Origin of the sequence: Pseudoalteromonas sp. MER144-MNA-CIBAN-0113 (assembly GCF_040308965.1) — a bacterium.
Lineage (GTDB): Bacteria > Pseudomonadota > Gammaproteobacteria > Enterobacterales > Alteromonadaceae > Pseudoalteromonas > Pseudoalteromonas tetraodonis.
This window is the reverse complement of record NZ_JBEOOG010000017.1, coordinates 1-57,671: the sequence shown is the minus strand read 5'-3', so window position 1 is coordinate 57,671 and position 57,671 is coordinate 1. Positions and strand designations below refer to the sequence as shown.

49 protein-coding genes (1 of these 49 running past the window's edge) are annotated in these 57,671 nt (G+C 41.3%); 16 read left to right on the top strand and 33 right to left on the bottom strand.

Going from position 1 to position 57,671, the window contains the following annotated elements; translation table 11 throughout:
- From tilS to lpxB, 5 genes are all read right to left on the bottom strand, one after another.
- A protein-coding gene (gene tilS / locus AAEY57_RS06725) for a tRNA lysidine(34) synthetase TilS (protein ID WP_008467491.1) crosses the window boundary here: on the bottom strand, positions 1-340 show its start. The gene continues 971 nt to the left of window position 1, outside the view; 340 of the gene's 1,311 nt are visible here — the first part of the coding sequence; the start codon lies at positions 338-340; its stop codon lies off the left edge, out of view.
- Between the two features lie 322 nt (positions 341-662).
- Positions 663-1,619, bottom strand: a complete 957-nt coding sequence (gene accA / locus AAEY57_RS06720) for an acetyl-CoA carboxylase carboxyl transferase subunit alpha (RefSeq protein WP_008467493.1) — start codon at positions 1,617-1,619, stop codon at positions 663-665.
- A gap of 16 nt (positions 1,620-1,635) precedes the next feature.
- Positions 1,636-5,127, bottom strand: a complete 3,492-nt coding sequence (gene dnaE, locus AAEY57_RS06715; protein WP_350607049.1) for a DNA polymerase III subunit alpha — start codon at positions 5,125-5,127, stop codon at positions 1,636-1,638.
- Between the two features lie 2 nt (positions 5,128-5,129).
- Positions 5,130-5,729, bottom strand: coding sequence for a ribonuclease HII (gene rnhB, locus AAEY57_RS06710; RefSeq protein ID WP_008110956.1), 600 nt, complete (start codon positions 5,727-5,729; stop codon positions 5,130-5,132).
- The gene (gene lpxB, locus AAEY57_RS06705) at positions 5,719-6,876 is read right to left on the bottom strand and encodes a lipid-A-disaccharide synthase (protein ID WP_036953799.1); all 1,158 of its coding nucleotides are present in this window, start codon (positions 6,874-6,876) and stop codon (positions 5,719-5,721) included. The genes rnhB and lpxB overlap by 11 nt, the downstream gene beginning before the upstream one ends.
- Before the next feature lie 292 nt (positions 6,877-7,168).
- Between lpxB and AAEY57_RS06700 the strand changes: the two genes are divergently transcribed.
- From AAEY57_RS06700 to cydC, 5 genes are read left to right on the top strand one after another with little or no spacing between them, the layout of a single operon-like run.
- Positions 7,169-8,752: a cytochrome ubiquinol oxidase subunit I gene (locus tag AAEY57_RS06700; RefSeq protein WP_036953796.1), complete on the top strand. Its 1,584-nt coding sequence runs from the start codon at positions 7,169-7,171 to the stop codon at positions 8,750-8,752.
- Positions 8,749-9,888, top strand: coding sequence for a cytochrome d ubiquinol oxidase subunit II (gene cydB / locus AAEY57_RS06695; RefSeq protein ID WP_036953794.1), 1,140 nt, complete (start codon positions 8,749-8,751; stop codon positions 9,886-9,888). Before AAEY57_RS06700 ends, cydB begins: the two co-directional genes overlap by 4 nt.
- A gap of 12 nt (positions 9,889-9,900) precedes the next feature.
- On the top strand, positions 9,901-10,065 hold the full coding sequence (gene cydX, locus AAEY57_RS06690) for a cytochrome bd-I oxidase subunit CydX (protein WP_008110965.1): 165 nt from the start codon (positions 9,901-9,903) through the stop codon (positions 10,063-10,065).
- Positions 10,055-11,830 carry a thiol reductant ABC exporter subunit CydD gene (gene cydD, locus AAEY57_RS06685; RefSeq protein WP_350607044.1) on the top strand — a complete coding sequence of 592 codons (1,776 nt, stop codon included), beginning with the start codon at positions 10,055-10,057 and terminating at the stop codon, positions 11,828-11,830. Before cydX ends, cydD begins: the two co-directional genes overlap by 11 nt.
- A complete protein-coding gene (gene cydC / locus AAEY57_RS06680) occupies positions 11,823-13,559 on the top strand; it encodes a thiol reductant ABC exporter subunit CydC (protein WP_036953787.1) in 1,737 nt (578 codons plus the stop codon). The genes cydD and cydC overlap by 8 nt, the downstream gene beginning before the upstream one ends.
- Here cydC and AAEY57_RS06675 read toward each other — a convergent pair.
- The 14 genes from AAEY57_RS06675 to rpsB form a co-directional block, all read right to left on the bottom strand.
- Positions 13,556-13,963: a septal ring lytic transglycosylase RlpA family protein gene (locus tag AAEY57_RS06675; RefSeq protein ID WP_008467506.1), complete on the bottom strand. Its 408-nt coding sequence runs from the start codon at positions 13,961-13,963 to the stop codon at positions 13,556-13,558. The genes cydC and AAEY57_RS06675 overlap by 4 nt on opposite strands.
- A gap of 179 nt (positions 13,964-14,142) precedes the next feature.
- Positions 14,143-14,913, bottom strand: coding sequence for an acyl-ACP--UDP-N-acetylglucosamine O-acyltransferase (lpxA, locus tag AAEY57_RS06670; RefSeq protein ID WP_350607040.1), 771 nt, complete (start codon positions 14,911-14,913; stop codon positions 14,143-14,145).
- A gap of 2 nt (positions 14,914-14,915) precedes the next feature.
- A complete protein-coding gene (fabZ, locus tag AAEY57_RS06665; protein ID WP_008110974.1) occupies positions 14,916-15,368 on the bottom strand; it encodes a 3-hydroxyacyl-ACP dehydratase FabZ in 453 nt (150 codons plus the stop codon).
- 27 nt (positions 15,369-15,395) lie between these two features.
- Positions 15,396-16,418, bottom strand: a complete 1,023-nt coding sequence (gene lpxD / locus AAEY57_RS06660) for a UDP-3-O-(3-hydroxymyristoyl)glucosamine N-acyltransferase (protein WP_013465423.1) — start codon at positions 16,416-16,418, stop codon at positions 15,396-15,398.
- 7 nt (positions 16,419-16,425) lie between these two features.
- A complete protein-coding gene (locus AAEY57_RS06655; RefSeq protein WP_008467513.1) occupies positions 16,426-16,944 on the bottom strand; it encodes an OmpH/Skp family outer membrane protein in 519 nt (172 codons plus the stop codon).
- 11 nt (positions 16,945-16,955) lie between these two features.
- Positions 16,956-19,427, bottom strand: a complete 2,472-nt coding sequence (bamA, locus tag AAEY57_RS06650; RefSeq protein ID WP_036953944.1) for an outer membrane protein assembly factor BamA — start codon at positions 19,425-19,427, stop codon at positions 16,956-16,958.
- A gap of 106 nt (positions 19,428-19,533) precedes the next feature.
- Positions 19,534-20,886 carry a sigma E protease regulator RseP gene (gene rseP / locus AAEY57_RS06645; RefSeq protein WP_024601807.1) on the bottom strand — a complete coding sequence of 451 codons (1,353 nt, stop codon included), beginning with the start codon at positions 20,884-20,886 and terminating at the stop codon, positions 19,534-19,536.
- A 1-nt stretch (position 20,887) separates the two neighbouring features.
- Positions 20,888-22,090 (bottom strand): 1-deoxy-D-xylulose-5-phosphate reductoisomerase, encoded by a 1,203-nt coding sequence (gene ispC / locus AAEY57_RS06640; RefSeq protein WP_350607034.1) that lies wholly within the window; start codon positions 22,088-22,090, stop codon positions 20,888-20,890.
- Positions 22,087-22,953, bottom strand: coding sequence for a phosphatidate cytidylyltransferase (locus AAEY57_RS06635; protein ID WP_036953780.1), 867 nt, complete (start codon positions 22,951-22,953; stop codon positions 22,087-22,089). The genes ispC and AAEY57_RS06635 overlap by 4 nt, the downstream gene beginning before the upstream one ends.
- Positions 22,954-22,974: 21 nt before the next feature.
- A complete protein-coding gene (uppS, locus tag AAEY57_RS06630) occupies positions 22,975-23,754 on the bottom strand; it encodes an undecaprenyl pyrophosphate synthase (protein WP_008110986.1) in 780 nt (259 codons plus the stop codon).
- Positions 23,755-24,010: 256 nt separating this feature from the next.
- Positions 24,011-24,532: a ribosome recycling factor gene (gene frr / locus AAEY57_RS06625; protein ID WP_215908014.1), complete on the bottom strand. Its 522-nt coding sequence runs from the start codon at positions 24,530-24,532 to the stop codon at positions 24,011-24,013.
- 50 nt (positions 24,533-24,582) lie between these two features.
- Positions 24,583-25,332, bottom strand: coding sequence for a UMP kinase (gene pyrH / locus AAEY57_RS06620; protein ID WP_016899281.1), 750 nt, complete (start codon positions 25,330-25,332; stop codon positions 24,583-24,585).
- Positions 25,333-25,490: 158 nt separating this feature from the next.
- Entirely contained in the window at positions 25,491-26,342 is an 852-nt protein-coding gene (gene tsf, locus AAEY57_RS06615) for a translation elongation factor Ts (protein ID WP_024601805.1), read from the bottom strand.
- Positions 26,343-26,446: 104 nt separating this feature from the next.
- Complete coding sequence (gene rpsB / locus AAEY57_RS06610; protein ID WP_024601804.1) at positions 26,447-27,175, bottom strand: 30S ribosomal protein S2; 729 nt, start codon at positions 27,173-27,175, stop codon at positions 26,447-26,449.
- 272 nt (positions 27,176-27,447) lie between these two features.
- On the opposite strand from rpsB, the gene map reads away from it, so the two are divergent.
- The 5 genes from map (at position 27,448) to AAEY57_RS06585 (ending at position 35,409) form a co-directional block, all read left to right on the top strand.
- Positions 27,448-28,233, top strand: coding sequence for a type I methionyl aminopeptidase (map, locus tag AAEY57_RS06605; RefSeq protein WP_008467527.1), 786 nt, complete (start codon positions 27,448-27,450; stop codon positions 28,231-28,233).
- 167 nt (positions 28,234-28,400) lie between these two features.
- Positions 28,401-31,019, top strand: coding sequence for a [protein-PII] uridylyltransferase (gene glnD / locus AAEY57_RS06600; protein WP_008467529.1), 2,619 nt, complete (start codon positions 28,401-28,403; stop codon positions 31,017-31,019).
- A 9-nt stretch (positions 31,020-31,028) separates the two neighbouring features.
- Positions 31,029-31,856 carry a 2,3,4,5-tetrahydropyridine-2,6-dicarboxylate N-succinyltransferase gene (gene dapD, locus AAEY57_RS06595; RefSeq protein WP_008467531.1) on the top strand — a complete coding sequence of 276 codons (828 nt, stop codon included), beginning with the start codon at positions 31,029-31,031 and terminating at the stop codon, positions 31,854-31,856.
- A gap of 275 nt (positions 31,857-32,131) precedes the next feature.
- The gene (locus AAEY57_RS06590) at positions 32,132-33,148 is read left to right on the top strand and encodes a tetratricopeptide repeat protein (RefSeq protein WP_350607027.1); all 1,017 of its coding nucleotides are present in this window, start codon (positions 32,132-32,134) and stop codon (positions 33,146-33,148) included.
- A gap of 230 nt (positions 33,149-33,378) precedes the next feature.
- The gene (locus tag AAEY57_RS06585; protein ID WP_008467536.1) at positions 33,379-35,409 is read left to right on the top strand and encodes a BCCT family transporter; all 2,031 of its coding nucleotides are present in this window, start codon (positions 33,379-33,381) and stop codon (positions 35,407-35,409) included.
- Positions 35,410-35,490: 81 nt separating this feature from the next.
- Here the strand turns inward: AAEY57_RS06585 and AAEY57_RS06580 are convergent, their stop codons facing one another.
- The 8 genes from AAEY57_RS06580 to pspA form a co-directional block, all read right to left on the bottom strand.
- Complete coding sequence (locus AAEY57_RS06580) at positions 35,491-35,835, bottom strand: 4a-hydroxytetrahydrobiopterin dehydratase (protein ID WP_008467538.1); 345 nt, start codon at positions 35,833-35,835, stop codon at positions 35,491-35,493.
- Positions 35,836-35,873: 38 nt separating this feature from the next.
- Complete coding sequence (gene phhA, locus AAEY57_RS06575; protein WP_008467539.1) at positions 35,874-36,671, bottom strand: phenylalanine 4-monooxygenase; 798 nt, start codon at positions 36,669-36,671, stop codon at positions 35,874-35,876.
- 238 nt (positions 36,672-36,909) lie between these two features.
- Complete coding sequence (gene megL, locus AAEY57_RS06570; RefSeq protein WP_350607023.1) at positions 36,910-38,091, bottom strand: methionine gamma-lyase; 1,182 nt, start codon at positions 38,089-38,091, stop codon at positions 36,910-36,912.
- A 135-nt stretch (positions 38,092-38,226) separates the two neighbouring features.
- A complete protein-coding gene (locus AAEY57_RS06565; RefSeq protein WP_350607022.1) occupies positions 38,227-39,255 on the bottom strand; it encodes a TIGR01620 family protein in 1,029 nt (342 codons plus the stop codon).
- Entirely contained in the window at positions 39,252-40,670 is a 1,419-nt protein-coding gene (locus tag AAEY57_RS06560) for a YcjX family GTP-binding protein (RefSeq protein WP_028834043.1), read from the bottom strand. Before AAEY57_RS06560 ends, AAEY57_RS06565 begins: the two co-directional genes overlap by 4 nt.
- Positions 40,671-40,733: 63 nt before the next feature.
- Complete coding sequence (pspC, locus tag AAEY57_RS06555) at positions 40,734-41,132, bottom strand: envelope stress response membrane protein PspC (protein ID WP_008111012.1); 399 nt, start codon at positions 41,130-41,132, stop codon at positions 40,734-40,736.
- Positions 41,129-41,362, bottom strand: coding sequence for an envelope stress response membrane protein PspB (gene pspB / locus AAEY57_RS06550; protein ID WP_008111014.1), 234 nt, complete (start codon positions 41,360-41,362; stop codon positions 41,129-41,131). Before pspB ends, pspC begins: the two co-directional genes overlap by 4 nt.
- Positions 41,363-41,428: 66 nt before the next feature.
- On the bottom strand, positions 41,429-42,088 hold the full coding sequence (gene pspA / locus AAEY57_RS06545; protein WP_016899278.1) for a phage shock protein PspA: 660 nt from the start codon (positions 42,086-42,088) through the stop codon (positions 41,429-41,431).
- A 186-nt stretch (positions 42,089-42,274) separates the two neighbouring features.
- Between pspA and pspF the strand changes: the two genes are divergently transcribed.
- Genes pspF through AAEY57_RS06515 form a run of 6 tightly spaced genes read left to right on the top strand, consistent with a single transcriptional unit; the run spans position 42,275 to position 48,626 of the window.
- Complete coding sequence (gene pspF / locus AAEY57_RS06540; protein WP_008111017.1) at positions 42,275-43,336, top strand: phage shock protein operon transcriptional activator; 1,062 nt, start codon at positions 42,275-42,277, stop codon at positions 43,334-43,336.
- Between the two features lie 14 nt (positions 43,337-43,350).
- Complete coding sequence (locus tag AAEY57_RS06535; protein WP_008111019.1) at positions 43,351-44,958, top strand: ABC transporter substrate-binding protein; 1,608 nt, start codon at positions 43,351-43,353, stop codon at positions 44,956-44,958.
- Positions 44,958-45,992, top strand: coding sequence for an ABC transporter permease subunit (locus AAEY57_RS06530; RefSeq protein ID WP_008111022.1), 1,035 nt, complete (start codon positions 44,958-44,960; stop codon positions 45,990-45,992). Before AAEY57_RS06535 ends, AAEY57_RS06530 begins: the two co-directional genes overlap by 1 nt.
- Complete coding sequence (locus AAEY57_RS06525; protein ID WP_013465445.1) at positions 45,979-46,872, top strand: ABC transporter permease subunit; 894 nt, start codon at positions 45,979-45,981, stop codon at positions 46,870-46,872. The genes AAEY57_RS06530 and AAEY57_RS06525 overlap by 14 nt, the downstream gene beginning before the upstream one ends.
- Positions 46,873-47,865: a peptide ABC transporter ATP-binding protein gene (locus AAEY57_RS06520; RefSeq protein WP_008111028.1), complete on the top strand. Its 993-nt coding sequence runs from the start codon at positions 46,873-46,875 to the stop codon at positions 47,863-47,865.
- Positions 47,865-48,626: an ATP-binding cassette domain-containing protein gene (locus tag AAEY57_RS06515; protein WP_013465446.1), complete on the top strand. Its 762-nt coding sequence runs from the start codon at positions 47,865-47,867 to the stop codon at positions 48,624-48,626. Before AAEY57_RS06520 ends, AAEY57_RS06515 begins: the two co-directional genes overlap by 1 nt.
- A 51-nt stretch (positions 48,627-48,677) precedes the next feature.
- Here the strand turns inward: AAEY57_RS06515 and AAEY57_RS06510 are convergent, their stop codons facing one another.
- The 6 genes from AAEY57_RS06510 to tig form a co-directional block, all read right to left on the bottom strand.
- Positions 48,678-50,579, bottom strand: coding sequence for a SurA N-terminal domain-containing protein (locus AAEY57_RS06510; protein ID WP_350607016.1), 1,902 nt, complete (start codon positions 50,577-50,579; stop codon positions 48,678-48,680).
- A 174-nt stretch (positions 50,580-50,753) separates the two neighbouring features.
- Positions 50,754-51,110, bottom strand: coding sequence for an HU family DNA-binding protein (locus tag AAEY57_RS06505; protein ID WP_255314649.1), 357 nt, complete (start codon positions 51,108-51,110; stop codon positions 50,754-50,756).
- Between the two features lie 126 nt (positions 51,111-51,236).
- Positions 51,237-53,597 carry an endopeptidase La gene (gene lon / locus AAEY57_RS06500; protein ID WP_013465448.1) on the bottom strand — a complete coding sequence of 787 codons (2,361 nt, stop codon included), beginning with the start codon at positions 53,595-53,597 and terminating at the stop codon, positions 51,237-51,239.
- Positions 53,598-53,746: 149 nt separating this feature from the next.
- Entirely contained in the window at positions 53,747-55,030 is a 1,284-nt protein-coding gene (clpX, locus tag AAEY57_RS06495; RefSeq protein WP_350607014.1) for an ATP-dependent protease ATP-binding subunit ClpX, read from the bottom strand.
- Positions 55,031-55,161: 131 nt separating this feature from the next.
- Positions 55,162-55,779, bottom strand: coding sequence for an ATP-dependent Clp endopeptidase proteolytic subunit ClpP (gene clpP, locus AAEY57_RS06490; RefSeq protein ID WP_013465450.1), 618 nt, complete (start codon positions 55,777-55,779; stop codon positions 55,162-55,164).
- A 159-nt stretch (positions 55,780-55,938) separates the two neighbouring features.
- Positions 55,939-57,243 carry a trigger factor gene (gene tig / locus AAEY57_RS06485; protein ID WP_350607011.1) on the bottom strand — a complete coding sequence of 435 codons (1,305 nt, stop codon included), beginning with the start codon at positions 57,241-57,243 and terminating at the stop codon, positions 55,939-55,941.
- Positions 57,244-57,671 lie beyond the last annotated feature (428 nt).

The following is a 57,671-nucleotide window of genomic DNA, read 5'->3' as shown; positions in this document are numbered from 1 at the left end:
CATCAAGCGCTTGATAACGCGCTTCGCGAGCCTGCGCTTCAATACTGGTGCGCGATTTCGGCTCAATAATGACGTTTACCGCCTTAAAACCAATTGAAAGCTGCTCACAGCGTGCTTGACAAAATTGCTGCCAGTGATGGGCGTTATCACTTAAGCCATGATTGACATAAATTGCACTTAAATCTAATTGCGGGTACTGCTGTTTTAACCCATGCATAATATGCAATAGCACGACCGAATCTACCCCACCAGATAAGGCTACTGTAAATATGAATTGCCCATTTTCTAAGTAGTAATTAAGGGCTTTTTTTACCTGCAGATAAATAGGTGTTTTGTGCATTAATATACCCAATGAGTAAATTGCTAATAACCCGAACAATAAAGGCTCTACGTTACGGTATTTAAAAAAAAAAAAAAGCCGCATAGGCGGCTTTTTTCTCTATTTAACCTGAACTTTGGTTAAGAGATTTACTAACATATTGAATCATAGTAATAATTAGATTTATTCTCTCTAGCCAGAGATTTAAAGTGAAAACAAGGCGAATTTTCGCGTCAATAGCTGGCCTATTGCAAGTAAATTCAACGCAGTTAGCGCTGAAAATAGCTGCTTGAGATAGATTTATTATCCAGAGTTCAGGTTATTTAGCTACATTTAGCTATTTTTAACAATAACCAAACGACATTAAACGCTTGTAACGTTGATCAAGCATCTCTTCAAGCGACAACGCTTGTAGGTCTGCTAAATCGCGCTTAAGGCGTACTTTTAAGTTACGCGCCATCGCATCATAATTACGGTGCGCGCCGCCTAGAGGCTCTTCAACTAAATTATTAATTAAATCTAGCTCTTTAACACGCTCTGCTGTTACACCCATTGCCTCTGCAGCCAATGGTGCTTTGTCAGCACTTTTCCATAAAATAGAGGCACAACCCTCTGGTGAAATAACCGAGTAAGTGCTGTATTGCAACATGTTTACTCTGTCGCCCACACCAATGGCTAATGCACCACCTGAACCACCTTCACCAATAACAGTACAAATTGTTGGTACTTTAAGTGCGGCCATTACTTTTAGGTTACGTGCAATTGCTTCAGACTGACCACGCTCTTCAGCGCCAACACCAGGGTATGCACCTGGGGTGTCGATAAAGGTCATAATTGGCATTTTAAAACGCTCTGCCATTTCCATTAAGCGCAATGCTTTACGGTAACCTTCAGGTTTTGGCATGCCAAAATTGCGTTTAATCTTTTCAGCAGTACCACGGCCTTTTTGCTGACCAATCACCATTACTGGCTCACCATCTAAACGGGCTACGCCGCCTAAAATGGCAGGGTCGTTAGCAAACGTGCGATCACCCGCAAATTCGTCAAATTCCGTGAAAATACGCTCGATATAATCTCGAGTATAAGGACGCAACGGATGACGTGCTAACTGTGATACTTGCCAAGCGCCTAGTTCAGAGAAAATTTTCTCCTTCATTTGTGCGCTCTTTTCTTTAAGTTTGCTGACTTCCTCTTCTAATCCAAGGTCTAATTCGCCAGCGCGGCTTACATTTTGTAATTCTTCAATTTTTGCTTCTAATTCTGCAATTGGAAGCTCAAAATCAAGATAATTGAGGCTCATGCTCTAAACTACCTAATTAGTTAAATTCTAGTTCTACATTTTGCGCTGCCATCAGCGATAACTTATGAATTAAGTCGTCACTTGGCGTAACACACCATTCGATCCCTAGGGTCAATTGCACCAACGCATCGGGGCGTTGATAATATACCTTGATCGGACACGTTCCCATTTTGTATGGTTCGAGTACTTTTTGTAATTTGTCGAAGAAACCAGCCTCGATCTGCACCATATTCAGCGTCATCTTAATCGCTTTTATACGCTTTTCACGCGCCTGAGCAATGGTGTTTATTTCTCTGGCGGTCATTGTAATACCACCAGAGAAGTTATCAAAGCTGACCTGTCCGGATATCACCAAAATATTGTTGATTTGCAACATATCTTGGTACATTTCAAACTGTTCTGGAAACAAGCGTACATCAATTCGGGCGCTTTTGTCATCTAAAGTTATCAGCCCCCAACGATTTCCTTTTTTATTAATTAAGGTTCTCGCTGCAATCACTAAACCTGCTCCAGTTGAGAGCACATCACGATTAGTTGGTTGTAAGTCGATGAGTCGACCACTGGTGTAATGCCCAAGCTCTCGTCGATACTGGTTTATAGGGTGACCGGTTAAGTAAAGGCCTAGGGTGTCTTTTTCGCCATCAAGCCACTGATTATCCGTAAGCGGTGTCGCTTTTATAAACGCTTGCTCTACTTCATCAGGCTCTGTAGCAAGTAAACCAAATAAATCACTTTGCCCTAATAATTCAGCTTTGTTGTGCTGATCGGCTGCGCGCATCGCATCTTTTAAGCTGGCTAATAGTGTTGCTCGCCCAGGTTGAGTTTTTTCAGGCCCTAGTTGGTCTAATGCGCCTGCATAAATTAATTTCTCGGTAACGCGTTTATTTAAGCGTTTTAAATCAACACGCGCACAAAAATCAAATAGGTCTTTAAATGGGCCGCCTTTTGCTCGCGCCTCTAATATGGCATCAACCGGCGCTTCACCCACACCTTTAATTGCCCCTATGCCGTAAACAATCTCACCTTGAAGGTTAACAGTAAACTTGTATTCACCGGCGTTTACATCGGGCGGTAACAAAGTGAGTTTCATGTTTTCACATTCATCCACCAGCGTGACTATTTTGTCGGTGTTATCCATATCAGCCGACATTACCGCCGCCATAAACTCGGCCGGATAATGCGTTTTCATCCACAGCGTTTGATACGATACTAATGCATAAGCTGCTGAGTGAGATTTGTTAAAACCGTAACCCGCAAACTTTTCAACCAAGTCAAATATTTTTATTGCCAGTTCGCCGTCAATACCGTTGTTACGTGCGCCTTCTTCAAAGGTTGAACGCTGTTTTGCCATTTCTTCAGGCTTTTTCTTACCCATAGCACGACGTAACATGTCGGCGCCGCCCAGTGTATAACCGGCCAGTACCTGCGCTATTTGCATAACTTGTTCTTGATACAAAATAATGCCGTATGTCGGCTCAAGAATCGGCTTTAAACTTTCGTGTTGGTATTGCGCATCGGGATATGAGATTTCTTCTCTGCCGAGCTTTCGGTCGATGAAGTTATCTACCATGCCTGATTGCAGTGGACCTGGGCGGAACAAGGCCACTAAGGCTATCATATCTTCAAAGCAATCGGGCTTTAATCGGCGAACTAGGTCTTTCATGCCGCGTGATTCTAGCTGGAATACCGCGGTGGTTTCAGCGCGCAGCAGTAGTTCAATACTTTTTTTATCATCCAATGGAATGGTGTTGATATCGACCGGCTGCTTGCCTTCACGCTTTAAGCGCTCATTGGTCATATCCAGCGCCCACTGTAAGATGGTCAGCGTACGTAAGCCTAAAAAGTCAAACTTAACCAAACCGGCGGTTTCTACATCGTTTTTATCAAACTGAGTAACCGGAAACTTGCCTTCATCATCACAATAGAGCGCAGCAAAATCGGTAATCGTGGTCGGCGATATTACAACCCCTCCTGCGTGTTTACCGGCATTACGGGTACAACCCTCAAGAATACGACACATGTCGATTAAGTCTTTAACTTCTTCATCGCCGTCGTAGGCTTCTTGCAAACGAGGTTCAACGTCAAACGCTTTAGCCAGTGTCATCCCAGGGTCGCCCGGAATAAGCTTAGAAATACGATCAACAAATCCATAAGGATGACCAAGTACCCGGCCTACATCGCGTATAACCGCTTTGGCCGCCATAGTACCAAAAGTAATAATTTGCGATACCGCATCACGGCCATACAAGGCCGATACGTGATCAATTACTTCATCACGCCTATCCATACAAAAATCGACATCAAAGTCGGGCATAGAAACACGTTCTGGATTCAAGAAGCGCTCGAAGAGTAAATCGAACTCTAGTGGATCAAGGTCGGTAATTTTAAGGGCATAAGCTACTAAGGAGCCCGCACCTGAACCACGCCCTGGACCTACAGGAATATTGTTATCTTTACTCCATTGAATAAATTCCATTACGATCAAGAAGTAACCAGGAAATCCCATTTGGTTAATTACATCGAGCTCTATCTTTAAACGCTCATCGTATTCGCCGCGTTTTTCTTGGCGTTCTTGTTCATCAGGAAATAAAAATTGCAGTCGTTCTTCAAGTCCATCTTGTGAGACTTTAACCAAAAACTCATCAATTTTTAATGAGCCTGTAGGGTAATCTGGTAGGAAATACTCACCTAATTGAACGGTTACATTACAGCGCTTTGCGATTTCTACGGTATTTTGTAACGCCTCTGGAATATCACTAAATAGCTCTGCCATTTGTTCTGGCGTTTTTAGGTATTGCTCTTGTGAAAAACGCTTTGGTCGGCGTTTATCATCTAGGGTATAACCATCAAAAATAGCCACCCGAATTTCATGGGCTTCAAAGTTTTCTGGCTTTAAAAATACCACTTCATTGGTAGCCACTACTGGCAGTTGCTCTGTGGTTGCAAGCTCCACTGCCATGTGCAAATAATTTTCTTCTTGAGCACGGTTGGTGCGAATAAGCTCAATATAATAATGATCGCTGAAGTGCTGTTTATAAAAGCTTACCACCGACTCAACAATAGCGGGGTTGCCTTTTATTAATGCTTTTCCTAAATCGCCATCTTTTGCACCCGAGAGTATGATGAGCCCCTCTTTTAAATCAACTAACCATTCACGGTCAATCACTGGGCGATGAAACACATGACCACGTTGGTAGGCTTTAGAAATTAATAAGGTGATATTTTTATAGCCAGTGTTATCTTTAGCTAATAACGTTATTCGGCTTGGCTCATCAGGAAACTCAGGACTACGTACCCAAAAGTCAGCGCCAACAAGTGGCTTGATACCTGCGTTATGCGCTGCGCCATAAAAACGCACTAAACCACAAAAGTTCATTTGATCGGTAATTGCCAGCGCTGGCATTTCAAGCTCTTGTGCTTTAGCAACAATTGGTTTGGTTTTTGCCAAACCATCAACCATCGAAAAGTCTGAGTGCACTCGTAAGTGAACAAAATCAGGAGCTGCCATAATTACTCCTTACCCGAAAGCGCAAGTACACGCTGCACCGGTTTAAAGCTCTTACGATGCTCATCTATAGCACCGTATTGTTCAAGCGCTGCAAAGTGTGCTTTAGTCGGATACCCTTTATGCCCTGCAAACCCATACTGTGGATAGCGCGCATCAAGTTCAATCATTTCATCATCACGGGCCACTTTTGCTAAAATAGACGCGGCTGATATTTCAGCGACTAAGCTATCGCCTTTCACCACTGCTTGAGCAGGCATAGCCAATTTAGGAAGGCGGTTTCCATCTACAAACACAAATTCAGGCACTGTGCTAAGTGCTTCCACCGCGCGGCTCATGGCAAGCATGGTGGCTTGTAATATATTTAGCTCATCTATTTCGCTTGGGCTACAACGACCAATGGCGTAACACAGTGCTTTTTCTTTTATTTCGATGGCTAATAATTGGCGTTTTTTATCCGTTAATTTTTTAGAATCGGCAAGGCCTGCGATTGGCTTAGCGGGATTTAAAATAACAGCGGCAGTAACCACATCACCCACCAGCGGTCCACGACCCACTTCATCTACGCCGGCAATTAGGGTTACATTAGGTCGTTCAATTTGCATTTATTAACTCCGCCACTGCATTTGCAGCTTGTTTACTTGCATCTAATCTAATTTTTTCATGTATGGCTAAAAAGCGGGCTTTTAATTCTTTATTATCGCTATTTAGCATAGGAGTGAGTGCCGCGGTTAAATTAGCCACATTACACTCACTTTGTAAAAACTCTGGTACTAATTCTTCGTCTGCCAATAAATTTGGAAGCGAAAAATATTTAATATTAAAGGTAAATAAGGTTTTAAAAATCCAATAACTTAGTGGTTTAATTTTATAACCAACCACCATTGGCTTTTTGTATAACATGCCCTCAAGCGTTGCCGTACCTGATGCCAGTAATATAGCATCGGCGGCTTGCATAGCTAAATTTGATTGGCCATCTAGTAAGTTAACATTAAGTGAGGGCGCTGTGGCATTTAAAATAGCAATAAACTGCGCTTTGCGCTTTTCGTTCACCAGTGGCACAACGACTTTAAGCGCTGGGTTCTGTGCTTGCAACTGAGACGCTGTTTTTATGTAGGTTTCACTTAACAAGCCCACTTCTGAGCCCCGGCTCCCGGGTAATAACGCTAACACCTTGTCATCAGCACTTAAGCCTAGTTGGCTGCGAGCTTGGCTATCGTCGTGCTCAAGTGCAATGTCGTCGGCTAATGTATGGCCTACAAAAGTACAAGGTACTTGGTGTTTGTCGTAAAATTCTTTTTCAAAAGGCAATAAAGCCAATACTAAGTTAGTGGCAGCGCTTATGGTGTGTATACGTTTTTCACGCCACGCCCATACCGAAGGACTTACGTATTGCACAGTTTTAATGCCTGCGTCTTTTAATGGTTTTTCTACGCGCAAATTAAAATCGGGCGCGTCAATGCCTATAAACACATCAGGAGGGTTATCAATAAAATGCTGTACTAACTGTTTGCGGATTTTTAGTAAACGCGGTAAACGGCCTAGGACTTCAACCAAGCCCATAACCGACAACTCATCCATATCAAACAGCGTTTTACAGCCTTGAGCTTGCATTTTAGGGCCTGCAATACCTTCAAAGATTGCATCAGGAAAATGCGCTTTAAGCGCTTTAATGAGCCCTTCACCTAAAATATCGCCCGACAGTTCACCTGCCACAATACCAATTCGTAGTTGTTTTTTATCTTTTTTCATTTGCTATTTTTTCACAAGTAAACCCGGCGTTCATACCGATTAGTTTACCGTGTTTTAAGGCTAGGTTAAACGCTTAAAACACACCACTTTTTTATCGCTTACTCTTAATTGATGATTGCGTATTTTATAAGCTGATGTAATGTCATAGTATATTAAAGTTTTCTAATATACATATTGACAAAAATTGTACAAACACTAATAATGACGCAAACTTTCAGAAATTACTGAAAGTTTATTAAATTATTGACAATTGCTTTGTGCTGTCACTGCATCACAACCAAAGGAGCCAAAAATGATAGATGAAACCTTTGTGGATCTATCGCGATTACAGTTTGCTGTCACCGCTCTATTTCATTTTTTATTTGTGCCGTTAACAATCGGTATGACCTGGATTTTAGTTATTATGGAATCGGTTTATGTTATGACCGGTCGCGAGATTTATCGTGATATGACTAAGTTTTGGGGCAAGTTATTTGGTATTAACTTTGCTATTGGTGTGGCTACCGGCCTCACTATGGAATTTGAGTTTGGTACTAACTGGTCGTATTACTCTCATTATGTGGGTGATGTATTTGGTGCACCACTGGCTATTGAAGGCTTAATGGCCTTCTTTTTAGAATCAACCTTTGTGGGGATGTTCTTTTTAGGCTGGGATAGGCTCTCTAAACGCCAGCATTTAGGGGTAACATTTTTAATGGCGCTGGGCACTAATATGTCTGCGCTGTGGATTTTAGTTGCTAATGCGTGGATGCAAAACCCAGTCGGCGCAGAGTTTAACTATCAAACCATGCGTATGGAAATGACCAGTTTTGCAGAGCTGGTATTTAACCCTGTAGCACAAGTTAAGTTTATTCATACTGTGTCTGCAGGTTATGTTGCCGCCTCTATGTTTGTACTTGGAATTAGTAGCTGGTACATATTAAAAGGACGTGATTTAGCATTTGCTAAACGTTCGTTCTCGGTGGCATCGGGCTTTGGTTTAGCCTCTATTTTATGTGTTATTTTACTCGGTGATGAATCTGGCTACGAAGTCGGTGAAGTACAAAAAGTAAAACTCGCCACCATTGAAGCGGAATGGCATACCGAAGAAGCGCCTGCCGCCTTTACCATGCTAGGTATTCCTGACTCTGAAGAGCAAGTAACTCATGCTGCGGTAAAAATTCCTTACGCATTAGGTATTATTGCAACACGCTCACTCGATGAGCAAGTGATTGGTATTTCAGATCTTGAGAAAAAACACGAAAAGCGTATTCGCAATGGCATGATTGCTTATGAATACCTGGAAAAACTTCGCGCAGGTGACGATACCCCTGCAAATATCGAAAAGTTTGATAACGTGAAAGATGATTTAGGCTATGGCTTATTACTTAAACGTTACACTCCTAACGTGGTAGATGCCAGCGAGGCACAAATACAACAAGCCGTTAAAGACTCCTTCCCTAAAGTGGGCCCTATGTTTTGGTCATTTAGGATTATGGTTGGCTGTGGCGTAATTATGCTTGGCGTGTTTATTCTCTCTTTTTATTACAACGCCCATCGTATTATTGAACAAAAACGTTGGTTGTTATGGGCGACGGTATTGAGCATTCCTTTGCCTTGGATTGCTATTGAATTTGGTTGGATTGTGGCTGAATATGGCCGCCAGCCATGGGCTATTTCTGAAGTATTACCGACCTTTTTAGCAACGTCATCGCTGACGGTTAATGATATTTTAATTAGCTTAACTGGTTTTATTATTTTCTATACTGGACTGGCGATTGTTGAAGCATGGTTAATGATTAAATTTATTAAGCAAGGACCAAGCTCCCTTCATACCGGTAAGTACCATTTTGAATTACCTGATCACAGCACGGCTGCTAAAGGAGAACTATCATGATTTTTGATTATGAAACATTAAAAATGCTCTGGTGGTTAATTATTGGTGTGCTGTTAATTGGTTTTGCCATTACCGATGGTATGGATATGGGCGTTGCTATGTTGCTACGCTTAGTCGGCAAAACAGATTCTGAACGCCGTACCGTTATTAACACTATTGGCGCCCATTGGGATGGTAACCAAGTATGGTTTATAACCGCAGGTGGCGCTTTATTTGCAGCATGGCCTATGGTGTATGCGGCAGCGTTTTCTGGTTTTTACTTTGCCATGATGCTGGTGTTATTTGCGTTATTTTTTAGACCTTTAGGCTTTGACTATCGCTCTAAAGTTGACTCTAAACGCTGGCGTAATAACTGGGACTGGGGCTTATTTGCCGGCAGTGCCATACCTGCCCTAGTATTTGGTGTAGCGTTTGGTAACTTATTTTTGGGTGTACCGTTTCATATCGATAATTTATTGAGAGTTAGTTATCAAGGGTCGTTTTTTGCCTTGCTTAATCCGTTTGCGCTTATTGCCGGCTTGGTTAGTATTACCATGTTAGTGGCACATGCGGGCATGTGGTTACAACTGCGCACAGCTGATCAAGTTGCTGAGCGCTCAGGACAATACGGTCGCTACTCATTACTTGCCTTTATAGTGTTATTTGCGGCAGCTGGTGTGTGGGTTGCCAATCTAACGGGTTATCAAATTGCCTCTATGGGTGACACCCAAGGTCATGCAGATCCACTGGCTAAAGTAGTTACCACTGCTCAAGGCGCATGGCTTAATAACTACAGTGAACGCCCATGGACAATGACCTTCCCTATTTTGGCATTTTCGATGGCACTGTGTGCACTGCTGTTTTCTAAATTGAATAAGCCCGCTTTGGGATTATTAGCAACCAGTGTGATGTTAATTGGGGTGATTATGACTGCGGGCGTTTCGTTATTTCCGTTTATTATGCCTTCAAGCAATAACCCTGATATTAGCTTAACAATTTGGGATGCGGTATCGAGCCACAGAACACTCAATGTTATGTTTATTGCTGTGGTTATATTTGTGCCACTCATTTTAGCCTACACCATCTGGTGTTATGTGAAAATGTGGCGCAGAGTGACCGTTGATGAAATTGAAAATAACCCTCACGGCAGTTATTAAGGAGACTAAATTATGTGGTATTTCGCGTGGATTTTAGGTGTACTGCTTGCTTGTACCTTAGGCGTTATAAACGTGATGTGGTATGAATTTCATCAAAATAAAAACAGCATTGCTGATGATGAACAAGCCACCCATGATTTATTAAACGAGCATAATACAAATCACAATGACGACTAATCCCCGACCAAATCGCGCGCAGCAACAACCCCTGCGCGCTTTTTTAAAACAGCAGAGTAAACCGGCGGCAATGTGGTTAAAGCTAAGCATTGCACTTGGAACCGTTAATGCGATTTTAATGATTGCAGGTGCTTATTTACTCGCGCAAACCATTCATGAGGTAATGTTTGAAGGGCGTAATTTAGCCCAAGTTACCCAGTATTTATGGCCTTTAGCGGGTATTATTTTACTGCGTGCCATTTTCTTAGCACTCAGCGAGCGATTAAGCGCATTTGCTACGCTTAAAATTAAATCGGCTATTCGCCAAACCTTACTCGATAAACTCACACAACTCGGCCCAAGTTATATAGAGAAAAATGGCCAAGGCGCTACGCTCAACACGCTGCACAATGGTGTAGAGGCACTCCATGACTACTATGCTAAATACCTACCCGGTGTTGCCTATAGTGCGCTTATTCCATTGGCTATATTAGTGGTTATATTTCCTACCGATTACAAAGCAGGATTAATATTTTTATTAACCGCGCCACTTATTCCTTTTTTTATGATTCTAGTTGGTCACAAAGCCGAGGCGCTTAATCAAAAACGTTGGCAACAACTGGCAGTATTAGGAAACTATTTTTTTGACCGTGTACAAGGGCTTACTCAACTAAAATTATTTAATGCCACGCGCAAAGAACTCAAACAAATTGCGCGTATTTCAGATGATTTTAGGCACGCAACGCTAAGCGTGTTAAAAATTGCTTTTTTATCCTCTTTTGCGCTGGAGTTTTTAGCCACAATTAGTGTGGCACTGGTAGCGGTAATTATTGGTTTTAGATTGTTTTTTGGCACTCTGGATTTTGCTACTGGCTTTGTAGTGCTGTTACTAGCACCTGAATTTTATTTACCCCTTCGCCAATTAGGCAGCCATTACCATGCGCGCCTACAGGGAATTAGTGCCGCTGCAGATATGTTGATTATTTTAAATGCACCACTGCCAGCAAATGATAATAGCCACACAGCGAATATCAATATTGATGCTAACAATACTATCAGCATCCATGATCTCAACTTTAGCTACCCTAATAGCAATGAGGGAATTAATAATATTAATTTAACCCTGCCAAGCAAAGGACTAGTAGCCATTGTGGGAGCTAGCGGCTCTGGTAAGAGCACCCTACTTGATTGCATGCTTGGTTTTCACCCAGAAGTAATACAACACATATCCATTGACCAACAACCATTGACGACAGCCGATATAAGCCAATTACAACAAAACATTGCCTGGATCCCACAAAAGCCAACCTTATTTTACGATACCCTAGCCGCCAATATAAAACTAGGTAACCCAGACGCTTCACATGAAGCACTTGAACATGCTGCAAAGCAAGCAGGCGCACTGGAATTTATTAACGAGCTGCCCGATGGCTTTAATACCTTAATAGGTGAGCAAGGCGAAGGACTCTCTGGCGGGCAAAAACAGCGTATCGCTCTAGCTCGTGCATTTTTAAAACACGCCCCTATTTTAATGCTCGATGAGCCAACCGCTCATTTAGATAGCCAAACCGAGCAACTCATTCAAAACGCTATTGCTGAATATGCAAAAAAACACTTGGTGATCACCATTGCACATCGCTTAAATACAGTAAAAAATGCCAAGCAACTTATCGTTATGGAAAACGGCTGCATCGCTCAACACGGCGATTTTAAAGCGCTCAGCCAGCAATCTGGCGAATTTGCAAAGCTGCTGCAAACAGCGCAACATGGAGCGACTAATGACTAACTTTATTCGTTTACTTAAATTGTGCCGCCCTCATTATAAAGCGATGCTTTTAGGGACGTTTCTAGCGTCACTCACGGTGCTAGCTAATGTAGGCTTACTCGCTATTTCCGGCTGGTTTTTAGCTTCTATGGCTGCCGCAGGAATTGCAGGCGTCCATATGAACTACTTTACCCCAGCTGGCACCATTCGTTTTTTGGCGATTGTGCGCACCGCCTCACGTTACGCTGAACGCTTAGTTACTCACAACGCCACATTTTTATTGTTAAGTGAAATACGAGTAAATATGTTCGCCACACTCAGTAGACTTAATAACCTTGATTTAGCTATGAGCCGCAGTGCCGATTTAGTTAATCGCTTGCAAAACGATGTAGACGCACTAGATAAGTTTTATTTAAATGTGTTGCTGCCGATGTTAGTAGCTTTACTGACTGTGCCTATTATTATGCTGTTTATGTCAGCCTACAATGTGAATGTCGCTCTTATTTGTTTTGTTGGGATTGTTATTATTGGGGTGGTTATACCGGCAATATTAAGTAAGCAATTAGATAAAAATAGCCACCAAGAAACCTTACTTAGTGCGCAACTAAGAGCAGAGCTTTCAGATACCTTAACGGGTCTCAGAGAACTAAATATTTATCAAGCTCGACACCAGCAACTCACTAAATGTGATCAGTTAAGTGAGCAGTATAATCAGCAATTATTTATTCGTCATAAGGCTCTTGGCAATGCTGATGGGTTGAGCTTACTCATAGTGCAATTGGCTATGCTTTCCAGCATTGTTACTATTGTGCCGCTAGTGTTTAGCGGTGCTATGGTAAATGTAGAGCTGGCGATGTTGAGCCTGTTTGTGCTTGCCAGTTTTGAAAGCGTATTGTTACTACCCAATGCCTTTATTGAACTCCCTAATGTGCTCAAAGCAGCTGAGCGACTCTTTACCTTTGAAGACAAAACACTTAATACAAATGATGTATCCACCACAGATATTGAGCTATTAAATAAGCACTGGGCTTTGTCATTAAATAATGTCAGCTACCACTATGGCCAAAAGCAGGCATTAAATAATGTGAGTTTTGAGCTACCTGCAAAGCATAAAGTGGCGATTGTTGGTAGAAGCGGCAGTGGTAAAACAACCTTAGTGAATTTACTAAGCGGTTTATGGCCTCTGCAACAAGGTGCAATTAGCTTACAAAACGAAAAAGAAACAATAAACCTGCATAATTTAAATAATGAAAGCCGTGCAAAAACATTAAATATTTTAGCCCAGCAGCATCATATTTTTGATGGTACATTAAGCGATAATCTTGCCTATGCGGCACCTGATGCAACACCGCAACAAATGACAGCGGCGTTAAAACAAGCCGAGCTGGGTAACTGGTTTAGCACGCTAAAAGAAGGCTTAAATACTCGTTTAGGCACAGGGGGACGCAGTGTCTCTCAAGGCCAGTCAAGACGCATTGCCTTGGCACAAGCGCTGCTGCAACAACCCGCCATTGTAGTGCTCGATGAACCCACTGAAGGGCTCGATAATATTTCTAAACAAGCCGTTATGAACAGTATTTTACAGCTAAAAAAGCATGCTAGTGTATTAACAATTACTCATGATCCAGCGTTGTTATCGCAAATGGATAGTGTCATCTGGTTAGACAGTGGACAAATCATCGCTCAAGGTTCACATCAACAATTGCTCAATGAACACCCTGACTATGTGGCGTTAACGACCCGCTTCTAGTCCTTAGCAGTATTACTTTTATCAATAACGGTGACCGTTACATCAATAACGCCAACTTTAGGGTCGGCTATTTTTTTAAACATCGCCTTAGATAAATCAATAATTCGCCCCCGAATATAAGGCCCCCTGTCATTAATTCTGACCACTACAGACTTATTATTAGCAATATTGGTAACTTTCACTTTTGTACCAAATGGGAGTCTTAGATGCGCAGCCGTTGCCGCCTGTTGGCTAAAACGTTCGCCATTAGCCGTGGTTCTGCCATGATATTTGTCTGCATAGAATGATGCTTTACCTCGCTCTGACATATCACTTTGTTGATTATTTATTTGCCTTGGCGCAGTACTACAAGCAGTTAACATAACCAATAGCATTGAAAGCAATACTAACTTTATCCGTTTCATTATTTATACTTTATAGGAAAATGTGTAGGGAGTGTAATAAGGTAAGCCTGAGTAGAGACTGAATTTAATAAACATAGCAACATGCACTTCATGGCTGAGTTATTAATCAAATATCAGCTAATAAAAAACCACCTTGGTTACTCAAAGGTGGTTTTTTTTATAAATTAAAATGCTCTTTATTAACGCACAATACCGCGCTCTGAGCTTTTAACAAAATCAATCATCAGCTGCACAGCAGGGTATTTTTCAGCGTCTTCTGAAAGCGATTCTATCGCTTCATCAACGCCTAGGCTCTTGCGATAAAACGCTTTGTACGCGCGGCGTACTGCCATTATCTCATCGCTTTCAAAACCACGGCGTTTCATACCTTCGGTATTGATTGCAGCAGGGCCTGCTGGCATCCCAATGGTGGTAATAAAAGGAGGTACGTCTTTATTTACACCAGAATACATACCAACAAATGCATGAGCACCAATTTTACAAAATTGATGCACACCTGAGTTACCCGCTAAAATAACCCAATCACCAACATGAACGTGACCTGCTACACTGGCATTATTTGCAAAAATAACGTTATCGCCAATCACCGCATCGTGTGCAACGTGAGTGTAAGCCATAAATAAGTTATTGCTACCTATTTTGGTAACACCTTCATCTTGGATTGTACCGCGATGAATAGTCGCACATTCACGAATAATATTATTGTCGCCAATAATTAAGCTTGTTGGTTCGTTGTTATATTTTTTGTCTTGGCAGGCTTCGCCCACAGAAGCAAACTGAAAAATATGGTTACCAGAGCCAATAGTAGCAGGCCCTTTAACAACAACGTGAGACTCAATAATACAGTCATCACCAATAACAACATCATTACCGATGTAACTGTATGGTCCAACTGACACATTGTTACCAAGTTTTGCACCCGGTTCGATTATTGCCGTAGCATGGATCACAATTAAAACTCTCTTCTAGCACACATGATTTCGGCGCTACACACTGTTTTGCCGTCAACTTTAGCTTCAGCCGCAAATTTCCATATGTTACGACGCTCTTTTAAAAACTTAACATGAAGATGCATGGTATCACCTGGCACAACCGGCTGCTTAAAACGAGCATTGTCTACGGCTGCAAATAGGTAAAGTTCGTTTTCACTACGATTTTCAACCGTTTTAAACCCTAATAGACCCGTTGCTTGTGCCATTGACTCTAATATTAGCACACCAGGAAAAATCGGCTGGTTTGGGAAATGGCCGGTGAAAATGGGTTCATTAATCGATACGTTTTTAATTGCATGTAACGATTCACCAGGGGTGAAATCTATAACGCGATCAATCAGTAGCATCGGGTAACGGTGCGGTAATAAACTTAAAATTTCTTGAATATCAAGGCTATTTAATTCGTTTGCCAAAATAGCATCCTTATTAGTGTTCAACGTTCATGACTTATTCAATGCTTCAAGCGCTTTTAGACGTGACTTCATGTCTGAAAGGTTACGCAAATGAGCAATTGATTTTCGCCATTCTTTGTTAGTCGTATGAGGCATACCGGATGAGTAAATACCCGGTTCGGTGATTGATTTAGTCACCATACTCATACCAGTAATTATAACACCATCACATACAGACATGTGACCGTTAATTGCGGTCATGCCGCCAATCTGGCAATTTTTACCTATGCTGACACTGCCTGCAAGTACAGTACAACCGGCAATAGCCGTGCCTGACTGAACTTCAACGTTGTGTGCTATTTGACACTGATTATCAATAATAACGTTACTGTGAATAATAGTATCATCAAGCGCACCACGATCTATCGTGGTACTTGCACCAATTTCGACTTTATCGCCAATGATCACTGAGCCTAGTTGTGGAATTTTAAGCCACTGACCACGTTCATTCGCATAACCAAAACCGTCGCTGCCAATAACAGTATTCGCTTGAAATAAACAGTCTGCGCCAATCTCAACATCATGATAAACGCTCACACTTGACCATAGTTTGGTGCCTGAGCCTATTTTAACACGTTCACCAATAAAACTGTTCGGACCAATTTGTACGTTATCGCCAATCACAGCGTCAGCTTCAATTACAACATTCGCGCCTATGGCTGCGCTTTTACTGACTTGCGCACTGGCATGTATAACCGCACTTGGGTGTATACCACTAATGGCACTACGTGGCGTGGTATCCATTAACTGAGCGAGTTTAGCGTAATTCACATACGGATTGGCGACGATGATTTTGTTGCCTGAAAAATAAGGCGCATCCTCAGGACTCAGTATCACAGCACTGGCTTGTGTTGTTTCAAGCTGAGAGCGATATTTCTTGTTCGCTAAAAATGCAATATGCCCAGTCTGGGCATTTGCAAGTGTTGCTATTTTTTTAATTTCTAAAGCGCCATCACCTTGTAGCTCGGCGCTTAGAAGTTCCGCAATTTGCGAAAGCGTATAATTTTGCATAAATTAATTATTTCTTACTTACAGCGTCTACAACTTTTTCAGAAAGATCAGTTACTTCTTTAGGGTTAAAGTAAATTGTTGTGTCTTTTACTTTAACTTCGTCGAAGTCGCCTTTTTTAGCAATCTCTTGGATTGTTTCAATGATTAGAGTCTGAACTTTAGCCAACTCTTGATTTTGGCGTGATTTAATTTCTTGCTCTAGAGGACGACCTTTTTCAGCAAGATTTTTTTGCATACCTTGAATTTTATCACGTAATGCGTCTTTTTGGTCTTGACTCATTGTAGTGCTTTCACGCTTAAACTTTTCAGCTTCAAAGCGAATGTCACCTTGTAACTTTTCAAGCTCTTGACGACGCTCTGCAAACTCAGTTTGCAGAGACTGTTCAATTTTAGCCATTTGTGGAAGCTGCTTGTAGATTTCTTGCATATCTACAATACCCACTTTATGAGCAAAAGCGTTAACTGATGTACCCATCATAAGTGTAGCTAAAACGGCAACTGCTGTTGATTTGAATAATTTTTTCACAATAAACTCCTTTAGAAAGTGTTACTAATATTAAAACTGATGGTCTTGGTATCGTCATCTTCTTCTTTTTGCAACGGATACGCAAAGCTGATCAGCATCGGACCCATAGGTGAGATCCACTGTAATGATAAACCGGTTGCAACCCTAAATCGCATTGGGTCTGAGTAGTCATCTAATTTTGCACGCTCATCAATCCCTAAGTTTTGATAGCGATCAACACTGAATTCGGTATCCCATACGTTGGCAGCGTCAACAAAGAAACTCGTTCGCACTGAACTAGTATTTTCTTCATCTAAGAATGGAGTAGGTACAATAAGCTCCATACCTGCCACTGCTTTCGCATTACCACCAATACGACCTTGTGGTATTAGCACGTCAAACTCTGACGCCCCACCAATGTTGCCTGTGGTTGTGCCATCACCTGATGGCGTACCTGGTATTGATTGCGGTATACGCGAAACAGCACGCGGTAAAATGGTATTTCTATCAAAGCCACGTAATTCCATTTCAGTGATACGGAAGTATTCTTGGAACGGTAAAGTTTGATCATAGCCATTGGTAGAGCCATAACCATTACCATAACCTAATGCAGCACGCGTTGAGAAAACCCAACGATGATCGTTAGAAATCGGCCAGTAAAAACGCGAGTCATAATTTAATTTAAAGTACTGTAAATCAGAGTTTGGCGTTGTGGCTGTTAAGTTTAATGTTTGTCGTGAACCTGCCGTTGGGAATAAACCACGGTTAACTGTAACTCGTGACCAACCAACACTTAGCTCGTAGTTTGTAAATTCAAAGCCCGCATCTGGATTTTCTGGATCTAAGAAGGTTTCACGTAGTACACGTGTTTGCTCATATTCAGCAATATCTGACAATTGTTCTTCTATCCAACGTGCGCCAAAATTAATACGGTTAATGGCATCAATTGGGAAACCAATGTTTGTCCCTAACCCATAACTTTTTGACTTATAGTCAATCAAACTAAACTGACTGGCATCGTAGTTACTGTAAAAGATACTGCTACCCTGCGATACGCCATCCGGCGTAAAGTAAGGGTCGGTATACGATACACTGACACGCTCAGAGCCGCGTGAAGTATTAATATTAAAGCCAATTTGGTTACCTGTGCCTAAAAAGTTAGACTCGGTTACACCAATATTAAACTGCAGACCTAAGTATGAGCCATAGGCAAGACCGGCATTGAAGCTGCCCGCAGATTGCTCTTTAACAGTAAAGTCAACGTCTACTTGGTCATCAACACCTGGAACTGGCACCACATTAAAATCAACGGTTTCCATATAAGGTAAACGTTGAATTTGTAGTTTAGAACGCTCTAGGTTTTGATTAGATAACCATGCACCTTCAAGCTGTGTCATTTCACGGCGCAGTACTTCATCAGCCGTGTTTTGGTTACCACCTACAATAATTCGACGAACATACACACGCTTGCCTGGGTCAACCGACAGAGTCAATTGTACTTCTTGGTTCTCGTCATCAATTTCTGGAATCGTACGTACTTCAGCATTGGCGTAACCAAAACGCGCCAAGTAGCTTTTGATAAATTCTTCTGATGAGGTAACCACTGATCCGTTATAAAGCTCGCCTGTACGCAGTGGAATAACACTTTTTATTAATTCTTCACGACCGAGTAAATCACCGATGAAATCAAAGCCTTTCACTTTGTATTTAACGCCTTCGGTAATATTTGCCGTTACATAAACAGACTCACGTTCAGGGCTAACTGATACTTGAGTTGAGTCAATATTAAAGCGTAAATAGCCACGGTCTAAATAAAAGCTGCGAATTTTTTCTAAATCGCCTTCAATGGTTTGTTTTTGATAGCGGTCGCTACCCATAAACTGCCACCATGGTAAGTCTTGCTGCGACTCAACTAGTTGCAATAACTCTTCGTTTGAGAAAAGCTCATTACCCACTAAGTTAATTTGACGAATGGAGGCTGCATCGCCCTCGTCAAACTCAAGTCTTAATTTAACGCGATTACGTGGTAATTTAGTGACACTGATATCCACTTTTGCATTGTATTTACCAATACTGTGAAAAAATTCAATCAGGCCTTTTTCGATATTATCGATTACCGTTTTATCAAGCGGCTCGCCTTGGCGAATATCTTGTTGATCGAGTGACTGATTTAATTGCTCATCTTTTATGTCTTTATTGCCTTCAAATTCAATAAAGCTAATGGTTGGACGTTCAGTTACTTTAAAAATAACGTTATTACCATCACGTAACGCTTTTATATTGTCAAAGTGACCAGAGCGATAAAGTGACTTAATTGTTTTTGAAATTGTATATTCATCAACATTGTCGCCCACGTTAATAGGAATATGCGTTAATGCAGCACCAAGTGCGACACGTTGCAATCCCTCAACTTTTAAATCTTCAACAATAAAGGAGTTTTGGCCTAGGGCTGCAAAGCTTGCACCCAATAAACTTGAAACTACCAAATGTTTTTTTATAGCCATTTTATTATCTTTATCCTTTACAACTGTATTACCGCTTAGCATCGAAAATTAAATATTTACGAGCTTTACAATCGTGTTCTAATTTGTCGTTACCACGCTTACATAACTACAAGCGCGATACATCATTGAACAAAGCGAAACATGTTAGAAAAATGAGTAGCAAGGCTCCCACTTTAAAACCAAACTCTTGTGTCTTTTCAGAGACTGGCTTTTTACGAAAAAGTTCAATTATGTAATACATTAAGTGCCCACCATCAAGCACTGGCAGAGGAAGTAAATTAAATACTCCCAAGTTAACGCTTATCAAAGCTAAAAAGCTTAAAAATGCGACTAATCCATAACTAACACTGGTGCCGGCGCCTACGGCTATGCCGACGGGCCCACTTAGGTTTTTAACCGACATCTGGCCTGTTATTAAGTTACCTATCATGTCAAAACTCAGCGTAATTAAACGCCATGTTTCTTTTGTGCCCAGCACAATACTATCTAGTGGCCCATAATGTCTAGTCTCTACAAAATCATCAGGCCACTGTTCTACAACGGGAGCAACACCCAAAAAGCCTTGCTCTATGCCATTACTGACGACCCGGCTCTTTGGAGTAACTGTTATTGTTTTTATACTATCTTGTCTTTTTACACTAAATTGTAAGGATTTGTTAGCCGATTGAGTAATAAGATTAACTAATTGCTGCCAACTGGTCATTGTTTCACCATTCACAGCTAAAATAACGTCGTTAACCTGTAAATTAGCCTGTTCAGCAGCTGAGTTTTTAGTAATAGCGGCAATAACCAAGGTTGCCTGAGGACGAAACGGTACAATACCTAACGAACTGAGCGGCGGTACATCTTGCTGATCAAGCTTCCAACCATCTAGGTTAAGTGTTTGCACTGTTTGCTGATAATTTTCGTTACGTAAGGTTACGGCAACGCTTTTATCACCTAAATGAGACATCAAAGAAAAGGTCGCATCTTGCCAATTACTTATGTCGTCATCACCAATTTTAATAATTTGCTGGGTTGGCATAATACCGGCTTGTTCAGCTCGGCTGCCTTCAACAACACTACCCACAACTGGTTTTATGGTTTGCACACCTACCATGTACATCACCGCTAAAGCAAAAATAGCGAACAAAAAGTTCGCCATCGGCCCTGCTGCCACAATGGCTATGCGGGCTTGAACTGATTTAGCATTAAACGATAAATGACGTTGATTGGCAGGCACTTCATCAACACGCTCGTCGAGCATTTTCACGTATCCGCCCAGCGGGATTGCCGCAATAACGTACTCAGTATTATATTTATCGTGCCATTTTAGTAAGGATTTACCAAAACCAATTGAAAAGCGCAGTACCTTTACACCCGCTTTACGCGCAACCCAAAAATGACCATATTCATGAACGGTCACTAAAATGCCTAGTGCGAGTATAAACGAACCTAAATTCCAAAAAAAATCGAACATATCAATGCACCACTTTTGTTATAAACTGCGCAGCGCTGATACGTGCTAAACGGTCACACTCTAAAATTTCATCGAGTGTTTTCGCATTAGTAAATTGTGCGGCGTCTAGTGTTTGCGCATTCACTTTATAAATATCCGTAAACCCAATCAGCCCCTGTAGAAACGCATTAACTGCAATCTCATTAGCCGCATTAACGGTGGTGGTGGCTCCTTGGCCTGCATCACAGGCTGCAATTGCAAGCTTTAAATTGGGGTAACGCGAGAAATCAGGTTTAGTGAACGAAAAATTACAAATATCAGAAAAATTTAACGGCTTGACACCCGCATCAATGCGCTCTGGATACGCAAGTGCATGCGCTATCGGGGTGCGCATATCAGGGTTACCCATTTGCGCTAAAATAGAGCCATCTTGGTATTGCACCATAGAATGGATAATACTTTGAGGATGAATCACCACATCAATATCGCTTGCATCACAGTTAAATAACCATTTAGCCTCAATAAACTCTAAGCCTTTGTTCATCATCGTAGCTGAGTCTACTGATATTTTTTGCCCCATAGACCAATTAGGATGAGCAACCGCTTCACTGACGCTAACGGTGTTAAGGGTATTGATATCGCGATTTAAAAACGGGCCACCTGAGCCAGTTAATAAAATTTTGCTAACCCCATGTTGCTCAAGCCTTGCTTGCCCTTGGGTATTTTGTAAAGCACTGGGTAAACACTGAAAAATAGCATTATGCTCGCTGTCGATGGGTAATAAAGTTGCTTGATGCTTTTTAACTTTATCAATGAATAACTGACCCGACATCACCAGTGACTCTTTGTTGGCAAGCAGCACTTTTTTACCCGCTTCAACAGCGCTCAAGGTAGGTAGTAATCCGGCTGCACCGACAATCGCTGACATAACCGTATCAACATCAACATGAGCACAGAGCTCACTCATGGCTTTCTCGCCATGCATTACTTGCGTTTTACTCTCATGCTTTAAAAGCGCAGAAAGCTGCTTAGCCGCCGATTCAGATGCCATTACAGCATAACGAGGCTGGTGAGCTATACACAGTTCAGCCATTTTTTTTGCATTTTGTCCTGCGGTCAATGCAAAAACTTTAAATTGCTGTTGGTTTCTTGCAACAACATCTAACGTGCTAAGACCTATCGACCCCGTCGCACCCAAAATAACCAGTTGTTGCACAGCACTCATAAGCTAAGCGTCCAAGCAAAGCAAATAACAAACATCGGTGCTGCCGCAGTTAAACTATCAATACGGTCTAAAATACCACCGTGTCCTGGTAAGCAACTGCCGCTATCTTTAAGTCCCGCTTCGCGCTTAAACATACTCTCAAGTAAATCACCTACCGCAGAAAACAAAGCAATAAACGCTGTCATAACTGCATAAATAGGCCATACAGAGGTATCAACGTTCGTGTAATAACAAAAAGCTAGTACAAATAACACCGCAGCAACCACGCCACCTGCGAGGCCTTCTATGGTTTTATTTGGACTAACTTTAGGCATTAACTTATGTTTACCAAAACTTTTACCTGTAAAGTAAGCGCCTATATCGGCACTCCATACAATGCCTAATACAACTAAAATGAGCATAGAGCCATAGTGAGTAGATTCCGTATATTGCGCACTACGCAGTGTGTTAAGTGCAAGCCATAGCGGTACTAAGGTCAACAAACCAGCAATGCCGCGCATCACAAGCCCTTCGTTCCACCCTTTCGCCATAGAAGGGTAACGCCACACTAAATAACTGGCTACCAACCACCAAGAAAACGACAAGGTAAATAAGTAATTAGCATCGCCTACAAGCTTGCCGTTCTGCCATAGAGTCTCTATGGGCCAATGCAAATTGAGTAACCCTAGTAATACAGCCACTAATAACACAAAGGCGCCACGTTTTAGCTTATCGCATAGTCCCATAAAGGCAGACCATTCCCACGCGCCCATTAATACAATAGCACCCGCAAAATAACTAAATAACGTTAGTGGGGTGTAAAAAACCAAAGCCAGTGCTAATGGCGCTAGCACTAGTGAGGTTAAAATACGTTGTTTTAACAAAATGATGACCCTTAATCTATTTTAGGTTTGAGCGAGTAATTGTTTTATTTGTTCGCCCGTGCAACCAAAACGTCGCTCTCTGGCAACGTAACATGCAATGGCCTCTGCAAAAGCAGCTTCATTAAAATCAGGCCAAAGTGTATTTGTGAAATAAAGTTCAGCGTAGGCTGCCTGCCAAAGTAAAAAGTTACTAATTCTGACATCGCCACCGGTACGGATCAATAAATCAGGCTGAGCTTGATCTGCCATACTCATATGCTGTGCAATATGTTCTTCTGTAATATCTGCTGGGTCAATTTCTCCATTCGCTACTTGTAAAGCAACTTGCTTAGCAGCGTGAGTCATATCCCAGCGACCACCGTAATTTGCCGCAACATTTAAGTGCAGCCCGGTATTGTTCGCTGTTAGTTCTTGAGCTGTATGTACTTTAGCGCGCAAGCTTTCAGAGAATCGAGATAAATCTCCAATGATGGTTAGTTTTACGTTATTTTTATGCAGCTTTTTAACTTCTTTACTCAGTACAAATAAAAAAAGCTCCATAAGTGTATTTACTTCGTCTTCAGGGCGGCGCCAGTTTTCACTACTAAAAGCAAATAAGGTTAACGATTGTATTCCTAATTTAGTACAAAACTGCACGGATTGACGAACTGCATCCACGCCTTTTTTATGCCCATATACACGAGGTCTATTTCTAGCTTGTGCCCAACGCCCGTTCCCATCCATGATGATGGCAACATGTTTAGGTAAACATTGCTGTGAAATTGTATCAGCGTCTAGAACCATAAATTTTGTGTATTCCATAAAAAAACGCCGCCTAGTATACCCCAGACGGCGTTTCAAAACTAATAATTTTAACCTGTACCCGTGATAATAAATCTACATAAAGCAAATAATTATACAGCTAACAACCTTGTATTTACTGATAATCGAGCCAATAGCAAAGAGTAAATACAATCTGTTACCCTTTAAAATCACACAATTAAAGTTAAGTGCGAAGGCATATAAACAACGACTTAGTTACTTCAGTAAAGCTGTTAATCCGAGCCTAGATTAGCAATTAGATTTCCATCAACTCAGCTTCTTTCGCTGTTAGTTGCGTATCCATTTCTTTGATAAACTTATCAGTGATTTTTTGGATAGCATCTTCAGCTTGACGCGCTTCATCTTCAGAGATGTCTTTATCTTTTAATAAGTTTTTAATATCGCCATTTGCATCACGACGAATGTTACGAATAGCAACACGACCGCTTTCTACTTCACCACGTACGATTTTAATTAAATCTTTACGACGTTCTTCAGTTAATGGAGGAAGTGGTACACGGATCACTGTACCTGCAGACATTGGATTTAAACCAAGGTCAGATGCCATAATAGCTTTTTCAACAGCTTGCGCTAATGACTTATCAAATACACCAATAGCCAATGTACGTGAGTCTTCAATTGTTACATTTGCAACTTGGTTTAACGGTGTTGGTGCGCCGTAGTACGACACCATGATGCCGTCTAAAATTGCAGGATGAGCACGGCCAGTACGAATTTTAGATAATTGACTACCAAGTGCTGCTACACTTTTTTGCATGCGCGCTTGCGCATCTTTTTGAATATCGTTAATCACGGTTTAATCCTAATCTAGTTACTAACTTCATCTGAGGCTTGTGAAGAAATAAGGGTTCCTTCTTCTTCACCCATTATTACGCGTTTTAATGCGCCTGATTTATTCATATTAAATACGCTCAATGGCATATTATGGTCGCGAGCTAATGTAAATGCCGCTAAATCCATTACTTTTAGTTCTTTATCAATAATTTCATTGTAGCTTAAGTGACGGTAAAGTGTCGCATCTGGGTTTTTAACCGGATCATCGCTAAATACACCATCTACTTTGGTTGCTTTAATTACTGTGTCAGCTTCAATTTCAATGCCACGTAAACACGCTGCAGAGTCAGTTGTGAAGAACGGGTTACCCGTACCGGCTGCAAAAATAACAACGCGACCTGTTTTTAATAAGCTAATGGCTTCTGCCCAGTTATACGCATCACATACGCCATTTAAAGGAATGGCTGACATTAAACGGCAATTTACAAATGCACGGTGCAACGCATCACGCATAGCAAGGCCATTCATGACGGTTGCAAGCATACCCATGTGGTCACCAACAACGCGATTCATACCCGCTTCGGCTAGTGAGCCACCACGTAAAAAGTTACCGCCACCAATAACTAAACCCACTTCTACGTCGAGTTCTACGAGCTCTTTAATTTCTTGTGCCATACGGTCTAATACTTTAGGGTCGATGCCGAAGCCTTCGTCTCCCATTAAAGCTTCACCACTTAATTTGAGAAGAACACGTCTAAAAATAGGTTTGCGATTGATAGTCATAGTTTTGGGGCCAACTTTTATTGAATTATGGATAAAAAATAACCGCGCTTATGTTAAACATAAAAGCGCGGTTATTTTAAAGAATTTCTAAGCGTGACGCAAAAGCAAATAGTACTTTAATTGCATGTATTTTCCTTTGGCATCACAAATAGCTAATCTTACTTAGCTTTAGCAGCTGCAATTTGAGCAGCAACTTCAGCAGCAAAATCTTCTTCTTTCTTCTCGATACCTGCACCAACTTCCATACGTACAAAGCCAGTAACTGTTGCGTTTTTCTCTTTAAGAATTTCGCCAACAGACTTTTTAGGTTCCATGATGAAAGCTTGACCAGTAAGAGAAACCTCACCAGTGAATTTTTTCATACGACCAACAACCATCTTCTCAGCGATTTCAGCAGGCTTGCCTTCATTCATCGCGATGTCGATTTGTACTTGCTTTTCTTTTTCAACAACATCAGCAGGTACGTCATCTGGCGTTAGGTAGTCTGGGTTTGAAGCAGCAACGTGCATTGCAACGTGCTTAAGTGTTTCTTCATCAGCAACACCCGCAACAACAACACCAATGCGCTCGCCATGACGGTACTCAACTAATTGCTCACCAGTGATGTACTGAAGACGACGTACATTGATGTTTTCACCAATTTTAGTTACTAGCTCAACACGGTCTTCTTCAAACTTAGCTTGTAAGTCTTCGATAGATGTAGTGTCAGCGATAGCAGCATCTGCAACTTTGTTAGCAAATGCTAGGAAGCTTGCATCTTTAGCAACGAAGTCAGTTTGACAGTTAACTTCTACAAGTACTGCAACACCCGCGTTTTGCTTGATGATGATAGTACCTTCAGCAGCGATGTTACCTGCTTTTTTAGCAGCCTTTGCAGCACCGCTCTTACGCATGTTTTCAATCGCTAACTCGATGTCACCATCAGTCTCAGTTAACGCTTTTTTACAATCCATCATGCCAGCGCCAGTACGCTCGCGTAATTCTTTAACTAGGGCAGTAGTTACAGCCATTAGTAAATCCTCAAATCTGAAATCAGGTTTAGATAAGCGGGTTACCCGCTCCACAAGAATAGCAAGTCTTCACCTATAAAAGATGAAGACTTGATGACAGCTAATTACTCAGCTTCTACGAAGTCATCTTTTTCAGCTTGAGCAACGATGTTACTCTCACGGCCTTCAGTGATCGCAGCTGCAACAGCACTAGTGTAAAGGTTGATTGCACGGATAGCATCATCGTTACCAGGTACGATGTAATCAACACCGTCTGGGTTAGAGTTAGTATCAACGATTGCAACAACTGGGATACCTAGGTTGTTAGCTTCACGGATAGCAATGTGCTCGTGGTCAGCATCGATTACAAAGATAGCGTCTGGAAGGCCACCCATGTTTTTAATACCACCAAGGCTTTTTTCAAGCTTGTCCATTTCACGAGTAAGCATTAACGCTTCTTTCTTAGTTAACTTCTCGAAAGTACCGTCTTGGCTTTGAGCTTCAAGGTCTTTAAGACGCTTGATTGATTGACGAACTGTTTTCCAGTTAGTCAACATGCCGCCTAACCAACGGTGGTTAACGAAGAATTGATCGCTTTGTAAAGCAGCTTCTTTTACTGCTTCGCTTGCTGCGCGCTTAGTACCAACGAAAAGAACTTTACCTTTGTTTGCAGCAGCACTAGATAAAAACTTAAGTGCAGTGTTGAACATTGGTACAGTTTGCTCAAGGTTGATGATATGTACACGGTTACGTGCGCCGAAGATGAAAGGCTTCATCTTAGGGTTCCAGTAACGTGCTTGGTGACCAAAGTGAACACCAGCTTGAAGCATATCGCGCATTGAAACGTTTGCCATTTTGTAAATCCTCTAAGTTGTTTAGGGTTAGGCCTCCACATATCCCATAGCACCAACACCGCAGTTAAATGAAACTGAAATGCACCCAAGTGTATGTGACGATACGTGTGTGTGTTAAAATAAAATTGTGTTTGCCTTAAATACAAAAAATCATTTAAGAATTTATTTGTAAAAAGACGGCGCGCTTTATACCATATTAAAATTAAATACTCAACGTCTCGTGCAAAAATTGTGCGACGATAATCATCTAAAAACGCAACTTTGGAGCCTCAATGAGCGCTGTGATTAAGACCCCTGAAGAAATCGAGAAAATGCGTGTAGCCGGCCGTTTGGCTGCTGATGTGCTAGAAATGATCGAACCACATGTGGTACCAGGTATCACCACCGATGAGTTAAATACAATTTGTCATGATTATATTGTTAATGTGCAAGATGCTGTTCCTGCTCCTCTTAATTATCATGGTTTTCCAAAATCAATTTGTACCTCGGTAAATCATGTAATTTGTCACGGAATTCCGAACGACAAAGCATTAAAAGACGGTGACAGTGTCAATATTGATATTACTGTTATTAAAGATGGTTACCATGGTGATACTTCAAAAATGTTCCATGTTGGCACACCTAACATTCAAGGCAAACGCCTTGCAGAAGTGACCCAAGAAAGCCTTTACCTTGCCATTAAAATGGTAAAACCGGGTGTTCGCCTTGGTGATATTGGCGCAGCTATTCAAAAATATGCAGAGAGCTTTAATTACTCTATCGTACGTGAATACTGCGGGCATGGTATTGGCAGTGAATTTCATGAAGAACCACAGGTAATGCATTACGGAAAACCAGGTACAGGCGAAACGTTAAAAGCCGGTATGTGTTTAACAATCGAGCCCATGGTCAATGCAGGCAAACGCCAATGTAAATTACTAAAAGACGACTGGACTGTGGTAACAAAAGACCGTAGTTTATCAGCTCAGTGGGAACATACCTTACTGGTAACTGAAAATGGTGTTGAAATTTTAACACTACGATCAGATGATACTATCGATAGAATCATCGAGCACTAATAGTAGTGTGTGCTTAATCATAGTAATAACAGGCTTTAGCCTGCGTACAGATTAAGTGGTTTGCTGCAAAGGGAAATAACATGATTTATTCCCTTTGCAGCAAACACAGTATAAAAATAACTTAATCCAAGACTTATAATGCAGTCCATATATAGGAGCCAGCCTAAGTGGCATTACCTAACAAAGTAAAAAAGTTGCTCAATGATGCTCAGCAACTTAGCGAATACCGCGATTGCTCCGCCTATTTTTATAAATGGTTGCATAATGAATTCTCAAAACAACCCGTTGGTAATCTAATAAACGCCCGTGCAGAATTTATAGACCGGTTACTGATTAAACTCTTTCATGTTTTCGATTTAGCCCACGAGCCAGATCTCGCTTTAATTGCTGTAGGAGGTTATGGTCGCGGTGAACTTCATCCCTACTCCGACATTGACTTTTTACTGCTTGTTACCCAGCAACCCAATGACGGTATTTGCGAAAAAATTGGCCAGTTTGTCACTATGCTGTGGGATCTTAATTTAGAAATAGGTCACAGTGTACGTACCATTGAACAAGCCATAGAGCAAAAACGTGAAGATGTTACCTTTGCCACCAGCCTACTAGAAAGCCGATTAATTTTCGGCAACCATATTGAATTCGAAAAGCTCAAAAGTCACCTCATCGAAAGGCCTGTATGGGGCTCTGGAGAGTTCTTTGTTGCAAAAGTACAAGAGCAAAATTTACGCCACAAAAAATGTCATGGTACGGCTTATAATCTAGAGCCTAATATAAAAGAAAATCCAGGCGGGCTGCGCGATTTACAAACCATTATTTGGGTTGCTAAAAAACACTTTAGAGCCGAAACCCTGCAAGAGCTGATAAATCACGGCTACCTAACTCACGAAGAATACCAAGAACTGTTAGAGTGCCTTGAAAATTTATGGAATATTCGCTTTGCTTTGCATTTAGCCGCGGGTCGCTCAGAAAACCGCTTATTATTCGATCACCAACCGCAAGCGGCTGAAATTTTGGGTTTTGGTAGTGATGGTAAAGCCTCTGTTGAGCGCATGATGAAACGCTTGTTCAGAATAATGAGCCGTGTGCGTGAACTTAATCAAATGCTACTTTCGTACTTTGAGCAAAGTATTTCACCAGACAGCAGCCAAGCCACTGTTGAAGAACTTGATCGTAATTTTGAACGCGTGGGCCATCAAATTCGGGTAAAAAGTCCATCAGTATTTTTTAGGCGTGACCAACTTTTTGTATTATTTGAGCACATTGCTGATCACCCAGAAATTACCCATATATACCCAAGTACCATTCGAACTATCCGCCAAGTACGTCGTCGCTTATTAGGTGACTTACAAGATTATGCCGCGTGCCGCGAAGCTTTTTTACGTATTATAAAGCACCCTAACGGCATGGGCCGTGCATTTACGCTAATGCATAAGCACGGCATGATTGCCGCTTACCTTCCGCAGTGGCGCAATATTTTTGGCCAAATGCAGTTTGATTTGTTTCATGCCTATACCGTAGATGAACATACCCATAAATTAATTAATAATATTTACCAATACTTCGATAAAACCAGCATTAGTGACTTTCCAATTTGCAGTGAAATAGTTACGCGCATGGATAAACCCGAATTACTGTATTTGGCTGGTATTTTTCATGATATTGCTAAGGGGCGTGGTGGCGATCACTCAGAGCTGGGCGCTGTTGATGCCATAGCGTTTTCAAAGCTGCATGGTTTTGCCTCTTCAGATGGTAAGCTTATAGCGTGGTTAGTAAGCAATCACTTACTTATGTCGGTAACTGCGCAACGTAAAGATATTAACGACCCCGATGTAATAAAAGATTTTGCATCGCGAGTAAAAACCGAACGCCAACTCGATTACCTCTATTGTTTAACCGTGGCTGATATTCGAGCCACCAATGACAACCTATGGAATGACTGGAAAAACACGCTGCTGCGCGAGCTTTATTTGCACACACAGCGCGCCTTGCGCCTTGGGCTTGAAAACCCAATGGATCAACGCGACCAAATTCGTGATAAAAAGCACCAAGCTAAGCAACGCCTGCTTAATTTGCATTATCACGAGGAGCAAATTGACTTAATTTGGAGCCGTTTTAAAGCAAATTACTTTACCGCTTTTAGTGAGCAACAAATTTCTTGGCATACTGAGCACTTACTCAAGTGCACTGATTTAAGCCAGCCCAGTGTTATCGTTTCTAATAAAGCGATGCATGGCGGTACCCAAGTGTTTGCTTATAGCCCCTATTCAGGTGCCCTCTTTGCTCGACTGGTAAGTGTTATTGGCTCTAAAAAAGCGCAAATTCAGCACGCCCAAGTACTGACCACCAAAGATGGCTACGTACTGTTCAACTTTGTTATTTTAGAAGTTAACGGCGATCCGATTGCCAGTAGCCGCGCACAATCGATTAAACGCGGATTAGAGCAAGCGCTTCATGATCCACGTAAAAAAATACGCTTTAAAAAGAGCCGATCACAGCGTTTTAAAGACTTTAATATTAAACCTAAAATTGTACTGCGCCCGCACCCTCGTAAGGATCGTAGCTTAATAGAAATTCAAGCGGTTGATATACCTGGACTATTAACTAAAATAGCCGAGGTTTTTCAAGCTTACTTACTCCACATACATGCCGCACGTATTACCACGGTAGGCGAACGTGCAGAAGATTTCTTTGTGGTATCAAATAACGAATATCAAGCGCTGACTGATGAAGAGCAAGCAAAAATTCATCAGGCATTACGTAAAAAACTCAACGCCGAAATTGAATAAGAGGACACTATGTCAGATTTAAAAACCATGATTGAAAATGCGTGGGATAACCGCGACAGCATTAGCCCTGCTACAGTATCAAGCGATGTTAAACAAGCAATTATAGATGCGCTTGAGCTATTAGATAGCGGCGCTGCTCGCGTTGCAGAGAAAATTTCAGGCGAATGGGTTGTTCACCAGTGGCTTAAAAAAGCAGTACTACTTTCATTTAGAATTCGTGAAAATCAGCCAATGAACGACGGCGTAAACCAATTTTACGACAAAGTACCGCTTAAATTTAGCGACTACACGCCGGAGCAATTTCAGCAAGGCGGCATGCGTGTCGTACCCAACGCCGTTGCTCGTAAAGGCAGCTTTGTAGGTAAAAATGTCGTATTAATGCCATCGTACGTAAACATAGGTGCATTTGTTGACGATGGCACCATGGTTGATACATGGGCGACAGTGGGCTCATGTGCTCAAATTGGCAAGAACGTACACTTATCTGGCGGCGTAGGCATAGGCGGCGTTTTAGAGCCGTTACAAGCGAATCCTACCATCATTGAAGACAACTGTTTTATTGGCGCACGTTCAGAAATTGTTGAAGGCGTAATTGTTGAAGAAGGCGCCGTTATTTCAATGGGAGTTTACATTAGCCAAAGTACCCGTATTTACGACCGTGAAACCGGTGAAATTCACTATGGCCGTGTGCCTGCCGGCGCGGTTGTGGTTCCAGGTGCACTGCCTTCAAAAGATGGCAGCCATAGCTTGTATGCGGCTATTATTGTGAAAAAAGTAGATAAACAAACTCGCGAAAAAGTGGGCATTAATGCCCTACTGCGCTCGATTGATGATTAAAAGCAGCTGTAAGTTTTTAGCTGTTAGCGCTAAGCAGGTTGATGTTAAACGTAGGTTGGGTTGAATAAAACGAAACCCAACGACACATTAAGTTAATGTGTATTCGCTAAAATTTAATTACATACAGAAAAAGCCCTAAGCTTGTATAGCTTTAGGGCTTTTTTAGTGATTTTAAAATACTTTCTCACAAACCTGTCCCCTTTAATTGCGTTGCTTTGTTAGATGCCTACAACTATAGTGAATTAACGCATAGTTCGATTGTCGAGGTTAAGTTGTTGCGGCTTTTTGTAATAAGTTGGTTGATATTATTATGTTCAAAACACGTCTTTGCTAATGACTTCAATACCTTTGAAAAAAAATTAGACGAAGCCGAAGATTATCTTACTGTTAATCCAGCTCAATCTATTACTATTTTAGAAAACCTCACAGGGTTACAACTCATGCCGCCAGAATTATTTATCCGCTGGCACCTTATCTATGCCCGTACAGCAGTACCTACAAGTCACTATGACGAGCTTTATACATCGATTGACGCAATATTTCAGCATCATCAAACTGATTATTTCAAACAAAAACTGACCACCATTATGAGTGCCTTGGGAATATGGCTTCGCCATGCAGAATATTTAGACGATGCCCAGTACTCATTTAAATGTGCTTACAAATATGCGCAAAACGATCGTCAACGCTTAACACTCACCAACAGTATGGCATTGGTTGCTCGCTCGCAAGATGACTTTGCAAAAGCGCGTGCTTTATACCTCGACAGTCATAAGATCACCACACAATTACAGCTTCCCAATGTAACCGCACTGATAGAAAGTAACTTAGGTTATTTAGCCCTGGATGAGGGCAATATACCCGAAGCTGAGCGCTATTTTAGAAGTGCATTAAGAAATAACCAAAACATTGATAAACGCGCGGGGCAAATCTCAACCGGGCTTAATTTATTAATGGTTTTTTTGATTCAAGAGCAGCAAATTAATTTTGAGCGACTCTATAGCCCAACGGCCACATTAACCCATGCCTTTCCCAATGAAGCGAAACAAGCATTACTTTTTTGGCTTGAAATAGACTACAAAAATTTGACTGGGGGTTTTATAAGCCAAAAAGACAAACAACAGTTACAAACAGCGTATGAGCAATTAGAAAGCGATAAAATGAAACAACTAGTCGCGCGCTATTTAGCCAACAAGCTAGATATAGCTGTAACCTTACCCGCCCCTATTGTCGCTAAGGACTTTACCAGCCCTTGGTTTGAGCTGGTAAAGCAATGTGATTGGAAACGCTAAGACTCGATTTAGTCCTTAGCCTATAAAAGGCTATCCCCCTCTAAAATAAATACTTTAATACTCTCACATCAACTTTCTCTTACTTTCTTTTTTAAAACCAAGCTGCTGTAAATATTAACTTTAATTTAAAAAAGTGACATTTTTAAGCTGCAAAATTAGCCAACCCTAGTGAATTTATAATAAGGTAGTCAGGCATACTTGAAAGTTAGCAATTAATATTAAGGATTAATATGACAAAAACTGCTTTACGCTCAACCATTTTGCTACCTGTATTTTTGCCCGCCGTATTTATTATTCTACTTTTGGTGATTGGTACAAGTAGTAACCCTGAACTCGCAGGTCAGGCATTTAGTGTTGCCCTTACGTGGATAACAGAAACCTTTGGCTGGTTTTATATGTTGTCTGTCGCTATTTTCTTGGTATTTATTGTCTCAGTCGCGGCTTCTAGCTGGGGGAATATAAAATTAGGGCCCGATCATGCACAGCCACAATACAGCTTTGGTGAATGGTTTGCCATGCTCTTTTCTGCCGGTTATGGCGTGGCACTGCTTTATTTTGGTGTTGCTGAACCTGTGCTGCATTACGCATCCCCGCCATCGGGGGCGGCTGAAACCGTTGATGCCGCCAAGCAGGCAATGCAAATTGCCTTTTTCCATTGGGGATTTCATATTTGGGCTATCTATGGAATTGTTGGTTTAGTGCTTGCTTACTTTGCATTTCGCCATGGCTTACCACTGTCTATTCGCTCTGCCTTGTATCCACTTATTGGCGATAAAATTTATGGCCCAATCGGCCATACTGTGGATGTATTTGCCATATTAGGTACTTTATTTGGTATTGCCACTACACTAGGGCTTTCGGTGACTCAAATAAATGCTGGCCTACATTACTTATGGCCAAACATCCCTATTAATACCACAGTGCAAATTACGGCCATTGCCGTTATTACTGCGGCAGCAACACTCTCAGTGGTGGCCGGTATGGATAAAGGGGTCAAGCGATTATCAATTGTGAATATGACCTTAGCGGTTTCACTAATGGCTTTTGTGTTTTTCATTGGCCCAACTATTCACATCTTAGAATCATTTTTACAAAATACCGGCAGCTACCTAAGCGGTATTGTTGAGCGTACTTTTAATTTACAAGCTTATAGTCGCAGTGATTGGATTGGTAACTGGACTTTATTTATATTTGGCTGGACGATTGCGTGGGCACCGTTTGTGGGTATGTTCATCGCTAAAATTAGCCGTGGTAGAACCATCCGACAATTTGTTGTTGGGGTAATGTTAGTTCCCACTATTTTTACCTTTTTATGGTTTTCAGTCTTTGGTGATACGGCACTTAACTTAATTATGAATGAGGGGTTTGATACGCTTATTGGCGATGTACAAGCAAATCATGCCGTCGCATTATTTCAATTATTTGAAGTGTTACCACTGTCATTTTTCATTTCACTACTCACTGTCATTTTGATCATAACTTTTTTTGTTACATCATCTGATTCAGGCTCTTTAGTCATTGATTCACTCGCCTCTGGAGGAAGCATTAATACGCCGGCTTGGCAACGCGTGTTTTGGGCGGTACTTGAAGGTGCTGTGGCGGCTGTTTTATTAGTGGCAGGCGGACTAAGTGCGCTGCAAACCATGACCATAGCCAGTGCCTTACCCTTTGCTATTATTATGCTAATTGCCACGGCGGGGCTTTGGCGAGCTCTAAAAATTGAAGGCCATCGAGACACCAGCTTGCAAGCACATACACTTAATAGCCGCAACATTAACTTGTCTCACTGGAAGCGTCGTTTAGCGGCTATGGTCAATTACCCTAATAAAGAAAAAGTACATACTTTTATTGGTAGCGTGGTAGTTGAGGCAATGAAAGCCGTACAAGCAGAATTGAAATCTAGACAATGGCATGCAGTGGTGGAATTTGATACTGATTTAGGTCGCGCTCATTTAACGGTGCTGCGCCATGAACATGTGGATTTTGTTTATGATATTCGCCTTACCGAGCATCCTATGCCAAGCTTTGCTTACTCAGAGCTAAAGCCTGATAACAACGATGCTGAAAAGTATTATAAGGCCGACGTGTTTTTACGTCGCGGTGGTCTGTCATACGATGTTTATGGCTACACTGAAGATGATATTGTGAAAGATATTCTTGACCAATTTGAGAACTACTTACACTTTCTAGGTAATAGCCCAGGCGAACTTCCTTGGGATATGGCCGAACATGATGACATGTTAAATACCGATAAAGCTTAACGGATGCAGTCAATATTGGTAAAACGGTAATTAAAAATAAAAAAGGCACTGTAAAGTGCCTTTTTATTTACTCAAATATAATTACAGCGCGTTAAATACATCGTCTGTTTTAGCGGCACAAATAAAATCGTTTTTATGCAAACCTTTAATTGAATGGCTCCACCAAGTAACAGTTACTTTACCCCATTCGGTTAATACACCAGGGTGATGGCCTTCATCTTCAGCCATATCGCCAACTTTATTAGTAAATGCAATGGCCTGCTTAAAGTTTTTAAACTTATAAACGCGCTCTAATTGCATAATACCGTCGCGTACTTCCGGCACCCAATCAGGGATTTTTTTAATTAATTCAGCCAATTCTGCATCTGATACTTTTGGAGCATCTGCATGACAGGCTTCACATTTTTGTTCACTTAATGAAGACATTTTAAATCCTTAATTCTAGTGTTACTTTTATTAAAAAACTAACTAGTTAATTTTTCTTTTGGGGGAAATTTCGGCTCGTGTAAACCAAGCGCCTTAGCTTGCTCAACTAAAGTCATTATATCCATTTGCGATATTTCAAACAGATCATGAATCGAATTAATGGTGTAGTACAGCGGCTGCATAATATCAATACGGTATGGCGTGCGCAGCACATCTAGCACATTCATTGGATTAATTTCTGGTGTATCAGAGTACACGTATTGGGTTTCTCCTGGGCTTGATAAAATACCGCCCCCGTAAATACGTAATCCTTTTTCAGTTTGCATCAAACCAAATTCGACCGTAAACCAATACATGCGCGCTAAATAAACGCGGTCTTTTTTCTCTGCCGCGTAACCTAGTTGCCCGTACTTATGCGTAAATTCAGCAAAGTCAGGATTTGTTAGCATGGCACAGTGACCGAATATTTCATGAAAAATATCGGGCTCTTGTAAATAATCAAATTCTTCACGGCTACGAATAAACGTAGCAACAGGAAACTGCTTGTTGGCCAGTAGTCTAAAAAACTCATCAAAGTCGATAAGTGCAGGTACAGGTGCTACTTGCCAACCTGTTGTTGCCAATAGCACTTCGTTTAGCTCACTTAGCTGTGGAATACGATCATGCGGTAGATTAATTTTTTTTAACCCTTCCATGTACTCGTCACAGGCTTTGCCTTCAATGCACGCAAGTTGGCGTGCTACAAGCTCAGACCAAATTTTATTTTCTTCATCGCTCCAATGTATAACGCCATTTTCATCTGGTGTTTTAGAGGTGTAATTACTTGCTTTAGCCATAAATACCTTCTTTGGGTTTAAACCCTAAATCGGTGTCAAAATAATAGCCACGTGCTCGGCTATTCGATGTAGCCATACTATGCAAAAGTGAACAAAAGTTTAATAGCTTGACTCAGATCAATACTTTCGCAGAACACGAATATCGTAAATTTATAATTACACTAGAGCAAAGATAAAAAGACACCCTATATTTAACAGCACTTAAAGATCGATATTCCTGTAAATAATAAATTACACCTTACGATGTTTTAGTAAATGCTTGGTTGAGATCGTTAATAATATCATTAACATCTTCAAGCCCAACAGATAAGCGAATTAAACCATCACTAATTCCGGCTGCTAATCTTTCTTCGGGTGTGTAAGGCGAATGGGTCATCGATGCAGGGTGTTGAATAAGTGTTTCGGCATCGCCTAAGCTAACCGCTAAAGTACATAGCTTCATGCTATCAATAAACTGCTCACCGTCGGTTAAACTCCCTTTAATTTCAAAAGCAATAACACCGCCAGCAGCTTTCATTTGCTTACCAATAAACCGATGACCTGGGTGCGACTTCAGTCCAGGATAGTACACTTTACTCACTTGAGGGTGAGCCTCTAAATATTCAGCAATCGTTTGCGCACTCTGGCAATGACGCTCTACCCGTATAGCTAATGTTTTTAAACCTCGGTTAATTAACCATGCATCGTGTGGGCTAATCGTCGCGCCTATATCTTTTAACACCGTCATTTTAATATGTGTAATGTGCTCAAGGGATCCACACACAATACCTGCGACTACATCGCCGTGACCATTTAAATACTTGGTAGCACTGTGCATAATAATATCGATGCCGTATTGTTTAGGTGACTGTAGCAGCGGCGTTAAAAAGGTATTGTCGACCACACTTATTAAATTATGCTGTTTTGCTACATCACCAATAAGTGCTAAATCAATAACGGCCATCGTCGGGTTTATCGGTGTCTCTGCAAATATCATTTTTGAGTTTGGCTTTATTGCAGCACGTAACTCATCTTTATTGGTCATATCCACAAAGGTGACTTCAATGCCCCAACGCGGCAACATATGCGCAAAAAAAGCAAAGGTGCAGCCATAAAGCGCACTTGATGCAACTAAGTGATCGCCTTGTGATAAAAAGCTCAGTACCGAAGCCGATACCGCTCCCATACCTGTAGCCGTTGCCGCTGCAGCCTCACAGCCCTCTAATTGCGCCACTTTTTGTTCAAGTTCAGTGGTGGTAGGGTTACCCAAACGCGTATAAATATAACCGGGCTCATCGCCAGCAAACCGTGCAGCACCCTGCGCAGCATTTTCAAAATGAAATGTCGATGTTTGGTATAATGGCGAGGTTAATGCACCATGGGGATCATTGGCTTTTTGTGGGCCATGAATACATTGGGTGTGTGGATGATGCTTGCTCATTGTGTGCTCTCGTTTTTATTATGTGTGTCAATTACATAAATAAAACGCACCGCACTTTAAATCACAAGCATGCCGGATGCTCAGATGGCTATTTGTGCAAACTTTACTCAAAAAGCTGTACACAAATATTGCCAACTATTTACTCTCCTCTCTCTTAGTGCGACTCATAATTTTACTCGCAATCCCTTGAACAGTGCCTTTTAACAAGCTGCGTTTATTTTCAAGACGCGGTAAGGGTCGGCTTAATTCCATGGCTTTATAGCCTATACGTGCTGTAAATATACCCGCACTGACGCCTTGCGCGGCTCGCCCTGAAAGTTTGCCTAATAGCTCAGCACTAAGTGCCGTGGCCGCTAAATCAGATACAAGCTCTGCACTACCTACAAACATGACTTGTTTTAACAGCATTCGATAGAGTTTAATGCGACTGGCGTAACCAAAACCAATGCCATAAATTTTACCTATTTGTTCAATTAATTTTGTACCGCGCCATAACACCGCTATCATATCCACCAGCGCAAGAGGGCTTAATGCGACTAATAAGGCTGACTCTGTTGCAAAGCGGTTTATAAGCTTTTTAGCTTGGGTGTCTTGCGTTACCAGTAGGCTATTAGCGTAAAGTGTCATTATTTCTTTATCACTATGGTGCGTAGCAACTTGGTTTTTAAAGTTTTCAAAATTGTCTAACTGCTGGTGCTTGTTCAATTTTTCAAGCCAAGGGAGTGCACCACCCACTTGCTCACTGTTTAATAGCCTATCGGCTTCATGGCGATGCAGCTGATTACGCTTTAAACTGCGCAACATCCGATACTCTCGCCATAACAACCTTGTTATTAATAACACACCGCTTACCACAGCGGTTAAATAAACACTGCCCAAAATAAGCGATTGCTGATAAGCAAGCACAATAGAAAACCCAAACTCTAGCAGTACTAAAATAATAAAGCTGAGCGCAAACAAGCCTTTGAGCGTTTGCCATTTTGACTTTTTATACACCGGCTCTAAATCAACTTCAGGCTCAAGCGCATCATCCTCAAGCTCAGAGGTGTAATCACTTTGTCCGTGTTCAATAATTTTAGCAGGTGTTAACGCAGGCTCGTTTTGCTCAATATTTTGAGCATTAATACGACGCCCTGCTTGAAACTGTTGCGTTGACTCACTCATGTTAATTTGTCTCCTAGCAGGTACTGCATCACATGATCTAATCGAATATGTTTAAGTTGTTTGTCGGGGCTTGGCATCGGCGAAAATGACAAAAATTCAAACCCTTGCGCTGGCCACTCACTTTTATTAAGCATTCGACTTGGCGGCTCTGGTGGTAAATAAGTCAGCCACTCATGCTCATTTAAAGGTTTACCGTAAACGCAATCAAGGGTTTGACCTTTATCAACCACTTGGCGAGGTTGGGTTGCGGTAATTGATGACATAGCCATAGTTTCAATTTGTACACCATCAAACTTTAAATGATTACTTTGCTCTTTAACCAGCGAGTCTAGTAACAAGGCTAACGCTTTATGATGCTTAGCACTGATGTGATCTGACTTATTAGCAGCAAACAATATTTTATCAATATTCGGTTTGAATAAACGTTTAAAAAAGCCAGACTCCCCATAACTAAAATGTGCCAACAATTGATTAATAACACGGCTTTGCTCATGCAACGTTTCATGGCCTTCATTTAATGCACTGAGTACATCAACCAACACAATTTGGCGGTCAAAATGACGAAAATGCTCATTATAAAATGGCTTAACGACTTCTTTCACGTAAGCATTAAAACGTTTAATTAAATGCGCTAAATTAGAACCCGCCACCACATCGTCTTTCATTTTTTCAGGATTAATTGGAAAAAATAACAATAACGGCGCACCTTGCAAGTCGCCTGGCATTAACATTCGCCCGGGTTGTAACATCGCAAGTTTGGTGTCTTTTTTTAGCCCTACTAGCATGCGTTGATAAAGTTGTGCAATGTTAGCAAGCTCACTTTCATCCACAGGCGCATGTAAATCAAGTTGCTCTACGGCGTGTAAAAAATCGCCTGAGGTAGCGCTGCGAGGAGACTGATTTAATAATGGGTATTGCTGTTCACACCACGCAGTATAGCTTTGTTCAAGCATAGGTAAATCGAGCAGCCATTCGCCTGGATAGTCAATAATATCAAGGTATAACGTTGATTGCGGTGAAAAATGACCTCGCAGACCCGCATTACTTTGGTATTTAATCGCCAAGCGTAGGGTATTTATTCGCTCAGTAGACGCCGGCCAAGCAGGGTCACCTTCCATTGGCAGTAAGGCACTCATTGCACGGTTATAATCAAAAGTGGGCACGTTTAATGCCTCTTGCGGCACAATTTTAGTGGCAATATGACGATGCTCGCGCATCACATCAAAAAAAGGTAAGTTGTTGTCATTCGCCTGAGAGGTTAAGTGCTTAACTAACGCGCTTATAAACGCGGTTTTACCACTGCCGCTCAACCCAGTTACAGCAAGCTTAACATGTTGGTCTAAACTACGGTGCAGGGCTTTTTGTGCTTTGCCTTTAAAGGTTTTAAAGGTCTTTTTTGCAAATGATTGGCTCATAAAGTGTTTTGCACCCTATCTGCCGTAATTGTTCACGTTACAAACAAGGTGCTTATCAATCCTTTAAAGTTTATTAATTTCACGACTGACCGTAAATTCGCTTGAGGTAACGTAACGTTCCATCTCTTGTAAGCGAACATCAACACGTGTTAAACGCTCTTTTAAGTCTTGTAATGCACGACGAGGTGGCTCGCCCTTTTGCCATACTTTAAACTTAACTTCTAGTGGGTCATCACTGTAAGTTGAATGCGTTTTACGTGTTGCAGCAGGTTTTTTATCTAAAATAAACCATGCTGCAATGTACGCTACCACAAATAATGGGCCACCGGTTAGTAGTACCGCACTAACAAATATAATGCGAACTAACCATAACTCCATATTAAAGTAGTCACTTAAACCGGCACATACGCCAGCTATTTTGCCGCGTTGTGGGTCTCTGAATAATTCGCGTTTAGTGTTCATACTTTTTGTCTCCACTGAGGTGACTCTTGATCAAGCAACGCTTCTAATGTTTCTACTCTATCAGCCATTTTTTCAGCTTTTTGTGCTAGCTCCAATAATTGGCGGTGCTCATGCTCACTCAACCCTTGGCTTACTTGCTTTTTGCTACGGTAGTGTAAAATTAACCACAGTGGCGCAACAAAAATCATAAATAAGATAAAGGGGGCAACTAGTATCTCTGGATCAAACATAATCCTCTCCTGACAATCCTTATTCTATGTTGATGTCAGGGGCACGTGGCCCCTGATATTATCGTTTTATTTATTTGCGAGTTTCTTTTTAAGTTCAGCTAACTCGTCATCAATCTTTTCATTCTTTTGTAAGTCTGCAATTTCATCAGCTAACGTTTGTTTACCTAAATCATAAGACTCTATTTGAGATTCTAGCCCATCAATTTTGGTTTCGTAACGTTCAAAGCGATTAAGTGCATCCTCTACTTTAGAACTATCAAGCGCTTTTTTAACTTCAAGGCGCGACTCAGCCGAGCGTTGACGTAAAATAATCGCTTTTTGACGTGCCTTAGCATCTGCTAGCTTTTCTTGTAGCGTAGTAACCTCTTGTTGTAGCTTCTCAATATGAGACTCTACATGGTCAAGTTCACTTTCTACCGCAGCAACTGCGTCGGCTGATTTTTGCTTTTCAAGTAATGCTGAGCGTGCTAAATCGTCACGATCTTTGCTCAGTGCCAGTTCGGCTTTGTCTTGCCAATCGTTTACTTGGGCTTTTAGTGTATCTACGCGACGTACTAATTCTTTTTTCTCAGCGAGTGTTTTTGCTGATGTAGAGCGTACCTCTACCAGTGTATCTTCCATCTCTTGGATAATAAGACGAACCATTTTTTCAGGGTCTTCTGCTTTATCTAAAATGGCATTGATATTAGAATTAACAATGTCTGCAAAACGTGAAAAAATTCCCATAACATATACCTCTATTATTTAATCTAAATGTGTCTGCTTTTATTAGTATCAATATGCTTGCCAACTTTTTTAATTTTAAAATAGCAATAAATTTCAAATAGTTAAATGTAAATTACAAATTGCTTTTGTTATCAATCATAATGAAATACACTAACTGTTAGTAAAAATGACTAAGAGTTAGGAAATATGAGTCAATATCGCCAACAGGATAATTTGCTCGGCCAATCAGACAGCTTTTTATCGGTTCTTGATCAGGTATCGCAGCTAGCAAACCTAGATAAACCCGTACTTATTATTGGTGAACGTGGTACCGGTAAAGAGCTTATTGCAGCACGTTTACACTTTTTATCCAAGCGCTGGGATCAAAGTTACGTCAAACTTAACTGTGCGGCATTAAACGAAAATCTACTCGAAAGTGAATTATTTGGCCATGAAAGTGGTGCATTTACTGGCGCAAGTAAACGCCATGAAGGCCGATTTGAGCGGGCTAATAGCGGCACCTTATTTTTAGATGAGTTGGCAAATACTTCTGCCCTAGTGCAAGAAAAGCTATTAAGGGTAATAGAGTATGGTGAGTTTGAGCGTGTTGGCGGCAAACAAACGGTTAAAGTAGATACGCGCTTAGTCTGTGCGACCAATGAAGACTTACCGCATTTAGCGCAGCAAGGTGAATTTAGAAGCGATTTACTCGATAGGCTCGCATTTGATGTGATCACTCTACCGCCACTGCGCGAACGCCAAGACGATATTATGTTACTGGCTGAGCAATTTGCAATGAATATGGCACGCGACTTAGAGTGGGAGTTATTTAGTGGCTTTACTCGCAATGCACAAGAAAGTTTACTCAGTTATGAGTGGCCGGGTAATGTGCGTGAGCTTAAAAATGTGGTGGAGCGAAGTCTTTATCGCCACGGCAATGAACATATCCCTGTGCATAAAATTATTTTAGACCCATTCGAAAGCCGCTTTAGACCTAAAGCACGTATTAAACATGCACAAGCCCCTGTTGCTGTGCAAAATGAAGTTGTTAACACCCAGCCCAAAGAAGCGCCTGTAACACCGAGTTTGAGTAACGCAGAACCTGAGTTTCCTTGTGACTTAAAAACACTCTCTAATGAATTTGAGATCACATTAATAAAAAAAGCATTAGAACATAGCCAATTTAATCAAAAGAAGACTGCAGAAGTACTTGGTTTAACGTATCATCAATTACGTGGTTATTTGAAAAAATACAATTTGCTGGAATAGTAGAGGTTGTGCGGGTGCATAAATTATTACTTGCTTTATTATCATTGAGTTTAGTAGGTTGCATTGATAGTAAAGAAGAAATCTTAGAAGAAAAAAACCAAGGCCTCGTTTATTGCGCTGAGGCAAATCCTGTGTCGTTCAATCCACAAGTCACAACCACAGGATCAACCATCGATATTATTGCTAACCAGTTGTACGACCGGTTAATTAGTATTGACCCTGTGACTGCTGAATTTAAAAGCGAACTAGCCACCGACTGGAAAATTAGCAAAGACGGTAAGTCTGTCACTTTTACTCTGCGTAAAGGGGTTAAATTTCATACCACCGCGTATTTTACTCCAACACGCGAATTTAACGCTGATGATGTCATTTTCACTTTCAGTCGTTTATTTGATGTATACAACCCCTATCACTTTGTCGGTGATGCGAATTATCCCTACTTTCAAAGTGTGGGTATTGACCAACTTATTCGTAAAATTGTCAGGGTGTCTGATCACCAAGTTCGGTTTGAATTATTTAACGCAGAAAGCAGTTTTTTAGCGAATATGGCGACCGATTTCGCCGTGGTGCTCTCTAAAGAATATGCCATGGCGCTCAAAGCCAACAACCAAGAAAACCTATTTGATCAATATCCAGTTGGCACCGGTCCTTATATTTACAAAGAATACCGACGAGACCATTTAGTACGCTTTTATAAAAACGCTGACTATTGGAAACACGAGGTGGCACTTGAGCAGTTGGTGTACGACATTACCCCTAATGGCACCACGCGTATTGCTAAAATTCTTACCAAAGAGTGTGACGTAACTGCGCATCCTAGCAGTGCACAGTTAAGTATTTTAGCTCAGCGAGATGATATTAACGTTGAAAGGGAAACCAACTTAAACATAGGTTATTGGGCATTTAATTCCGAACGCCCTCCGTTTGATAACTTAAAAGTACGCCAAGCCTTAGTGCATGCCATTGATATAGAAAAAATAATGCAGGCAGTTTACTACGGTAATGGACTTCGTGCGCGGTCAATATTACCACCCACGTCGTGGGCGTTTGAACCACAAAAGAACATGCCAATTTTCGACCCACAACTGGCAAAAAAACTATTAACAGAAGCCGGTTATGAAAAAGGGTTTGATATGAGCATTTGGGCTATGCCTGTCAGCCGTATTTATAACCCCAATGCACGAAAAATGGCAGAGCTGATGCAAAGCGATTTACGCAAAATTGGCGTTAACGTTAATATTGTCGAGTATGAGTGGAACACCTTTATTCAACGCATAGGCGAGCACCGTCACGACAGTGTATTATTAGGTTGGGCAGCAGATACGCCTGATCCTGACAACTTTTTTAGCCCGTTACTTAGCTGCACCGCGACCTTCAGTGGCAAAAACCCAGCGAACTGGTGTAATCCTGAATTTGATTTACTGTTAACTAAAGCTCTCGATACGACCGATTTAAATTTACGTAAACAATATTACGACGCAGCACAAAGTATGATCATCGAACAATTACCCTTATACCCAATAGCCCACGGCATGCGTTTTCAGGCAAGTAGTGCTGATGTTGAGGGGATCACACTCGGGCCATTTGGCGCTATTTCATTGGCTAACGCGAGGAAGAAGTAATGTTATTCGATTATATTTTACGCCGCCTCGGATTGTTATTTTTCATGGTGTTATTACTGAGTATTTTTACTTTTTCGCTGAGCTACTTATTCCCTGGCGATCCACTGAGTAACTTAAGCGGCATACCAGACACTAACTTTACTCAAAATGCACAGCTAGAAGAAAAGTACCTGTTTAACAGTAACTACTTTATGCAGTACATTGCCTTTGTTGGGCGAATAGTACAAGGCGATTGGGGCGTGTCGTTTGCCTCAGGAGATAGTGTTTTTGCTCACGTGGTTGATTTAATTCCAGCGACCTTAGAGCTGAGTATTTATGCGTTAGTCATCTCGGTTGTGGTTGGCGTGCCTGTCGGGATTTTAGCATCGGCTTATCATAAACAATGGCCTGATAAATTAATTAGCTCAACAGCTATGGTTGGCTATTCTATGCCTATTTTTTGGCTCGCGTTATTACTAATTATGGTTTTTTCGCTCAAACTTGGTTGGTTTCCTATGTCGGGGCGAGTGAGCTTATTGTATGAAATACCTGCCAGTACGGGGTTTATCTTACTGGATATTTTACTAGCTGATTTTCCCTACAATGGCATGGCAATGCTTGATGCACTGCATCACCTAACGTTACCCACCATTGTACTGGCTATGTATCCGACTACTGTATTGGTGCGCTTTACTCGCGAGTCAATGTTAAAAGTAATGGATCAAAACTTTATCAAAACAGCTCGCGCCAAAGGCCTTAACCGTGGACAGCTTATTATTCATCACGCCCTGAGAAATGCATTACTGCCGGTTATAAAGCAAATAGGTTTGCAATTTAGCACCTTAATCACCCTTGCTATGATCACCGAGGTTATTTTTTCATGGCCGGGGATTGGCCGTTGGTTAATAGACAGTATTTATCAACGTGACTACCCTGCCATACAAGGGGGCTTAATGGCCGTTTCTTTTTTCATTATTATTGCGACAATTATAGCTGAACTAACATACACCCTACTCGATCCTCTGTCTCGGAACCAAGCGCATGGCAAAGTTTAATTTATTTTCAGAAGATTCAAATAAATCGCCATTAGCGAGACTATGGCGAAAATTTAAAAATAACCATCCTGCTTTGGTGGGTTTATGGGTGTTTATTGCCTTTAGTATATTAGCTGCAACAGCGCCGTTTCTTGCGCCCTATGGAGTAAACCAACAGCACAGTAATGCACTACTGCTGCCACCTTCATGGAATGAAATGGGCGATGTGCGGTTTATTTTAGGCACCGATGACTTAGGCCGAGATGTGCTTTCACGCTTAATGAATGGCGCGACTTATACATTTGGCTTGTCGGTCGTGGCTGCACTAATTACCACCATAATTGGTGTGTTAGTCGGTACATTTGCTGGTATTAGCAAAGGCATACGCTCTAGCTTTTTGAACCATTTACTTGATGTAACCTTGTCTATCCCTTCATTATTATTGGCCATTATTATTATTGCCATACTCGGTCCTGGATTAATGAATACCGTTTGGGCAATTATTTTAGCGCTGTTACCACAGTTTATTCATTCCATTAGAAACCTAATCGTTGATGAGTTAGGTAAAGATTATGTCACAGCGTACCGGCTCGATGGAGCCTCTAAGTGGCATATTTTATCGCGCGGTATTTTTCCTAATGTGTATGAATATATTGTGGTTATTTTTACTATGGCCCTCTCTACTGCTATTTTAGATATTGCTGCGCTAGGGTTTTTAAAACTTGGCGCACAGCCGCCCACCACTGAATGGGGTGCTATTTTAGCCGAAAACTTAGGGCTTATTTATTTAGCCCCATGGACGGTGGCTCTTCCGGGTGTACTGCTATTTTTAGCCGTTCTTTCAACAAACTTGGTGGGCGATGGACTTCGCAAAGTTTTACAAGCGCGTAAGGCAGATTAAATGCATTTACTAGATATTCGAAATTTAACCATAGAGCTGCAAACGTCTGAAACCGCTATTCGCGCTGTTGACCGAGTAAGTTTTAGTTTAAAAGAAGGTGAAGTACACGCCTTAGTGGGAGAATCCGGCTCAGGAAAAAGCTTAATTGCAAAAGCCATTGTAGGCGTACTTAACGAGCGCTGGGTTATAACCGCCGATAGAATGCATTGGCGCGGTGTCGATTTAATGCGCCTCACACCAGAGCAGCGCCGTAAAACCGTCAGCCAAGACATTGCAATGATTTACCAAGATCCAAGTCGCTGCCTTGACCCTACTGCAAAAATATTTAACCAAATCGCTGAAACACTGCCTGAAGTGGCCGCCAAAGGGTTTTTCTTAAAACGCAACCGAGAGCGTAAAGATCGTGTAAAAGCACTGATACACAAAGTGGGCATTAAAAATCATGAAGCCGTGCTTGATAGCTACCCTCATGAACTCTCTGAAGGCGTTTGTCAAAAAGTCATGATAGCCATGGCCATTGCGCGTACACCTAAATTGCTCATTGCTGATGAGCCAACAACCGCACTAGAAAGTACCACTCGTGCGCAGGTATTTCGATTATTAAAAAGTTTGAATCAGCTAAAGAATATGTCTATTTTGATGATTTCCCATGAGCTAGAAGAAATAGTAAATTGGTCACATGGTATTCATGTTTTGTATTGCGGACAAATGGTTGAAGCGGGTCCAACGCACCGTATTTTTAGCCAACCGCGTCATCCTTATACGCAGGCTTTATTAAAAAGCTTACCTGATTATGAGCACGGCTTAGCCCATAAAGAACCTTTTTATGCATTAAAAGGCACCATACCTACACTACAACATTTACCGATTGGTTGTCGTTTAGGACCGCGTTGCCCGCAAGCACAAAAAGAGTGTGTGGTTGCCCCTAAACTCTCTAAACACCACGGCCATAGTTACGCGTGTCACTTTCCATTGATCAAGGAAGTAAAATAATGCAACCCTTGTTAAAAGTTCAAGCCTTGTCAAAAGCCTTTAACATGCGTGCAGGTTTATTTAGCCGTAAAAAATTTGATGTACTAAAAAACATCTCATTTAGTATTGGTAAAGGTGAAACGATTGCCATTATTGGTGAAACCGGCTCAGGAAAAAGCACCCTCGCTAAATTGTTAGTTGGCGCATACAGTGCAGACAGCGGACAAATATTATTAGAAAATAACACCATTGAAAACAACGGCCAGCGCGATGCTCAGTGCCGTTACATCCGAATGATTTTTCAAGATTCGGCCACCTCATTAAACCCGGCATTAACCATTGCAGAAATGCTCGACGATTGCCTAAAATTTAATACCGATTTTGATAAAGATCAGCGCAGTGAAAAAATTGGCAGTACTTTACTTAAGGTCGGTTTGCTGGTTGATCATCAACAATACTATCCGCATATGTTTAGTATTGGGCAATTACAGCGTATAGCGCTCGCTCGCGCACTTATTTTAGATCCCAAGGTCGTTGTACTCGATGAGGCACTTTCGTCGCTTGACCCCTCTGTGAGGGCGCAAATAGTTAACTTATTACTTAAATTACAGCTCGAAACCGGTTTAACCTATATTTTGATCACCCATCACTTAAGTTTAGTGCGTCATATTAGCGACCAATTAGTCGTTCTCAATAAAGGTGAAATTGTTGAATACGGTCCCACTGAAGCTATTTTTCAAAGCCCACAGTCAAAGGTTACTCAACGCTTATTAAGCTGTTAATACAAAAACAAAAAAGGCGCCAATTGACGCCTTTTATAGTTTAGCTATTATTTATTCCGCAGGTTGCGCTGCTTTTGGTACATTTAGTTCCGCTTGTTGCTTAAGCGACTCAATGAATACCGAATAGTTTTTCTGTGCTTGGGCCATCGTGATATTTTGCTTCATTTGTGGCTCAATGCTGTCACTCACTGGTGCATCCGTGACTGAGTTAAGCGCAACAATAGCAGCATCACCATTGTTTAAGTTAACTACATCATAAACTGCGCCATCACGTGGGTGCGCCATTTTAAATACTTGGGTAACAATAGCAGGCGAAACAGCAAAGCTTTCACGAGTAAGTTGCGACTCTTGACGAACGCTTAGTGACTGCTCAATAGCAACGTCGTTTAAGCTCTTACCGTCTTTGATTTGTGCAAATAAGGTACGTGCTTTTTCTTTAGCAAGATCCGACGCTTTTTCGTTCACTAAGCGTGTTTTAATTTGCTCGCTTACTTCGCTCAATGCTTTAGTTGCAGCCGGTTGATGCTCGTTAACACGAACCACAATCACGTGCTCATTACCTAGTTCGATTACTTCTGAGTTTACTTTATCTTCTAGTAATTCAACTGATGATAATGCGGTTATAACCGCAGGATTATTAAGCGGCTCAGGAAGCGCACTCAGTGCTAATAGCGGTGTAGATTGTACTTCAACACCCGCCACTTCAGCAGCATCGTCTAAGCGGTCAGAAATCTCAAATGCTAACGCACCCATTTCTGTTTGCTTCTCGTAAAACGCATCCACTTTTTCAGCTTGTTCAAGTTCAGCACGTAAATCGGCTTTCACGGCATCGTAAGGTTTAACTTGCTGCGATTGAATGTCTGTAAGTTTAATGATGTGATAACCAAATTCAGAGGCTACTACATCAGAGTAATCACCTCTGTTTTGCAGTGCAAAAGCAGCATCTTCAAATGCAGGCTCCATGACATCACGTTCAATCCACTCTAGGTCACCACCCATTTCGGCGCTAACAATATCATCTGACGACGATTCAGCTAATTGTGCAAAATCAGCACCCGCATTAAGCTGTGCTAATAAAGACTCAGCTTTCGCTTTTGCCGCATCGTCATCTTCACTGTTATCAATTAAGATATGTGATACACGACGTTTTTCAGGCTCAACATATTGCGCTTTACTCTGCTCATAATATGCTTTTACGTCGTCTTCGCTTACCGATGCAACATCGATATCATCTGCATCTAACTCAATGTAATTAACTGAAATAAGCTCTGGCGATAAAAATTGCCCTGCATTTAATTCGTAATAATCAGCCACTTCTTGATCAGTAACGTCAACATCAGCCTGCATTGCTTGTTTATCAATGACTAAATAATCAATGCTGCGAGTTTGTTGTTGCAGTGCAATGGCTGATTTAAGCTCGTTTTGCAATGCAAAGTCAGTTCCTGCAACCGCTGACACTAACTGGCTACGTGTCATATCATCACGAAGGTACTCTCGAAATGAATCAGGTTGGAAGTTCATTTGACGAATCACTTGTAAGTAACGGTCGTTATTAAATTGATCGCCAATTTTAAAATAAGGAAGCTCTAAAATTGTTTGACGAATACTTTCATCACTCACACGCAGACCCAGCTCAGTCGCTAACTGGCTTTGTAATTCTTGTTGTACTAAACGGTCAATCACGCCTTGACGTATTTGAGCCATATAAGTTGGATCGGCTGCTATTTGGGTAAAATATTCACCAAATTGTTGTTCTAAGCGGCTACGTTCATTTTGAAACGCACGGCTAAATTCTGTTTGGCTAATTTTAATTCCATTTACTTCAGCAACGGGTTGTTCTGTGGTTTGACCTAAGTAACTACCGATCCCAGCTAAGGCAAAAGATAAAATCACCGCGCCTAAAATGACTTTGGCTACCGGCCCTTGCGAACCTTCTCTGATTTTCTCAAGCATTTGTTTATCTCTTTTCTGACCAAGGTCTTTTCTACCTTGTCATATGTAAAAAAAGCGTATCTTACCAGATACGCTTTTTCACTTGAAGTAACTGGCGGTGAAGTAACTTAATTCATCGATTAGAATAATTAAGCGTATTGTTCACTCGCCATAACTAATTTGTTTACACAGTGATTAGTTTACTGCGTCTTTAAGCGCTTTACCGGCTTTAAAAGCTGGGATGTTAGCAGCAGCAATTTGAATCGTTTCACCAGTTTGTGGGTTACGACCTGCACGAGCAGCACGCTCACGTACAGAGAAAGTACCAAAACCAACAAGTGCAACTGAGTCGCCATCTTTTAGCGCGCCAGATACAGATTCGATGAATGAATCTAGTGCACGACCTGCAGCCGCTTTAGAAATGTCAGCATCAGCTGCGATTTGATCGATTAATTGAGATTTATTCACAATATCATCCTCTTTCATTGTTGTTATCAAGAGCGATTGTTTTTTTAAACTAACATCACTGTTTTGAAATTTTTGAGCATTTATTTAAAGCTCATATGATTATATTTTTCTTAAGCCTAGGCCCTGCAAGGGCTAGGCTTGAAAACCAGTGCTTAACTTATCATACCGTTTAGATTTGAAAAGCCCCTAAAAGCACTTTTTTTGGCTTTTTTACTGCTTTTTCGGTGTTTCGACTGAAAAACTATCAACTGGATGCACTAAAGCAAGCTTTAATACCTCATCAATCCATGTAACTGGGTGAATATCAAGACCCGCCAATACATTGTCAGGTATCTCTTTTAAGTCACGTTCGTTAATTTTTGGAATGATGACCGTTTTAATCCCACCACGGTGAGCCGCTAATAATTTCTCTTTTAAACCACCAATAGGCAATACTTCACCACGTAAGGTAATTTCACCTGTCATGGCTACATCAGAGCGCACCGCATTACCGGTTAAGCTTGAAACCAAACACGTTACCATTGCAATACCGGCACTTGGGCCATCTTTAGGTGTTGCACCCTCAGGTACGTGTACGTGAATATCGCGCTTTTCATAAAAGTCGCTATTAATACGCAGCTCATCAGCACGATTACGCACAACGGTCATTGCCGCTTGAATCGACTCTTGCATTACATCGCCTAACGAGCCGGTGTAAGTCAATTTGCCTTTACCTGGTACTGCAGCACATTCAATCGTGAGTAAGTCACCACCGACTTCTGTCCATGCTAGGCCTGTAACTTGGCCAATACGGTCGCCATCTTCTGCTTTACCGTAATCAAAGCGCTGCACACCTAAGTATTCTTCAAGGTTATCTGCATCAATTGTCACTGTTTTAGTGTCTTTTTCGATTAAGATATTTTTAACCGCTTTACGACATAGCTTAGATACTTCACGCTCTAAATTACGCACGCCCGCTTCACGAGTGTAATAACGGATAATACCAATGATAGCACTGTCGGCAATTTCAACTTCTTTAGCTTTTAAACCATTACGCTTAATTTGCTTAGGAATTAAATGTTCTTTAGCAATATTTAGCTTTTCGTCTTCGGTGTAACCCGATAATCGAATCACTTCCATGCGGTCTAATAAAGGACCTGGAATATTAAAGCTGTTTGAGGTTGCAACAAACATCACATCAGATAAGTCGTAATCAACTTCTAAGTAATGGTCCGCAAAGTGACTGTTTTGCTCAGGATCCAATACTTCTAACAATGCTGATGCAGGGTCACCGCGCATATCTGCTGACATTTTGTCAATTTCATCTAACAAGAATAATGGGTTTTTAACGCCCACTTTAGTCATGTTTTGAATTAACTTACCAGGCATAGAGCCAATGTAAGTACGACGATGCCCTCGAATCTCAGCCTCATCGCGTACGCCACCGAGTGCCATACGAACGTACTTACGACCCGTTGAACGCGCAATAGACTGTCCAAGTGATGTTTTACCTACACCTGGCGGTCCAACTAAACATAAGATTGGCCCTTTAAGTTTATTTGTGCGCTGTTGTACTGCGAGGTACTCAATAATGCGCTCTTTGACTTTATCAAGGCCGTGGTGATCGCTATCTAATATTTTTTGCGCGCCGGCTAAGTCTTTTTTTACCTTGGAGCGTTTTTTCCACGGTACGTTAATTAACGTATCTATGTATGAGCGAACAACACTGGCTTCTGCCGACATTGGCGACATCATTTTAAGCTTATTTAACTCAGCTGTGGCTTTTTCTTTCGCTTCTGATGGCATGCCAGACTCTTCAATGCGTTTTTTTAGCGCTTCAAATTCATCCGGTACGTCATCAATTTCACCCAACTCTTTTTGAATCGCTTTCATTTGCTCATTGAGGTAATACTCACGCTGCGATTTTTCCATTTGCTTTTTAACGCGGGTGCGAATTTTCTTCTCAACTTGCAATAAGTCTATTTCACCTTCCATCAGCGCCATTAAGTACTCTAAACGTTCTGTAACGCTAGATATTTCAAGTACTTTTTGTTTTTCAGGCACTTTCAATGGCATATGTGCTGCCATAGTGTCAGCAAGACGCGCGGGCTCATCAATACCCGATACCGAGGTCATGACTTCAGGTGGGATTTTTTTATTTAATTTTACATAGCCTTCAAACTGGCTCAATGCACTACGAATAAAGATATCTTGTTCTTGTTCGTTCACTGAATCCGATTCAATGAACTGTGCATTAGCAACGAAAAAGTCTTCGTTATCAACAAACTCTTCGATATTCGCACGTTGTGTGCCTTCAACTAATACTTTTACTGTACCATCGGGTAGCTTTAATAATTGAAGTACAGTCGCAATTGTCCCAACACGATAAATATCGTCTTTCTCAGGCTCATCTACAGTTGCATCTTTTTGTGCAACTAAGAAAATTTGTTTGTCTTTATCCATTGCCGCTTCAAGGCATTTTATTGATTTTTCACGGCCTACAAAAAGCGGGATCACCATGTGTGGATACACCACCACATCGCGCAGTGCTAGCACAGGGATTTCGACTCGATCGTTTCTCTCAAGCGTCATTGTATTTTCTCTTTGCACTTCATTTATTTAAAGATTACTCAAGTATATGGGGATAACCTAATTAAAGTTCAACAATTTTTGTTAACTCGATTAAATTAATTATAAAAAAAGGAGCCATTGGCTCCCTTTTTTTATAATTCGCTCAGAATTTAATCTGCCGCAGCGTGTTCTTGATGACTGCTATCATAAATTAAGATGGGATCAGACTCACCTTTAATAACGGTTTCATCAACAACCACTTTGCTAACGTTATCAATTGAAGGCAGCTCATACATAGTATCAAGTAATACACCTTCTACGATTGAACGTAGGCCACGCGCACCGGTTTTACGTTCCATTGCTTTATGAGCAATAGCACGCAGTGCGTCATCACGAAACTCAAGCTCAACATCTTCCATACCAAACAATACTGAAAACTGCTTAGTAATGGCGTTTTTAGGCTCACTTAAAATCTGAACCAGCGCGGCTTCATCAAGTTCAGTCAATGTTGCAACTACAGGTAAACGACCAATAAACTCTGGAATTAAACCATATTTTACTAAATCTTCTGGCTCTACATCTTTAAATGTTTCACTCAAAGAACGGCTCGCCGCCGACTCTTTAACGTCAACACCAAAACCAATACCGGTGTTTTTATGGCTACGCTGTTCAATAACTTTATCAAGACCAGCAAATGCACCACCACAAATAAACAGTATCTTAGAAGTATCTACTTGTAAAAACTCTTGTTGTGGATGTTTACGCCCACCTTGTGGAGGAACAGAAGCCACTGTACCCTCAATCAGTTTAAGTAACGCTTGTTGTACACCTTCACCTGATACATCACGTGTGATTGATGGGTTATCTGATTTACGAGAAATTTTGTCAATTTCATCAATGTAAACAATACCACGTTGTGCTTTTTCTACGTCGTAGTCACATTTTTGTAAAAGCTTTTGAATAATGTTTTCAACATCTTCACCTACATAACCGGCTTCGGTTAGTGTGGTGGCATCGGCCATAGTAAACGGCACATCAAGTAAACGAGCTAACGTTTCAGCTAATAATGTTTTACCACTCCCGGTTGGGCCAATTAATAAAATATTACTTTTACCTAGTTCAACGTCTTGTTTAGTTGATTGATTGCGTAAACGCTTGTAGTGATTGTAAACCGCTACAGACAATACTTTCTTCGCATGGTCTTGACCAACAACGTAGTCGTCTAAGTGGTTACGAATTTCTTTTGGCACAGGTAATTTGTCAGCGGCATCATGCTTAGGCGCGATGTCTTTAATTTCTTCCCTGATAATATCATTACACAGCTCTACACATTCATCACAAACGTATACTGAAGGTCCTGCAATTAACTTTCGAACTTCATGCTGGCTTTTGCCACAAAAAGAGCAGTATAACAATTTATTACTTTTGTCGCCGTCTGTAGGAGTGTCAGACATTCAGCTACCTCATTTTATTACGTTGGCCACCAAAGTCTTGGTGGCTATTTTAATACGCTTTAACTATACCAAAATTTAGTGTTTTTCGCATAGTAACTCTCATTAGCAAGCATCACTACTTGCAGGCATACTTACTTGCTACCGCGATTAGTAAATACTGAGTCAACAATACCGTAATCTACAGCTTGGCTTGCACTCATAAAATTGTCACGGTCTGTATCGCGTGAAACAACGTCAAGCGGTTGGCCAGTATGCTCAGCCATTAAGCGATTTAACTTGTCTTTAATAGACAGGATTTCTTTTGCGTGTATTTCAAAGTCAGACGCTTGACCTTGGAATCCACCTAAAGGTTGGTGAATCATCACGCGTGAATTTGGTAAACAAAAACGTTTACCCTTCGCGCCACCAGACAGTAAAAATGCGCCCATGCTAGCCGCTTGGCCTACACAGATTGTGCTTACGTCTGGTTTAATGAAGTTCATTGTATCGTAAATAGCCATTCCCGCAGTGACAGAGCCACCCGGTGAGTTGATATATAAGAAAATATCTTTCTCTGGGTTCTCTGATTCTAAAAATAGCATTTGCGCTAAGATCAGGTTTGCCATGTTGTCTTCAACTTGGCCCGTTAAAAAGATAATACGCTCTTTTAATAGTCTCGAATAAATATCAAACGAGCGCTCGCCTTTAGCTGTTTGCTCAACAACCATAGGGACTAATGCGTTTAGGGGATCTGTCATACCAGTGTTCATACTTATTTAATTCCTTATGCGCTTATACTTATTCTAAGAAAAGCATAATGATCATTTTTAGCTAATTAAGAACCACAAACTAAAATGGCCCGGGCACACTGCATAAACAGAGTAACACGAGCCATTTAATCGTTAGCGAGCGCTTAAGTCAATGACTTATTATGCACCTTGCTGTGGATTCATGATGTCATCAAATGCTTTTTCAACATCAGTCACAGTTGCTTTAGCTAAAATAGCTTCAACAGCTTGCTCTTCCATTGCTACATTACGCATTTGCTGCATTAGTTGATCATTTGCTTTGTAGTATTCTACTACTTCAGTTGGATCTTCGTATGCAGAAGCTACAGTAGCAATCAATGCTTCAACTTTAGCGTCATCAACTTTGATGTCATTCGCTTTAATCACTTCACCTAATAATAGGCCAGTTTTAACACGTGTTACAGCTTGTTCGTGGAACAATTCAGCTGGAAGCTCTGGCATGTTTTGACCATTGCCACCAAAACGTTGAGCAGCTTGCTGACGTAGTGCGTCAACTTCTTGGTCGATTAATGCTTTAGGCACTTCAACTTCGTTTTGCTCTAAAAGACCTTTGATTGCTTGGTCTTTAACGTTAGCTTTAACCGCTTGGTCTAGCTCACGCGTCATGTTCTTTTTAACTTCTTCTTTAAGCGCGTCTACGCCGCCTTCGGTAACACCGAATTTAGTTGCAAACTCATCGCTTAATTCAGGTAATTCTTGCGCTTCAACTTTTTTCACTGTGATAGTGAATTGAGCCGCTTTACCTTTTAAGTTTTCAGCATGGTAATCTTCAGGGAAGTTTACATCAGCAACCACTTCTTCGCCTGCTTTTTTACCAACGATGTTATCTTCAAAACCTGGGATCATACGACCTTGGCCAAGTTCTAATGGGAAGTCTTCAGCTTTGCCGCCTTCAAATTCTTCGCCGTCGATAGTACCAACGAAATCAACCGTTACACGGTCGTTTGCGCCAGCCGCTGCATCAACATCAGCCCAAGAAGCGTGTTGCTTACGAAGTGTTTCTAGCATGTTAGCTAAATCTTCTTCAGTAACTTCTACTGCTGGTTTTTCAACAGCAATTTTCTCTAAACCTTGAACTTCAACTTCAGGGTAAACTTCAAATGTTGCTGAGAATTCTAAATCTTTACCTGCTTCAAGTGCTTTAGGAGCAAATGTAGGTGCGCCTGCAGGGTTAATTTTTTCAGCAACAATTGCTTCAATGTAATTACGTTGCATTACTTCGCCAGCAACTTCTTGACGAACAGCTGGTCCGAAACGCTTGTTGATTACTGATACTGGAACTTTACCAGCACGGAAACCGTCGATACGCTGCGTTTTTGACAGTTGTTGTAAGCGTTTTTTTACTTCGGTCTCAACGTTCTCTGCAGGAACGGTGATGGTCAGACGGCGCTCAAGGCCTTGAGTCGTCTCAACAGAAACTTGCATGATTTACCTCAATATTCAATTTTGGCGACTGTTCGCCTTCCTTACAAACAAAGTAATCTATAGGCGTCTTGATAAAATTCAAGCTTTGGGGCTTAAAAAAATCCGTCGCTACCAGGAGATACCATTGCTGCTCTGCCCTTAGGGCACTATATTATTAAACAAATAGACGCGGCATTATAACCTAATATTTATGATAGTCGAGTGTAGGGGGCAATTATTTGGGGTAGATCAGACTAGATAACGACTAAGCGAATAAAAAACAGACTAATTAAGTGAAAATACGATTAATAAAGAAAAAATTAAGGGTGTTGTGTAATAAAAGTAGAATTTAGATGTGTTTTATTTAGGGGGAAATGGTCGGCGATGCAGGATTTGAACCTGCGACCCCTTGGACCCAAACCAAGTGCGCTACCAAACTGCGCTAATCG

What these genes read in the sequence shown, in the direction of transcription:
- accA (WP_008467493.1), bottom strand. Translation starts at nt 1,619, where the DNA reads ATGAGCCTCAATTATCTTGATTTTGAGCTTCCAATTGCAGAATTAGAA.
- dnaE (WP_350607049.1), bottom strand. Translation starts at nt 5,127, where the DNA reads ATGGCAGCTCCTGATTTTGTTCACTTACGAGTGCACTCAGACTTTTCG.
- rnhB (WP_008110956.1), bottom strand. Translation starts at nt 5,729, where the DNA reads ATGCAAATTGAACGACCTAATGTAACCCTAATTGCCGGCGTAGATGAA.
- lpxB (WP_036953799.1), bottom strand. Translation starts at nt 6,876, where the DNA reads ATGAAAAAAGATAAAAAACAACTACGAATTGGTATTGTGGCAGGTGAA.
- AAEY57_RS06700 (WP_036953796.1), top strand. Translation starts at nt 7,169, where the DNA reads ATGATAGATGAAACCTTTGTGGATCTATCGCGATTACAGTTTGCTGTC.
- cydB (WP_036953794.1), top strand. Translation starts at nt 8,749, where the DNA reads ATGATTTTTGATTATGAAACATTAAAAATGCTCTGGTGGTTAATTATT.
- cydX (WP_008110965.1), top strand. Translation starts at nt 9,901, where the DNA reads ATGTGGTATTTCGCGTGGATTTTAGGTGTACTGCTTGCTTGTACCTTA.
- cydD (WP_350607044.1), top strand. Translation starts at nt 10,055, where the DNA reads ATGACGACTAATCCCCGACCAAATCGCGCGCAGCAACAACCCCTGCGC.
- cydC (WP_036953787.1), top strand. Translation starts at nt 11,823, where the DNA reads ATGACTAACTTTATTCGTTTACTTAAATTGTGCCGCCCTCATTATAAA.
- AAEY57_RS06675 (WP_008467506.1), bottom strand. Translation starts at nt 13,963, where the DNA reads ATGAAACGGATAAAGTTAGTATTGCTTTCAATGCTATTGGTTATGTTA.
- lpxD (WP_013465423.1), bottom strand. Translation starts at nt 16,418, where the DNA reads ATGCAAAATTATACGCTTTCGCAAATTGCGGAACTTCTAAGCGCCGAG.
- bamA (WP_036953944.1), bottom strand. Translation starts at nt 19,427, where the DNA reads ATGGCTATAAAAAAACATTTGGTAGTTTCAAGTTTATTGGGTGCAAGC.
- rseP (WP_024601807.1), bottom strand. Translation starts at nt 20,886, where the DNA reads ATGTTCGATTTTTTTTGGAATTTAGGTTCGTTTATACTCGCACTAGGC.
- ispC (WP_350607034.1), bottom strand. Translation starts at nt 22,090, where the DNA reads ATGAGTGCTGTGCAACAACTGGTTATTTTGGGTGCGACGGGGTCGATA.
- uppS (WP_008110986.1), bottom strand. Translation starts at nt 23,754, where the DNA reads ATGGAATACACAAAATTTATGGTTCTAGACGCTGATACAATTTCACAG.
- frr (WP_215908014.1), bottom strand. Translation starts at nt 24,532, where the DNA reads ATGCAAAAAAGTGTAGCAGCACTTGGTAGTCAATTATCTAAAATTCGT.
- pyrH (WP_016899281.1), bottom strand. Translation starts at nt 25,332, where the DNA reads ATGACTATCAATCGCAAACCTATTTTTAGACGTGTTCTTCTCAAATTA.
- tsf (WP_024601805.1), bottom strand. Translation starts at nt 26,342, where the DNA reads ATGGCTGTAACTACTGCCCTAGTTAAAGAATTACGCGAGCGTACTGGC.
- rpsB (WP_024601804.1), bottom strand. Translation starts at nt 27,175, where the DNA reads ATGGCAAACGTTTCAATGCGCGATATGCTTCAAGCTGGTGTTCACTTT.
- map (WP_008467527.1), top strand. Translation starts at nt 27,448, where the DNA reads ATGAGCGCTGTGATTAAGACCCCTGAAGAAATCGAGAAAATGCGTGTA.
- dapD (WP_008467531.1), top strand. Translation starts at nt 31,029, where the DNA reads ATGTCAGATTTAAAAACCATGATTGAAAATGCGTGGGATAACCGCGAC.
- AAEY57_RS06585 (WP_008467536.1), top strand. Translation starts at nt 33,379, where the DNA reads ATGACAAAAACTGCTTTACGCTCAACCATTTTGCTACCTGTATTTTTG.
- AAEY57_RS06580 (WP_008467538.1), bottom strand. Translation starts at nt 35,835, where the DNA reads ATGTCTTCATTAAGTGAACAAAAATGTGAAGCCTGTCATGCAGATGCT.
- phhA (WP_008467539.1), bottom strand. Translation starts at nt 36,671, where the DNA reads ATGGCTAAAGCAAGTAATTACACCTCTAAAACACCAGATGAAAATGGC.
- megL (WP_350607023.1), bottom strand. Translation starts at nt 38,091, where the DNA reads ATGAGCAAGCATCATCCACACACCCAATGTATTCATGGCCCACAAAAA.
- AAEY57_RS06565 (WP_350607022.1), bottom strand. Translation starts at nt 39,255, where the DNA reads ATGAGTGAGTCAACGCAACAGTTTCAAGCAGGGCGTCGTATTAATGCT.
- AAEY57_RS06560 (WP_028834043.1), bottom strand. Translation starts at nt 40,670, where the DNA reads ATGAGCCAATCATTTGCAAAAAAGACCTTTAAAACCTTTAAAGGCAAA.
- pspC (WP_008111012.1), bottom strand. Translation starts at nt 41,132, where the DNA reads ATGAACACTAAACGCGAATTATTCAGAGACCCACAACGCGGCAAAATA.
- pspB (WP_008111014.1), bottom strand. Translation starts at nt 41,362, where the DNA reads ATGTTTGATCCAGAGATACTAGTTGCCCCCTTTATCTTATTTATGATT.
- pspA (WP_016899278.1), bottom strand. Translation starts at nt 42,088, where the DNA reads ATGGGAATTTTTTCACGTTTTGCAGACATTGTTAATTCTAATATCAAT.
- pspF (WP_008111017.1), top strand. Translation starts at nt 42,275, where the DNA reads ATGAGTCAATATCGCCAACAGGATAATTTGCTCGGCCAATCAGACAGC.
- AAEY57_RS06530 (WP_008111022.1), top strand. Translation starts at nt 44,958, where the DNA reads ATGTTATTCGATTATATTTTACGCCGCCTCGGATTGTTATTTTTCATG.
- AAEY57_RS06525 (WP_013465445.1), top strand. Translation starts at nt 45,979, where the DNA reads ATGGCAAAGTTTAATTTATTTTCAGAAGATTCAAATAAATCGCCATTA.
- AAEY57_RS06520 (WP_008111028.1), top strand. Translation starts at nt 46,873, where the DNA reads ATGCATTTACTAGATATTCGAAATTTAACCATAGAGCTGCAAACGTCT.
- AAEY57_RS06515 (WP_013465446.1), top strand. Translation starts at nt 47,865, where the DNA reads ATGCAACCCTTGTTAAAAGTTCAAGCCTTGTCAAAAGCCTTTAACATG.
- AAEY57_RS06510 (WP_350607016.1), bottom strand. Translation starts at nt 50,579, where the DNA reads ATGCTTGAGAAAATCAGAGAAGGTTCGCAAGGGCCGGTAGCCAAAGTC.
- lon (WP_013465448.1), bottom strand. Translation starts at nt 53,597, where the DNA reads ATGACGCTTGAGAGAAACGATCGAGTCGAAATCCCTGTGCTAGCACTG.
- clpX (WP_350607014.1), bottom strand. Translation starts at nt 55,030, where the DNA reads ATGTCTGACACTCCTACAGACGGCGACAAAAGTAATAAATTGTTATAC.
- clpP (WP_013465450.1), bottom strand. Translation starts at nt 55,779, where the DNA reads ATGAACACTGGTATGACAGATCCCCTAAACGCATTAGTCCCTATGGTT.
- tig (WP_350607011.1), bottom strand. Translation starts at nt 57,243, where the DNA reads ATGCAAGTTTCTGTTGAGACGACTCAAGGCCTTGAGCGCCGTCTGACC.